Genomic DNA, 57,671 nt, shown 5'->3' with positions numbered 1-57,671 from the left:
TACGATGAGGCTTTTAAGGGTTGTAAAAACCTTAAATATGTAGGGGCACCTTTCGCTAATGTTATTGGTAGTAATGTTTTCTCTGAAACGTTATTTGAAAAACAATTAATGAATGATAATAAGTTAATTATTTTTTAATAACATTTTAATAGATGGTAGTCAAGCTACGGGTGTTGTTAATATCCCCGAGCATGTAACAGCGATTAATAATCGTGCTTTTAGTCAATGCACTAATATCACTGAGGTAAATGCACCGAATGTAGTTTTAATCGGGAAACTATCTTTTAATGGATGCAAAAATATAACTCATGTCAATGCACCTAAGGTTGTTACTATTAGTTCACAAGCGTTTTCAGAATGTTCTAATTTAACTGATTTATACATTCCAAGTACTACAAAAATAGAATCACAAGCCTTCCGTGACTGCATTCAATTAGAACATCTTGAAATCAGCAAAGTTAACACTATTGGTTCACAAGCTTTTGAAAACACACCTTTTATTAAAAATTTAATTCAAAACAATAATCAAGAACTGGCAATTGTCAATAACATTTTAATAGATGGTAGTCAAGTTACAGGTGCTATTAGTATTCCAGAAAGCGTAACATCAATCACAGATAGTGCCTTCGCCGGTGCTAATAATATAACTAATTTAAACGCTCACAACGTTCTTTTGATTGGCGATTCTGCTTTTGCTAATTGTAATAGTTTGATCAACGTAAACACTCCCAATCTCTTGAGTATCAATTCTTCTGCTTTTACAAAATGCAACAATTTATCTCATATAAATGCACCAAACGTGCTTTCAATTGGTTCAAATGTTTTTTCTTCTAGCAACTTAACTAATATTGATTTCCCCAACGTGACAAACGTTGAATCTGAAGCATTCTTAAATTGTAAAAAATTGTCTGTAGTTAATATGCCTAAAGTGACTTCCTTAGGTGGTTATGTTTTTTTGGCACGAAATTCTTAGATAATCTAATAAGCTCTAACCCGAACAAATTAGCAATTGTTAATAATATTTTAATAGATGGAACAAAAGCGGTTGGCGATATAACAATTCCTGAGAACGTTACAGCAATTGCTCCGGATGCTTTCGCACAATATGAATCTATTGAAAGAAATCTCTTAACCAGCGTTAGTATGGCGAATGTGGTTACTATAGGGTATGGGGCATTTGCTTTTAATCTTAAATTAAGAAAAGTTGATATGCCAAAAGTAACCGTTATTGGCGCTAGAGCATTTTCAACATGCATAGGATTAACGAATATGAATATGCCAAGTGTAACTGATGTGGAGTGGGCTGTTTTCGAATGAACTCCATCTTTAGATTTTGAATATACCATTTTACCTAGTGCAGTCAATAAAACAGAGTTTCAAAAGCTGAAATATTCACCGCAATGATCATTACGAGAAAAAGACACATATTTAATAGCAGAAAGAGAATAGAAATATTTATATGAAAAAAACAAGAGACTTTTATGCTCTTGTTTTTTGTTTTTGTAGATAAATTTATAATTAAAAATTAGCCCTAAAAGCTATGGATAAAAAGGAACAAATGCAAACAAGATTATTAGGAATTTTTTATTATAGTATTTTTAGAGGAAGTGTTTGTGAATATTTGCATTATAATGAGCGCCGAATTTTAGATGGAGGTAAAACCGGTTAAATGAGATAACGTATCAAAACTTTTCTGACAATCGGATTATTGGTTCTTAAATAAATTGTTCTTTGTCATAATTTTAAAACTATACAATATGTTTAACTGTAAGAAGATCGCGAAAGCAAACACCAATGTTTGATAATTTACTGATTTGAAAAGCTTATTGATAAGTTATAAGAATACAATAAACTGTATAAAAACAAAAATATACGTGACACGTGTCAAGCGGTTATGAAATTAAATAAACAATGTTTTATAAAAACGAAAACTTATAATCAAAAATCAAAGAACCGTTTTTAATTAGATATAAAAACCGCTGTATTAGCAATTATCAAAAATACATTTTAGGATAAAAAGATACCAGGCGTTTAGTTTTTGTACACTTATCAAGCGCCGTGGCGACTTTTTTGTTATGATTACTAAAAATAGATAGCTTGAAGGATATATTAATCTATGAAAATGAAGAAAAAAATAATACTTGGTTCTGTTATTTCTTGTTTGTTTTTATCAACCGCTACACTATGCATCGCATCGTGCGCTAATAACAGCCATTTGATTAAGGATATGGAAAAGTTATTCGTTGCGATGGAACAGTGATATAAACAAACATCTGATAAGCACAAAAGCATGATTGCAAATAAATATTATGCAGAAGCGAAGAAAATTAAAAACAACTTTGATGAGGCTAAAACAGATTTGGAACGCAAATATTTTATTGACGAGATGATCAAATTATACGATAAAGCCCAAAAATCACAAGAACCCGATAATCTGGCACACGTCCCACAAGATCAACCGCCAGAAGGCGAGTTAGTTAATAAAACAGAAGATGACATTCGGTTTACTAACAACGGGAAAAAATGATTAGCTTCAAAGCTAGCTTATCCAAACCAATTTTTAATTGGTCAAATTCTTGGGCCGAATGAGAATTACGACGGTTTAATGATATATAACTGAACTGCTAAAATAAATTGAAATGAAGCTCTTCCACACACCCATTCACATTCATATTTGAAATTAGAGTTAGAACGCGTAGAGAATCAAATTGATGAAGGTTTTAAAATCGTAGAAGCCAAAGATAAAAACCTGAGAATTATTATCAAAAAAGACGCCCAAACGGGCATGAAAAAAGCGATCATGCCTAATACATTAATAAGAACAACGGAATTGGACGGAATTCGTCAAACGGGTTTTGATAGTATTATGTTGCGTTTTGATGGGATTGGAACAAGCAGTGACATTGTTTCAATTTATAAAGATGAAAAAAGAACAGAAGATAAATTAGAACGATCAATTGATAGATTATATCCACCCTATATTATGGACTTTGAATTACCTGTTGATTACGTGCAAAACAAAAGCAGCATTTTGCTGACAGCTATATCTTTTGAACATATGCATGGTATAAATATTGGTAATCAATGAACCATTCAATTCAAAACACCTATTGAAATTATTATAGAAACAGTTGAATAAGTAATTGGTTTTTTTTATATATATATATATATAAATCTAACTTATTAGAATTAAAAAAACGCAGAGAAACCTTTGCGTTTTTTTAAAATAATATAATGTGCTACTTTTGCTTATAAGCTGTATTTAGAAAACTAGATTCGTCAATCTCGACATTTTCAGTCGGGATAGAGATATTGACTAATTTCGTGCAATCCTTAAATGCTTCTGCTCCGATTGTTTGAACCGCAGGGAAATCAACACTAGTTAATTCAAGATTTTTTTCGAATGAATTATCTCCGATGTTTTGGACATTTTTCCCTACAATACTAGTAACTTGAGAACCTATGATTTCATCAGAATGTTCTTTTTTATAATTAAACGCATTGTTAACAATAACTGTTACATTATCAGGAATAATAACATCACCTGTGGCTTTGGAACCATCTAATAAATAATTTTTGTATATAACTAAATTGCTTATATGCAATAGTTCATTTAATTTAGGGCAATTAGCAAATGAATCGGGAGCAAAAGTCTTTGCTTTAGGGCTATTTAACTCTTCTAAATTTATACAATTGGCAAAAGCACGCTTAGAGATGCTTGTTACATTGGGTAAGCTAATATTAATTAAATTGGTACAATTAGCAAAAGCGCCATCACCAACCTGCTTAGCGTTTGGTATTTGCACAGTTACTAGATTTGTACAATTCTCACAAAGACCAGGAGATATTGAACGTAATCTTTTATGTGGTAAATTAATTGATGTTAGATTTGTACAATTGGCGAATGCGAAAAAACCTATTTTATTTGCTTGAGGAAAATTAATAGTTTTTAAATTAATACAATCCCTGAAAACATTTTGATATATTTTCTGAACTTTGTTAAACGAAACATTAGTTAGTTGTTTAGCTCCTTTAAAAGCATTGCTTTTGATGCTAATAATTCCTAATCCAACAACTTCGGTTATTTTTAGATTATCAGCAAAGGCATAACTACAAATATCAGTCACCTCTGCAGGTAAAGTTATTTTACCTTCTGCTTGTGAACCATCAACAACAACATTGTTGAAAATTGCTATTTTTTGTTCATTAGTAATAGATTTTAAAAATAATGTATTATCAAATACTTGAAACTCAAAAGATTTTAAATTCGGAGCTTGGACATCTTTTAATACCACACAATCTTTAAAAACTTGTGAAGAAATATCTGTAAGTATAGGCATATTTACGGTATCTAATGTATCGCAAGCGTTAAAAGCTAGTTCCCTGATTTTTTGGAGTTTTGGCATAGTAATTTTTTTGATATTTTTACAGTTTTTGAACGCTTCTGCTTTAATTTCAACTACACCTTCTAAAGTTATGCTCGATAATAAATGACATTTTTCAAATGAACGTTCTCCCACAATTTTCATGTTCGGAAAATTAACGTTTGTTAAATTAATACAATTGCTAAATGCATCATCGCCGACTTCTTCAATATTTTTACCTTGGATATTAGTAAGTGAGGTGTTATCGCTAAAAGCACCATTACTAATTTTTGTAATGTGTTCTGGAAGATTTATTGCTCCATTGGCGCTTGAAGCATCAACGAGGATATTATTAATAATTGCAAAATGATTAATTGTATCTTGTTGAATTAAATTCTGTAAAAAAACTGTATTCGCGAAAGCAAATGCTCCGATTTGTGAAACCTGATCACCAATAGTTACATCTTTTAATGATTTACAATCAAAAAAAGCTTTTTGTTCGATCACCGCTACATTTGGGATTGATATTTTTTTAAATCGATTACATTTGCTAAAAGCGCCCGCCTCAATAATAGTGGCATGCGGTAAACTCACTTCTTCTAAATTTTTACAATCTTTAAACAATTCACTACCAACCACCTTATATTTTGGATCTTCTAAAACAATTTTTTGCACTATAAAGCGGTCACTGACATTTTTAAAGCCAACAATCTTGTTATTTTGGACTTTAAAAAATTCTTTTGCATCAGTTAAAGTTATTTGAAGCAGCTTAGTAGGCTCTTTATTTTTGGCATCTAGGATGGCCTTTGTGAGCATATTTTTAGCATTCATCAAATCGTTATATGTACTCGCTTGATTATTCAACACACTTTCAGCTGCTTGATATGTATTTTCTAATTCTTCTTTTATTATAGAAAATTCAACCGAGTTATATGCAGATAAAACTGATTCTTTATGATCTATTAAGTCTTTAAGCTCTTTTTGTATTGCCTGCTTATTTGGTATTACTACTTGATCCTTATTCTCTTTATCATTGTTGTTCTTACTTGATACATTATTATTTTTGCAACATGTTGCAATACTAACGACAGAACCAATAGCTAATAATGATCCCAATATACTAATTAACATTAAATTTTTATTTTTTTTCATATTAAACCTCAAAAACATCAGTTAATAATGCTTTTTTAAAATTTTATTGAATACTAAAAAAAAAATCATAATTCAGGTACATTAACATATAAAAATGTTTGCGGATTGTTTTTTGCGCTTGTTAATTAATATATTTTTTCATATTTGGTTTTTAAAAAAACAGAAATACCTTCAAAAGATTAAAAACATACTTGTATCTAGTAAAATAAATAGGATATATATTTTACTAGATACAATAAAGGGATATTATGAATAATAAAATAAACAAAGAAGAGTTAGCTAGACAATTGTGAAATTCCGCAGTTAATATGCGAGGTTCATTGGAACAAAATGATCACAAAAACTTTTTACTAGCAATGCTTTTCTACAAATTTTTATCACAAAAACAAGTGGAATATTTTAAGAAAGAAATGCACTGAATGACTGAACCATTAACTTTTGAACAAATTCAGTTAATTGACTCTGCATATATTAATCCTGAGACTGAACTTATTGATGAACTAAACATTAGCCAAGACTCTATAGATCAATTGATTGAAGGTTCGCAAAGCAGTTTAGGTTTTTATATTCAACCAAAATATTTGTTTGAAAATTGAATTAACCAAGAAACAAAATTTGGCGTTGAACTAATTAGTGATTCCATCAAATCTTTTAACACTCATTTATCAACACAGGAAAATATTCGTATCTTATTCGATGGTATTTTTAATGTTTATGAATCTGAACTAGGTAAACTGGGACAAAACCCTAGAACCCAAAGTGAAAATTTAAAGAAAATTTTAAATGTCATTAAAGATATTCCGACGGGTAAACAAGATTTTGATGTCTTGGGTTTTGTTTATCAATACATGGTTGAACAATTTGCTGGTGAGGCCGGTAAAAAAGGTGGAGAATATTATACACCCCATGAAGTTTCACAATTAATGTCAGAAATTGTTGCGCGCCATTTTAAAAATCGTGAAAACATTTCGGTTTATGATCCCACGTCTGGGTTTCATGTCATAATTATGACAACGGCAAATAGATGCGATGATATAAGGGTTTCAAAGGCTCTATCAAAAATAAAAAAACATTGGTGTGTTGCTTAGAGCAATTTTTTTAGAAAGATTTTTCTAAGGAACACATCAGTGTTGGAGGATAGTGTGAGAGGATATAGAAAAAAGTATAAATTTGAAATGAGGTGTTGAGATGAAAATAATAAGAATATTATTCAGGATTATTCTACTTCCTGTTCAAATCATTTTGACATTACTCGAATTGTTTTTAACCATGCTTCTAGAAATTGGTACAGGAGTTTTGTATCTTGTAATGCTACTTGTTCTAGTAGGAACGGTAGGGGCATTCATACAAGGAGATACAAGAACGGGAATACAAGGAATCTTTTTAACCTACCTGTTTAGTCCTTACGGGCTACCATTAATTGGAGCCTTGGTCATAGTGCCAATAGTGATATTAAAAGAGGGTATAAAGGCAATATAAAAGGTTAATGAGGTAATGAGTTTGACTTTATGGAGATATGAGAGGATAAAAAATTATGATCAATAAAAACAATCCAATCCCGATAAAAAACAGAATCAAAGAGTTGTTTTTTGATTATCTGGTTATTCTTTTGTATCTGGTGTTTTTATTTGGGATAACCATGTCAGTCTATATGTTTTTTTTCAAAGGGATACCTGAAATGAACGAATTACAGGCCCAGTTAATTGCCACAGTAACATCAGTCCTGCCTATCATTTTGATTTTTTCTTATTTAGATTTTTCAAAAGATGGAAGTCACGGAAAAAGAAAGGCTGGTTTAACCCTTGTTTATAAGGAAAAATCTATTAAAGCTAGCCTAATAAGAAATGCCATAAAATTTTTCCCCTGGCAGTTAGGACATATTTCTACAATTCATGGCATATATACAAACTTTGATACTTTATCAATTATGCTGTCTATTGTAAGTATGACATGTGGGCTACTATTGTTGTTAATGGCTATTTTGAGACAAGATAAGAGACACTTAGGTGATCTATTTGCAAATACTCAAGTTCAATTAAATGTTAAATAATTCTAATGTACAAAACCAATAAAATTTAATAAACATCATATTAGACGATAGAAAATAAAAACTCTATCGTCTTTTTTTATGCAAGAAAGGAGGTGCTTGATGGAATTTGATTACTTTTATAATCGAGATGGAGATCGATATAGCTTTTATATGTTACCTAAGATTTTAATTAGTGGAGACATCTTTAAGAACCTGTCATCTGATTCCAAAATACTTTATTCCTGTTTATTAGAACGAACCAGTTTATCTGCAAAAAACAACTGGCTAGACGATGAAAAGAGAGTCTATATCATCTTTACCATTGACCAAGTAATGGAAGTGTTAAACAAGTCCAATAAGACCTCAGTTAAGGTATTAGATGAGTTAGAAAAGATAGGTTTAATCGAACGAAAAAGACAAGGACTAGGCAAGCCTAATTTAATCTATGTGAAAGATTTTATGACGGCAATAAATGGCGAGTGTAAAAATTACACTTCAGAAGTGAAGAATTTACATTTCAGAAGTGAAGAAAGTTCACTTCAAGAAGTGAAAAAACTACAAGGAAGTAATACTAATTATAATAAGACTGATACTAGTAATAAGAATAAGAGGTGGGAGACCCAGGCTTTAGGTAGATTTCAAAATGTTTATTTAAGAGATAATGAGATTCAGGCATTAAGAGAAGAAATCCCCTATCAGCTAGACAACTATATTGAACGATTATCAGCCTATATGAAAAGTACTGGTAGAAGCTATAAAGACCAGATTTTCTAAGTTTTACAATTTACCAGAACTTATGAATATGTTTCGTGAAGTGGCTGATATTCAAACAGCAGATATGTTAAATCTTCCTACACCAGAGGCAGAATTTCAGGTTTTAAAAACAGAGCCAACAGATGAGCAAAAAGAAATCCTATCTCCTTTAGCAGAAAGAGCGGATAAGGTAAGAAATAACGAGGTAGAACCTGAAAAAGATAATATGTTAAAGATAACCAATGATGGGAAGAAACTCGCTCTTGATCAAAGACTTATTAACCCTTTACTTCCAGATCATCCTGATAGCAAGGTTAATGTGTGTGAAAAATGTCTTTTCCATTTGGGATAAGACTAGGGAAAACAAATCAGCTCAACTAATATTTTCTGATATGTCCACTCCAAAGGGAGATGGGGAATTTAATATTTATGACGATATTAGACAAAAGCTAGTGGAACTAGGTGTACCAGAAAAAGAAGTAGCTTTTATTCATGAAGCTAATTCAGACAAACAAAAAGAAGAACTCTTTGCTAAGGTAAGAAAGGGTGAGGTAAGAGTTCTTTTGGGTTCAACGCAAAAGATGGGAGCTGGTACGAATGTTCAAAACAAGCTGATTGCTTTGCATGATTTAGATGTACCCTGGCGTCCTGCTGATTTAGAGCAACGAGCTGGAAGAATTGTAAGACAGGGTAACGAAAATGAGAAAGTAAATATTTATCGTTATGTTACAGAGAACACATTTGACAGCTATTTATGGCAGACGATTGAAAACAAGCAAAAGTTTATCTCTCAAATTATGACTTCTAAAACACCAGTAAGAGCTGCGGAGGATGTAGATGAAAGCTCTCTTAATTATGCTGAAATTAAGGCTTTAGCAACAGGCAATCCTTTAATCAAGGAAAAAATGGATTTAGACAACCAAGTAACTAAACTAAAAATGCTAGAAGCTAACTATAAGTCTAATAAATACCGATTAGAAGATAGGGTAAGTAAGACCTACCCTAGAGAGATAAAAGCTACAGAAGACCTGATCCAGGCAGTAAAAGAGGATATAAAGATAGTAGAGCCTAAATTAAGTGGAGAAGAAAGTTTTAATGGGATAACAATAGCAGGAGAAAAAATCCTAGATAAAAAACTGGCAGGAGAAAAACTATTAGAAGCTATAAAAACGGTAAAGATGGGAGAAGAAAAAGAAGTTGGTTTATATCGCAATTTCAAGTTAGAGCTTTCCTATAACTCATTTCTTAATGAATATAACTTTTCCTTAAATGGTAAAGCCAAACATCAGGGTAGTCTTGGGACGAGTGCTGACGGGAATCTTACCAGGCTAGATAATGTCCTTGGTAAACTAGATGAAAAATTAGAAAGATTAGAGAATAAGCTAGAAACCACCAAGGAACAATTAGTAAATGCAAGGGAGGAGCTAAATAATCCATTTGAACAAGCAAAAGAATTAGAGGATAAAGTTTTAAGACTTGCTGAACTAAATAAGCTATTAGATATGGGTGAAGTGGAGGAACTAGAAAATAAGACCCCTCTTATGGAAGATTTAAAAAGAGCTATTGTTGAATTTTGTAATGAAGAATATGATGGCAATGATTCTTATGAAGACTTTGACAAGCTTTACCCAGACCTTGCCCATGTTGGAATAGCCTATACAGAAACACCTGACGGAAGAAACTCTATATCTTATGAATTAAACCTTGAAGAAAAGTCCTGGTCTTTATATTTAGACGAGGACATTTTAGTATCAACAGAAAAGTTTGGAGAGGAGGGAATGTCGGAAGAAGAAATCATTAAGGAAATGATAGAAAGTATCCATCAAGCAGAATTTAATGATCTGGTGTATATGGATTCAGAGGATCTTATTCAAGCAACTGGCTTAGCCATAGATGATGAAGGTAACCTATATGATCCATTAGAAAAAGATTTAGATAATGATGGAATTATCGACCGATATGACCACGATTTTAAGGATAGTGATTACTTTGAATCGACTTATGATGTAGAGGACAATTATCATAGTAGACTAGATAGTAAGGAGCAAGTAGAAGATAAGCCATCTATCTTAGGACAAATTAGAGCCTATCAAAATACCAGTAACGAAAACAAAGATAAAGCAGTAAAAGAAAATACACAGGAAAGATAAGGGGCTAGAAATAGCTCCTTTTATTAATTATAGGAGGATGATTAAATGACTTACAAAGAGATGAGAAAAAACATTGAAGAAATGGCAGATAATAACTATCAGGACTTCGTAAAAGCGTTAATTAGCTACGAGAAAGGGATTAATGATGAAAAAGCTTTAGATAGTTTATATGAGGAGTTCATGGACAATGATACTCAAGGTTTATTAAGTGAAGAATTCGATTACTCGATAGATAATCTTAAAGAACAAGGCTTACTACAAGAAGAAGCTACCATAAAGGAAGAAAGAGATGACCTAATCAATGTTGTAGGAAATCTTATCAAAGATCCAGAACTATTAGAGATAAAGGATAATCAAGGAGAGAAACTCAAGGTGGCTAACTTTACCTTGGTTTCTAATGATAAGGAGGGAGGGAAGAATTACCACTCTTGTTCAGCCTATGGAGAAAAAGCAAAAGGAATGGAAAAGTTTAAACAGGGAGATTTTATGAAAGTATTTGGGCAAACAAAGGTAAGCCTTGGAGATGATGGAAAAGAATATACAAATATAAGAGTGCTATCATCAAAACTTTTAAAAACAAAAGAGAGAAACCAGGAGCAAAGTCCTAAAAAAGAATCCATACTTGGAGCAATAAAGAAGTACAAGGCAGAGGATAAGGGTAAAGAGACAAATAAGTCAGATAAAAAAATAGAAACAGAAAGATAATATTGGCGGTGTGGTCTTCGGACTGCACCGTTTTTTTGTTGTATAACACTTTATAAGTTGTATAACTCTTTATTGTTAGCTCTGGAATTTTAAGAATCGTGCTGATATAATTAAGTTTAAAGACTTTTTTACGATATGAGTATATGTAGAACATAAAATGAAATATTATGAAACAGCTATTAAATATAGTTAGCAAATTAAAAAAGGAGGGAATTTTAAATGGAAAACTGGAAAGTATTTGAGTTAAAAAGTGTAGAATATTTAAATCAAAAATATGTTAATTACTTTGAGCACTTAGGATTTAGTGACTCTACCACAAGTGATATTAAATATATTAATGGTCACAAAACATTTTTTATTGAAGCTAAAATGCCTCAAGCACAGAGTGGTCAATTTGTACTTTTACCAGATAAAAAAAACAAAAAGTTTATTTTTTCACCGAGGAATAAAAGTGAGATAGATGGAAATGTTGAATCAATAATAAATTTCATGAATAACGATTTTGATAAATATCAAAATGCGGGCACTAAAGGAGAGGATATTGACTTGCCCCAATATTTAGTTAGTGATTGGATCATAAACTCGTATAAAAGACTCGGTGTTAAGTTTTTTATAACTTATGGGAAGGATTTTATAATTTTTCCAATTGAAAGATATAGTGAGTATTTTGAAATAAGTTGTAAATATAGAGTTAAGAAAAGTGGATCTAATGATGTTCCTAAAAGTAGACAAGACGAAGTTAGGAAGAAATTAAACCAAATGAGTTTTAGTTATAAAGAGCTGGATAATTTTATAATTAGTAGCAATGATAATATTGATAAATTAAAATTTTCGGTAAATGATGGAAATTATATGATAAGATTGCTGGAAAATAATCTATATAGAATAAGAAAGCTATCTAACACATATAATGCAAATGTTATTTTTAGTATAAAGTTAAAAAAAGAACAAGATAAAAAAGATTTATTAAAATTCGAATCAGCTTTATAAATGAGATATAAAACTCAACAAAGTTAGTATTTATTTTTGCTTAACCTTGTTGAGTTTGTTTTATTTGTCTTCCAAAAAGGACAGATATTTATTTAGAGAGTATTTATAAGTTGCTATTGAAGATTTATTTAGTGGAAGGCTTGAATTTATTAACATATTATTTTTAAATCTATTTTTACTAAGACATTGTAATAACTTCTGACATTTGTCTTCTTTATATTGGGCATCAATTGTAGTATAGACTGATTGTTCCATAAGTTCTCGATCTATTCTTTTTAATCGGCTAATTATATCGGAGGCAACTTTTTTGTTAGTTCCGTTATATAAGAGCCAATTGTTGAATTCCACTATATTCATGATTCAATGCTTCTCCTATCTGTATGCCTAAGAGTTGTAATACATCGACTACTACCGAGTTTCCCAATTGCTTATATGCCTGGTTTCTATTTGGATTTAATTTATAGCTATCTGGAAAACCCATAAGCCTTGCACATTCTCGCGGGTGTAATCTCCTAGTTTTTCCATTTATTAAATATCCACCAGTTTTTGAAAAAGCACCACCACCATAAGCTGATAAAGTTATTGCAATACCCTTGGGCGAATAAATCCTTTCTCCCTGACCACCTTTTCCAACAGTTCCTACTCTTATCGTCTTAGCATAATTTTGATTTGTATCAAAATTACTATTTAATACTAGATCGTCTCTTTCAACAATATAATCGCTTACTAATTCATCAGGAAGTAGGAAGTCTTCAACATAGTGGTTTAGTTTTTTTCTTTTAGGGAATACAAAACTTTCTCTTGAAACATCATTTCTAAAACAAATCATATAGATACGCTCACGCTTTTGAGGCATTCCATAGTTAACAGGGTTCAACACATTGTATTCAAAACTGTAGCCTAATTGGTTCATTATATCTTTTACAATCATTAAGGTTTTGCCACCATCATGAGTAGCAAAGTTCTTTACATTTTCCATGAAAACTACTTTGGGTTTCTTTTCTTGTACAATTCTAGCTATATCAAAAAATAGTGTACCCCTACTATCTTCAAATCCTTTTTGCTTGCCACTAATTGAAAAAGCTTGGCAGGGAAATCCAGCACATAATATATCGTGATTAGGAATTTCTTTTTCATCAACTTGTGTTATATCTCCTTCAGGGATTTCTCCAAAATTCATTTTGTATGTTTCTTGAGCATATTTATCCCATTCGTTAGAATATACACACTTAGCACCTAAAGATTCTAATGCTAGTCTAAAGCCACCAATTCCAGCAAATAAATCTATAAATGTATATCCAGTTAAACTTTTGTTAGTAATATTAATCATCAAAACCCTCCTTTCACAGGCGCACTGCGCTATAAGAATAATACTAAATATTGTTTTAAAAGTCAATAGATTTGCACGCAAATATACCAAATTATGATTCAATAAAACATTGTCAAGAGGTCTATAAAAACTGAGAAACAATAAAAAAGGAAAGCAAAATGATAAAAATATTTATAATAGTAGTAATATTAAGGGAAAATATTTACTGAAAAATTGGAAAGTGTAAAATGAGAAATCTTGTTTTAATCTATAATGATTATATGGATAAGGAAGTAGAGCTTATCTCTCCACTTCCTTATCCATATAACTTTCATAGTTCTTTTGATATAAAACAAGTTCAGAAAACTGTTCTTTATTATGAGAATACTCTTTCATAAGGGTATTCTTTTCTTCTTGCAGTAAATCAAGTTTTTTAAGAATTTCTTTTGATTTAGGAATAGTTTTATATTTCTTAGATAGAGAAGTAGCAGCAGTAATGTAAATCTTCAATTCTGCTGAGTATTCTTTTTCAAAGCTTTTATCATCAGGATTTTCTTTAGCGTATTTGTAGTGACCTCTATACTTTCTAACCATTTCAACTTCTTCCATTGTGGCAGATAAGTTCTCCATTTCTTGCTCAATCTCTTTAATCTTATCGAGTAAATCCTGTCTTTCATCAGCTGTTTTTTCGACTAGCTTATCGAGTTCTTGTTTTGAATTAACCCCTAAATTTCTAAGGGCAAGGACAGAATCAGCCATGGTTTTAAGATTATGTTTTCTAGCCCAGTACTCATAACCTTTATTAGCTTGAACTTTCTTATTATTTTTCAAGTCTACAATGTTTCCAACTCTTTTCTTAACTTGATGGATACTTAAATTTCTTTTTTCTTCAATTCTTTCTTTTAATCGATCCTCTACATAATCTTCTCCAATAGTCTTAGCTCTGGTAAATCTTTTCTTGTCCTTATACCTAAAAGCTATGTGTTTACCATGCTTAATTTCATAGCCGAGATTAGTCATTTTCTTTAAAAATACTTCCCAATCTCTCGACTGTTTTATCATACGATCAATGTCAAATTGTAGCTTTGATTTCCAAGATTTCCCCTTATTAGCCATTTCATTTTCATACCAGGACTTCCCTCTTGTCTTATATTTTCTCTTATAAGATTCATAGTATTTATCAATGACAGAAAGTTTATTTTCCTTACATAACTCATCACTTTGAAATCTTATTTTATGGTAAGATTTCTTATTTGATTGATAGCATTTACCTGTAATAAAATTTACATTATTAAAAATAATGTGGTTGTGTATATGGTCTTTATCTACATGGGTTGCTAATACATACTCATATTCATTTCTTAAAATTTTCTCGCAAAGTTCCTGCCCAATTCGATGGGCAGTTTCAGCGTCTGTTTCTCCAGGAAAGAATGACTGAATTAAATGTCTGGCTAAAACTGTTCCCCTTGTATCGAATTGTTCTCGTCTAGCTTCAAACTGTTTGTGGGCAGATATGGGATTACAATTAAAAGATGAAACAAGGATTTTCTCATCTGTTTTCTTATCATCAGTAATGTAATTTATAGCATAAGATAGAGTTTTTTTAATTGGATGTATTTTTGTAATTGCCATATTAATCGCTCCTTTCTTTTGTTCTACCAAGGAGTAGGGAATGGATTTGCCACAACTCTTTAGAAAAATCATCAAGATCTTTTCTAATCGATTTTATATCATCATGATAGATGACACCTGTCTGATTGGTGTGTTTTGCAATTTGATTAATGTTATTTGTTGCATTAGAAAAGAGCCGATCTAATCTAACAATAGGTTCTAAATCCACTACATAAATTTCTTTTTCTAAAATACTTTTTCTAATAAATTGTCCCATAGAATTGCATTTAGACATTTCCATTTTCTTCTTAAAAAGAGCTAATTCTTCATCATCTAGCCAAATTTTTAGTTGATTTTTTCTTCTTCTATTTTCCATTATTATATTCCTTTCTTTTGAATTTCGGGGTCTTAGGGTCTCCCTAACAAGTTAAAATTGAATAAAAAAAGAAGCAGTCCATAGTGGTCTGCTTCATCAATTTTTCGTAAGTGGGTACTCACTTACTGTGCTTGTTAATTAATATATTTTTTCATATTTGGTTTTTAAAAAAACAGAAATACCTTCAAAAGATTAAAAACATACTTGTATCTAGTAAAATAAATAGGATATATATTTTACTAGATACAATAAAGGGATATTATGAATAATAAAATAAACAAAGAAGAGTTAGCTAGACAATTGTGAAATTCCGCAGTTAATATGCGAGGTTCATTGGAACAAAATGATCACAAAAACTTTTTACTAGCAATGCTTTTCTACAAATTTTTATCACAAAAACAAGTGGAATATTTTAAGAAAGAAATGCACTGAATGACTGAACCATTAACTTTTGAACAAATTCAGTTAATTGACTCTGCATATATTAATCCTGAGACTGAACTTATTGATGAACTAAACATTAGCCAAGACTCTATAGATCAATTGATTGAAGGTTCGCAAAGCAGTTTAGGTTTTTATATTCAACCAAAATATTTGTTTGAAAATTGAATTAACCAAGAAACAAAATTTGGCGTTGAACTAATTAGTGATTCCATCAAATCTTTTAACACTCATTTATCAACACAGGAAAATATTCGTATCTTATTCGATGGTATTTTTAATGTTTATGAATCTGAACTAGGTAAACTGGGACAAAACCCTAGAACCCAAAGTGAAAATTTAAAGAAAATTTTAAATGTCATTAAAGATATTCCGACGGGTAAACAAGATTTTGATGTCTTGGGTTTTGTTTATCAATACATGGTTGAACAATTTGCTGGTGAGGCCGGTAAAAAAGGTGGAGAATATTATACACCCCATGAAGTTTCACAATTAATGTCAGAAATTGTTGCGCGCCATTTTAAAAATCGTGAAAACATTTCGGTTTATGATCCCACGTCTGGATCAGGATCACTTTTAATTACCATTGGTGATATGTTTGCTAAATATTCTAAAAAGAATAATAACGTTACTTATTATGCTCAAGAAAAAGTCAGTTCGACATATACGATTACGCGAATGAATTTAATTATGCACGGCATAAACTCTGCTGATATTAATGTGCGTAACGGTGATACTTTAAAACGTGATTGACCCTTCTTTACATCTAGTGATGAATCGACATATGAATTACGTGCCACTGATGCGGTTGTTTCAAATCCACCTTACTCATTAAAATGAGATGCAGAAGAAGCACATGGGGATCCGCGTTTTATTGAATATGGAATAGCACCGAAATCAAAAGCTGATTATGCTTTCTTATTGCATAGTTTATACCACTTAAAAGAAGATGGGATTATGACTATTGTTTTACCACACGGGGTGTTATTTAGAGGTGCTAGCGAGGGATTAATTCGTCAAAAACTAATTGAGAAAGGTTATATTGATACAATAATTGGCTTACCAGCTGGAATCTTTTTTAGAACCTGTATTGCAACTATTATTATGGTTTTACGGAAAAACAAGCACGATCGAAGTATTCAGTTTATTGATGCTTCGAAGTTATTTAATAAAACGGGGGCAACAAATCGTATGGAAATTTCACACATACGAAAAGTCGTTGACGCATATATTAATAAATCTAATATTGATAAGTTTTCTCGAATTGTTCATTTTGATGAAATTAAGGAAAATGATTTTAATCTAAACATTTCGCGTTATATTGACGCTTTCGAAAAACCAGATTATCATGATCTTTATGCTTCATTACATGGAGGCGTTCCCAATAGTGAATTAATGCTTTTTGATGATTTATGACTATCTTTACCAAATATGAAAAAAGCATTGTTAAAACCATTAAATAATGCTTATAGTGAATTTGTTGATCCTAATCAAATTAGTGAGATTATTTTAGGACACGCTGATACGCAAAATTACCTTGCCCAATATGAACAAGTAGTTGACAAATTGCAATCGTTTATTAAATCTAACATAGGAAATTTAGAACAAATTAAAAATATTGCAGTTGAAGAATTAGAAGAAACATTTGACAATTTCTTCTTTGATAATATTTCACAAATTCGTATGTTAGATAAATACGAGTTATATCAAGAAGCTATTTCCACTTTTAAAGACATTAAAAAAGACTTGTATCATATCTTAGCTAACATTCAAAATTCAAACACGCAATGATATCCTGACTTATTTAAAAAAACACAAACTATTGAAAAAACTTATTTAGCTGTTGAATTAGAAGAAATACAAGCTTTGCAAGCAAATATTGACGAATATAATACATCAATCAAAGAGATTGCTTTTGATAAAGAAAGTGAAGAAAGTCTTGATGATAATCAATTAGCAGAATTAAATGAGTTGAAAGCAAATCTAAAAAACACTAAGGAAATTTTAAAAAAACAACAAACTCTTTTTGATGAATCACTTTCAAAAATTATCAAAAATATAACACCAGATAAATTTGTCGACTTATTACATATTAAATGAAGTGCAAATTTAACACAATCTATTTTAGATAAAGGGTATGATATTATTAACGAACAAATTGCTAAATTAGAGAAATTAGCTAAAAAATATGCTCAAACATTAGCTCAAATTAATGATGAATTAAAAGTAAGCGAACAATCTTTAGTAGCTATGTTGAAAGACTTAAAAGCTGATGAATACGATCTAAAAGCTATTAAAGAATTAGTTGATTTATTGGGTGATAATGATGAATAATAAATTGGTTCCGTCCATTAGATTTAAGGAATTTACAAACGCTTGAGAACAGAGAAGAGTGGAGGAAGTATTTAAAATATTCACAGGTGAATTTATACCTAAATGAGAACAAAAAGAAAATTATCTTTATCCAGTATATAATGGTGCCATTTCTTTTACGGGCAAATATTTTAAATTTAATCAATTACCGAATAAAATCACCATATCAAGCAGAGGCAGTGTGGGTGTAGTTAACATAGTCAGAGAAGCATTTTGAGCTGGAAACTCAGTTTTTTCCTTGTGTTTAAAAGAAGAAAATGATTTAACTCTTGATTTTTATTATTTTTCAATGCTAAATAAATTTTTAAAAAACAATAAAATTTTAAATAGTAGTGCTATTCCGTCTCTTTTATATTCTGAAGTTGCAAAATTTAAAATATATGATTGTGATGTAAGAGAAAGAACAATGATTTCATGTTTTTTGAAATTGATCGCGGATGCCATATCACTTCTTCAGCGTAAGTTAGAAAAGTTAGAAAATATTAAAAATACCCTTTTGCAAAAGATGTTTGCTAGTAAAAATAACCCTTATCCAGAAATAAGATTTAAGGAATTTACAAACGCTTGAGAACAGAGAAAAGTGGGAGATTTAGCATATGTTACAACAGGTATATCAAATTCTAATCAGCAATCCAAAAGAGGCGAATACCCTTTTTTCATTCGTTCTGAAACATCGGTTTACAGTGAAAAATATATTTTTGATGCAGAAGCTGTAATTACAGCCGGAGATGGAAAAATAGGTGACGCGTTCCATTATGTTTTTGGAAAATTTGATTTACATCAAAGGTGCTACGCTATTATGCATTTTAAAGACATAAATGGAAAGTTTTTTTATTATTATTTTCAACATAATTTTAAAAAAGAGGTTGTTAAAAAAACGGCAAAAAACACTGTAGATTCTGTCCGTATGGAAATGATTACAGACATGAATATTTTCTTTCCGTTAATCGAAAAAGAAGAATTAAAAATATCAATATTATTAGACAATGCAAATAAATGTATATCACTTCTTCAGCGTAAGTTAGAAAAGTTAGAAAATATTAAAAATACCCTTTTACAAAAGATGTTTGTATAAAAAAACAGGCATAATGAAAGCACAAACAAGTTAATGTTTAAAGCTTTCATTTTTTTGCAGATATAAAAAACATATAAGTCATAAAAAAGAATCATAAAATACATTGATAATGCTCACGATGAAGAAGTGATATATATTCTTCAATCCTATCAAGCAGAATAGTTAGTCTTTTTTGTTCTTTTTCTGATCCTGGAATATTTAATCTAAGTTTGTCTAGATTTTTAAGCAAAAGTGTTGGAATTGTTGAAGATACAGTTATCTTTTTTATTTTATTTTGAAAAGATTCTGTTGATAACAAAAAATATAAAAATTCAGGGCTATAGGCCTCTTTCAAAACAATACCTAGTATCCCTTGTTTAGTCGTCAAATCTACTTTGTTAATCGATATTTTACCTATTGTGGCACCGTTTGATATTAATAAATTATTTGCTTTTAATAATCAAGCAGAAGAATTTTTTAAGGCCTTGTTAGTTATATAATTCTGAGTTTTGAAAATGTATTTGCACTCCAAATCTTGGATTTTAACAAAGGGGATGTTTCCGTTTTTATAATACGTAGCTACATGAGTAGTCGGAGTTCCTCATTCAGCAGCGAATTGATAAAAATCATTAAAGTTTCTCTGTTCTCAAGCGTTTGTAAAATAACATATCCTTTTGAGTTTTTAGGCACAAAAGTATAATATTCACGTGGGTTTAGAAAGAGGAAATTATGAAGAAAAATGACATATCTTTGTACAAGTATTTTCAAAACTGAATACATATTTATAAAAAAGGATCTATTAGAAAAATAAGCTTTAACAAATACTTAACAACCTTAGATTGAATAATTAAAATTTGTCCCGAAATGAGATTATGCGATCTGGATAGAATTAATTATCAAACCATCCTAAATGCATACGCTGAACATCACGAGCGCCAAACCACAATGGATTTTCATCACCATTTAAAAAGTTGTCTTTTAGACGCCTTTGATGAAGGTTTAATTGAAATTGATCCCACAAGAAAAGTGGTAATCAAAGGTTGCCAACCGTCTAGAAATAAAAAACCTAAATTTTTAAGTCAATTCGAGCTACAATTGTTGATTAAAAATTTAAAATTAAAAAATCAAATAAACTTTGATTGATTAATTTTACTAATTACCAAAACGGGGTTAAGATTTTCTGAAGCACTAGCACTTACACCAGCTGATTTTGATTTTAATAAACAAATTTTAAATATAAGTAAAACCTGAGATTATAAAGATGGTGTGGGATTTGCTCCGACAAAAAATCGCTCATCCAATCGAAAGGTCCAATTAGATTGATTAACAACATCACAATTTGCAATGTTGATTAAAGACTTACCACAAGATGAACCTTTTTTTGTCAAAAACAAACGCATTTTTAATTCAACTATTAATGATATTCTAGAACGTCGATGTAAAAAAGCTAATATTCCAGTTATATCAGTACACGGTTTAAGACATACACACGCTTCATTATTATTGTATGCAGGTGTTTCTATTGCTTCAGTTGCTAAACGACTAGGACACGCTAGTATGAACACGACAGAGCGTGTTTATTTACATATTATTAATGAACTTGAAAACAAAGATATCGATCTCGTAATGAGATCGATATCTAGTCTTTTTTAAAAAAAATAGCAAAACCCACAAACAGCGACTTTTAGTTGCTGTTTTTTTTGTTTTCACGTAAATAATTTAGTTCTTTGACAAATGAGTTCATAATTTCGCGGCGTAATCATTGACCTTTATGTTTTTTATGACTATTACATTTTTCTAAATAAGCTATGGTTGAATCTTGAATATGATAAGTATCAAAAAGGATTTCGATTCCTAATAAAGCCGAAGGGTCTTCTTTACGTAAATATAATTTTTTAACCGCTTCAACATCGAGGTTGTAATTTTGGGCTAATTGAACAACTTGGTTTTCTTCTTGTTGACGTTTTTTAATAAGAATTCGGTCGTAAGGTAATTCATTGCTAACATCGACAGTTTTATTTTTAAATTCATCTAAAACTTCTTTAATAATTGGTAAATCCTGGCGTGAAAAATCGTTGCGCACCATAGTATTAATTTCATTCCAAACTGGGTGATGTAAATCACCTGATCCTTTTTTTACTAACGAGTTGAATTGAGAAATTCATTCTGGAGTAATAAAATCATTTTTACCAACAAAACTAACGTCCTCTAGTTCAACATAAACTTGAGGTTGAATGAATTTTTGCTGCAATACACTAGCGGCTTTATCGATATTAAAATCCTCATAAGCGTTTCAGATTTGAGGGATCGCCTGAGAAATGTTTTTGATTTTTTCAGCTTTTTCAGGGAATTCTTTTTGTAATTTAACAATGATGTTTTTGATTTTGATTGCATTGTCGTTATCTAAAATTCTTTTAAAAAGCTTTTTACTCTTTTCAAATTTAATTCGAAAGAGCATCGGTTCAGTTAGTTCTTTTGGTATCTGGAATTCAATATAACCATCTTGATCAATTGTAGAGATTTCTTGTAAAAGCACTTTCAAACCTTCAAAAGTAACTAGTTGGTCGTTCACTAATTGTTCTGATGATTCAACCTCCACGATTTCAAATTTATCAGCATGCGCATACATTTGGAAAGCTGTTCGGATGTTCATATACATTGTCGATGGGGACTTGAAAAAGATTGCGTTACCAAATAATTTACTTTCGTAATTAGGATCATTCAGAATCCGATTAGTACGCGAAATAGACTGGATTAAATTTTCCATTTCTTGTTCTTTATCATAATAAACGGTATTGATATATTTTGAATCATAACCAGTTAATAATTGGGAAACAACAATTACTAAATCAATACGCTCTTCATCATGTTCAGGGAATCGACCACGAATGTCGTTTAATTTATTATATTGGGCTTTGTGGCCTAATCGGTTAGTTACATCATACTTAAATTCTTTTTTATATTGTTCCATTCTTCAATTCGTTTTAAAATCATGATTGTAGGTTCTTATGATATCGTGAATTGCCCGATACTTCATTGTTTCATCTAAATAATACCAATCTGAAGGAATGTTATCATCAAAGATGGCTGTAATTTTATAACCTTTAAATTTACCGGTACGATCATTTTGAATAATTTTTTGGAAAATATAAAAATAATCAATGGCATCGCGAATATTTGAAGTAGCAAAAAGACCACTAAAATTACGTTTAGAGCTACGTGAGTACCAATCGTCCATAATGAATTGCGCCACACAATTTTTATAGAAAGTATTATCAAAACCACCTTCATCTTTAATAACCTTTTCTAAAGATTTGTATTCAGATTTATCTAATTGCTTATCATTGACCATATTCTTAATGGTTTGCCATTGTTCTAGAAGTTTGTAATCCTTCATAGTGTTTAATTCTTGGTAAATTTCTCACTTATCAGCTTTAAATTCGTCAATTGAATCTAAATCATTGATATCTTTTTTATGAGCTTTGCATCAAATTCAGTATGTTAGGCATTCGTCCAAATAAATATAATCGATGGAGAATTTTAAAACTTTTTTGTCAGTAATACCATTAGCGATTGTGTATGTATGGATAGGTTTATCGCCACCGAAAATATCCTTAGTTGTTAATGAATTAGAATTATCTTTTTCAAAAATAGGTGTCCCTGTGAAACCGATAACAACTGAATTTTTAAAGAAATTAATAATTGAGGCATAACGGTCACCTGCAACCGAACGATGCGCTTCGTCGAATATAAAGACAAATTTCTCGTTAGCTAATTTGACAAAACGAGCGTTACCTTCCTTACTTCTTACCACGTCACCAAGTTTATTAATTGTCGTAACAATAATTTGTTTATTAACGTCAGGTTTGATTAATTTACTAGCTAATTGGTTATAGTTGTTAGGAACGCTCACACAACTATCACCCTCGCTACTGCGATTTTCAAAACGATTAAATTCAGCTTCTGTTTGGTTGTTTAAGGTAATTCGATCAACAACGAAAATAACCTTTGTAGCATAGTTATAATCTAACAATAAACGTGCTACCTTGAAACTAGTTAGTGTTTTTCCAGAACCGGTCGTATGTCAAATATATCCACCCTTAATAGCTTGAGTCCCATCACCATTTAACCAAATATCGTCTGGTGACGATTTATCGAATTTTTGCATAATAGCTTCAACTCCATGGAATTGATAACTTCTTAATAAAAGTAATTCATCGTCTTCGTTATTGGCAATACTGTAATCCTGCACTAGTTTATGAGCTGCAGGTATACTTAAAAACTGGTTGCAAATTGTAATTCAATCATTGATGACTAGATTATTAAAATCTGTTCAAACCATGCGGTTTTGAATATTTTTTTCTAACTTGCTCAATTTTGAAGCGTTGGGTCAGTACGCCATTCTGCTAGGAGTCATAGCTATAAGCACTTGCACAAAACCAAAAAGCCCTTCGTATATCCCGTTGCTAAAATATGTTCGAATTTGTTCGGCAGCCTTATTAAATAAACTTTCTGATTTTTTTAGTTCTATGTGAAATAAAGGGATACCGTTAATTAATAAAACAATATCTAGCCTTTTTTTGTTTTTTCGTTCAATGTTAACTTCGGTAGCAACTTGATAAATATTATCTGCAGGATTAACCTTTCCTTGGGGAAAGAAACGTAAATAAATGTCTTTTTGGTAATCCGGACTGCGTTCTTCTGTTCGATTGATAACAATTAAACCTTCACGTAATGATTCATTGGCCTTTGAGATTGTTTTTGTATATTGATCAACTTTATTTTTTAATTGAGAAAATTCCTCATTAGTAATGGGGTATTCGCCTAATTTATCCTTATTCATTTGATTTAGAATATTACGTCAATTATTATAGATTTGTTGTTCATTAACGTTATTCATTTTAGAAGGAATATTGTCGTAGGTATTCGATCCTAAAACCTTTCAATTACCAAATTGTGTTAGTTGTGTAACGATTTCATCTTGAAATGCTTTTTCAGTGTCAAAAATTTTTTGCGCCATATTACTACCTTTTTTCTTTTATCAGAATTATTTTAACATAACAAGAAGTTATATTTTTTTAACAAACAAGTAATTATTTAAAAACAGTTTTTTAATAATTTAAACGCTATTAAATGAGCTTATTTGCCCACTCTTTTTTAGAAACCATTTTGAGTAATAAAAAAACATACCTGTTGTTTGATCACAAAAGCAGGTATGTTTTATTGGCTAGTATTAATTATTTATTAATTTGTTTTAAAAGATCTTCGATATGTTGAGCATAATCGATTGTTTCATCTTTTAGAAAGACTAATTCAGGTAGTTTGAAATGCTTTCAATCAGTTGCTAGCGACGCACGAACAAAACCTTTCACACGGTTTAGTTCTTCAAGGACATTTTGAATATGTTCACGACTTAGTGCATCAACATAGATTTTAGCAACAGATAAATCAGAAGATAACTTAACATAAGTTACTCGTGCTTTATTAGCTAGTTCATTAGTTACTTTCGTAGCTAAAATATCATTGATCATATCTTTTAAGAAAGCTTCTTGTTTTAAAATTTTAGTTGACATAATTAAACCTCATCGACACTTTTTTCATTAATAACATATGCTTCAATAATATCATTTTCTTTGACATCATTGAAATTTAGGATAGTTAAACCACATTCTTTACCAGCGCCCATTTCTGAAACTTGGTCTTTTTTGTGTTGCATTGTATTAATTTTACTTGTATAAATAACAATATCGTCACGAATAACTCGGACCAAAGCATTTCGTTTAATTTTTCCACTTAAAACAATGACCCCACAAATAGTTCCAATTTGGGAGTGTTTTCATGTTTGTTGTACCTTAGCTTCACCTAAGACTTCTTCCACCTTGATTGGATCTAATTCACCCTTCATTCATTTTAGTAAGTCTTCTTTAAATTTATAGATGATTTCATAACTATAGATATCGACACGAGCATCATCAGCAATCTCTTTAATGACACGGTTAGGTCGTACGTTAAAACCGATGATTAGAGCTTGAGATGTTTGGGCTAAACGAATATCAGATTCTGTAACCCCACCAATAGCAGCGCGAATTAAAGTGGTTGTAACCCCTTCCATTTCGATTTTTTCTAAAACACCCTTAATTGCCTCTAGTGAACCTTGTACGTCAGCTTTAACGATTAAGTTAATGTTTTTTAATTCTCCTGAAAGAATTTTTTCACGAATACTTGCTGCTTGATTCATTTCAGCACGTTCTAAACGAATTCTTTTTTGTTTAATTGATGAAGCCACTTCACGTGCTTGTTTTTCATCTTTTAGAGCTAAGAATTTATCCCCAGCAGTAGGAACTTCGTCTAATCCAGAAATCTTAATTGGTTTTGATGGTAGAGCTTGTTCGACTTCTTGATTGTGTTCATCAAACATGTTTCGAATCTTCCCATATGTTCCACCTACTACTAAATAGTCACCCTTTGTTAGAGTCCCATTTTGAATTAATAATGTGGCTACTGGTCCAAAACCTTTATCTAAATTAGCTTCCAAGACTGTTCCGTAGGCTAAACGGTTAGGATTGGCCTTGTATTCATTAATTTCTGCTAAAACATTGATGGCATCTAATAATTCGTTGATCCCTTCATTTTTTAAAGCTGATCCTTTGATGCAAACGACATCACCACCAAAGTCTTCAACAACAATATCTTTACTTGATAATTGGCTAATAACTTTTTCGGGATCTGCTGTATATTTGTCCATTTTGTTAACGAAAACAATAATTGGTACTCCAGCTGCTTTGGCGTGGTCAATAGCTTCTTCGGTTTGCATTTTGATACCATCATCTGCTGCTACAACAAGAACTACGATATCAGTTAAATTGGCACCACGAGCACGCATTTCTGTAAAGGCCTCGTGTCCAGGAGTATCAATGAATGTAATTAGGTGATCATTCTTTTTAACTTGGTAAGCACCAATATGTTGGGTAATCCCACCAGCTTCATCATTTACGACAGCTGTTTTACGAATCGTATCTAGTAACGTTGTTTTACCGTGGTCAACGTGGCCCATAATCGTTACGATTGGTGGTCGTTTTTTTAAATCTTTTTCATCATCATCAAAATTAATGTTGTCTAGTACATTTTCAACTGAAACATTTTTTTCGATTTTGAAATCAAGACCATATTCAAGACATAATTCACCAATTGCTGTTTCATCTAAAAGTGAGTTTAAATTATAAACTACACCTTTTTTGAAGTAATGCAAAATTATATCATTGGTAGGAATATTTATTTTGGGAGCTAATTCCTGAATTGTTAATGGTGATGTAAAGACAAATGTCCCATTAAATACTCCGACATCAACGTGTTTGATTTGTTTTTTGATATCAATACTTTGACGTTTATCTTTCGTTTGTTTGTTATTTTTCTTTGCCATATGTTCGCTCCTTTATATGTAAAAATTATTTTGATTGCAAGTTTTTCTGATAACTTGTTAAAAAACTCAGCACCTCATCCATATTATTACAATTATAACGCTGAATTAAAATCCGCATAATTTTTTCTAGATTTGAATCAGGCGTGATGTATATATAATAACCACGATGTAGTGAATCATGAAAACACAGATTTTTTTGTTGGTCAATGCTAAAACGTAACATTTTAGATGGATGGTGTTTTTGGCGTGAGATAATGCAAGTCCGTAAGCTTGTATTTAAAAATTTAGCCATTAGTTATTAATTAAATCTTCAAAACCTTCTGCTACTCAGTTTTCATCATTTTCATCGTTTTGATCAACTGGTTCTTCTAGATGATCATTCGTCTCGATGGGTTGACTTATTGGCTTGTGATCAACCACTGATTGATGAGCATCAAGTTCTGCGTCATTATCCTCAGCATGTAACATCGCTAAAACTTCGTCATTTGATTGATTTTTTTGGTTAATCAAATGCATTTGTTTTTGGTGTAAAACATCTTTGTTAAATGATTCATATACAAGGTTTTGCTCTTGTGCATCCTTAATTGATTTAACATCGATATTAGCTTGTACTAGTTTAGAAATTAAACGAATATTTTTCCCTTGTCGACCAATAATTTTAGGGAATGATTCGTTAGTTACAATAACTGTGACTAGTTGTTTAATCTTATAAGGTGCATTAGGATCTTCGTTTGGCTCATTTTTAACAATCATTCCTAAAATGTTGTTAATACCAATAGCATTCGCAATAAATGTTTCCTTGTCGTTTGAATATTTAACAACGTCTAATCGTTCTTCACCAATTTGTTGTTGAATAGTTTTTAAAATGTTAGCATCTTGTCCGATAATTGAACCCACTGGGTCAACGTGCGGGTTGTTTGAAGAAACAGCCACTTTTGTTTTAAAGCCTGCATCACGAGCAATAGCATTAATTTCAATTGTTCCATTTGCAACATCAACAGCTTCGTTAGTGATAATCGCTTTAATTAATGCAGGTTCTTTACGTGATAATAATACCGGTCATAATTTACTTTGTTCTTTAACTTCTTTAATCGCAAAGTAATATGAGTTGCCGACTGTAAAAGTTTCACCACGAACAATTTCACGACTAGATAAATAACCCTTAGTGTTTCATTTATCTTCTAATTGAACGTGATAACCATTAATATGCTCGTTGTGTTGACTAACTTCAACAACTTTAGCATAAACAACAGTATTGATCATTGGCTCTCAGTATTGTGAAACTTTTTTATTGTGTAATTCCGTTGTTCTTTGTTTTAATAATTGCAGAATTTGAGCTACTTCATAGGGGGTAAAAACATCTTGTACAGATGGATGAATTGTTAACGTATCATTCACTTTGATTTTAGGGTCAAATACTAAAGCATCTTTGTGCAACATTTGAATCGTATCGTCAAAATCATCACTATCGTGTAAATCGTCACTCACCACTTTATATTTTTCTGAAACCACAATGTTACCGTTTTCTAAGTCAATTTGAAAAGCAACATCTTCATCAGGGCGAGAACGTTTATATGTTTTTAAAAAAGCGTCTAATAAAATATTATGAATATCTGTAATTGAAATATCTTTTTCAATAGCGATCTCTTTCATTATTTTTAATAGACCAGATTCTTGTTTACTCATTTTTCATTTCCTTTCGTAATAAGAATAAAGAAACGACAACCTTAGGGGTCGTCGTTGTTTTTCTAAAATACAAATCTTACTATATTATTTTAACATAATTAGGTAATGAAAGCAAATTTAACGTGGTTTAATGAGTTTTTTAGGCAGCCAAAAGGGTGTCTTATGTCACTTGTTGCGAGCAATATTTTTGAGGTTTGTTACCACAAAATCAAAACTTTGAATCACCGTTGACAATAAAATAATGTAAATAGGTGTCTTAATAGACTCTTTAATTATGCGAGGCAATAGATAATAGTTGGCACCATATTTTAAATATAAGGTAGCTTTTTTGCCAATATACTCTAAATACATCACACTACTAATCGGTCCTAAGGCAAACGAAAATAAGAGCGTTGATGTTAAAGCGATCATGCTGGCATACAAAAAGTAGATTAAATGTTTTTTATCCTTTTGACGGTTTTTAAAATAATAGACAATAATAAAAGTCTCAGTGCAAATGAAGAAGGCGGATAAAAAAGCTAAAGCTAAATATTTGAAAGTATTAATAAATTCGTCTTCAATGTTGAATTGACTTTTCTTTTTGTTTAGTAAACGGAAAACAGGAGTATCCAGATTAACTAATTGAATAACTAAGAAAAATGTGAAGACTATGAAAATGAAATAAAAAAATTGCGAAATAATTAAATCAATGATTGGTCGGTTGGTGTGCTTGCGTAATTGAGCAAAGCTACCTAATAAACCAGCAATTAACCCTAGGATTGGTTCTTGAATAGCATATAATCAAAACCAAACACCCGGATGTAATAACCAACTAACTGTATCAGTTAAAATACCAGATAAGAAACCAATTACTGGACCAAAATATCAACCCATCACCATCAATGGTAATCAAGCAAACGAAATAGTTGTATGTACACCAGTTATTTTAATATTTAAAAAACTTAAACCTAAACGTAAACCAAACAGGAGGGCATAAAAAGTCATTAAATTAATTGTGGTAAATAATTTGAAGGGATAAAAGGGGAATAAAAAAACTAAAAATTTACTTTTTAGTTTTGTAAAATGTTTGGTTTTGGCTAAATGTGATGTATTAAAACGAAACATTAGATCCTTTCTAAAGATCAAACAATCTAGAAAACATTGATTGTGATCGACGCATGTATTGGTTAGGATTGATTTTATTATTTAAGATATCTTCACGAATTTGTTGAATGATTAAAGCATTTCGTTCATGGTCATATTTAGGACGGAAAATCATGGCTATAATGATGACTACTAATAAAGCAAAGATGCAACTGAATTCGATCATTTTGAAGACGAAACTAACTACTCAAATATCTTTTAACTGATTGAAAGGAGCTTGGAAAGCGTCGATAGAGCTTAATTGGATGTTGTGCAAAGTCTCTACATATAATGTTGTTTTATCATAAATACCATAAGAGAAATTTAGAACTTTGTTAAATTCTGTAACGATGTTACCGTTATGGAAATTAATAGCACTCTTATTAAACATTTCAACGATAGCGATAATGAAAATGGCAACAATAAAGAAACCAAAGAATCCGAATTTGAAAGCATATTTGTTATTTTCGTTAACTTTTTTCTTGAAAATCGAAATCCCCATAAAAATAGCAATCAACCCCGAGGCAATTAATTGGACGGGAATAGACTTGGCAGTCATATCACTTAAACGTACTGCTTTTGTGGTGGTTACTGCTTCAAGCCCGTTGGCTTTTTCAGTATAAACAAGTTGTCCATAGAGAATATCACTATGCGTAACAATGGTATAAGTAGCATATGTGACAATTGAAACAACAAATAACAAAATTAAGAAGGCGAAAATTAATGATTTTAAAATAGGAATAATTTTTGGTTTAGTTTTGAAAATATAAATTTTATTATCAATAACTTGTTGGTTTCAAACCATTAAAGCCGCTTGTTCTAAATATTGGTGTTTAAATTCTTCTTCGAATTTTTCGCCATTGTTATTTGGTTGGTCTTGTGATGCTGCTGCTTCTGAAAAATCTTCGGCCTCATCTTTTGTTTCGTCATCAGGCAAATCAATTACTTGATCGCTACTAATGTGTTGTGCAGTTTGGTTTTCTGTGTTTGATGAACTAGCTTCGTAACCGTATGATTGTTGTTGATCATAGACAAAACTAACGCTGTAAAATTGATCATAAAAAGTATTTAAATCTAATTCATAACTATTTTTTACATAGTGTTGTAGGGAAGATAATAAATCTTCAACATCATCCTCGTCAGTTAATTCGTATGTGAATGCTTGGGCTTGAGGATAATATGCTTGATAAGCTTTAGCAAATTCAGGGCTGTGAGCCAGCATTTGTTCATCTGTCGATTGTGTTTCTAAACTTTTTAATAAGCCAATTGTTTTGTGGACAATATTAGCAAAATTATCATCTGTGGCAACAGCGTGATTTAATTTTTGGTTTAAAAAAACAATATTCAAATAAGTATTAGTTTTATGTCGCAGCGACACGATACTTTGTTGATTATCGATCATTTAAGACTCCTTTCAAAAATTATAGATTCAATTATAGAAACCTAGAATCTTATTAATTTTACTTGATTTTATATCATTATCTAAAATAATTAGTTTTTTTATTTGCTCATAAAGATGTGTGTAACTCATTTTTTGCGTGTATTGTTGATATCTACGAGCTTGGAAATCTGATAATTCTAGAATCTGCATAACTTGAGACAAATTCTTCTTTTGTAACATCAGTTTCTTAAAAGCTAAATAATTAACAAAGATGCTAATCATGGTCGTAATAATGATATTTTCATCAAAATTATTATATTTAAGTTTTTGCAACAACGAAAAACATTGGGTATAATTTCGATCAAACAAAAAGTTGATTAATTGAAAAATATTACTATCTTCATAAACAGAAGTGTAGGTTAGTAGCGTTTGTGCATCAATCTTTTTAACTTGTGAACAAATTAGTTTATTCATTTCTTGTTCAAGAATTAAACGATTGCATAATGTATTATTGACTAGATCATTTACCACTGAACGATCTATATAAATTTGATGTTCTTGACAAGTTTGCATAACGTATTCGCGCGCAGCTTTTTCGTTTCATTGAACATCAAAAAAGCCATTGTTATCTTTTAAAAAGTTATTAATTTCAGCTGAACGGCTCAGGTTTTTAAAGTCAATAACAAAAATAATTGTAGTGTGTTCATATTGGGGATGCTGTTCTAATTTTTGAAAATTTTTAAAATCAGCCAGCGTTTTAAAAAAGATGGTATCTTTAACTAAAATAGTTTGTGTAGTTGCAAAAAGCAGTTCTTGACTAGCTGCATCTAACGTATCAATTAGTTCAGTTTGAAGGATCTGTTGAACATTCGATATACTCTTTGCTTGTAATCATTTTTGCACAAAAAGGGGAGTATCTGTGATTAGAAAAAATTTATTGTTCATTGTTATCTAATGAGTATAAAAAAATACTTGTGGCAGTTGTCACGTTCAATGATTCAGTATTATGTAGATTGATTTTGGCTATCAGATCAGCACAATCAATAAACAGTGGGTTTAATCCGTGTCCTTCATTACCGACCAATAAGCAATATGCAGTTGGCTTGGACACTTCTTTTAAAGAGATGGCATTAGGTAATAAAGCTGAAGCAATTTTGGTTAATTTTGTGTTTTTTAAAAAATTAATAGCATCAGATTGTTCATTCATAACGAGCGGATTAATTTTAAAAATAGCTCCCATACTAGCTTTAATGGTTTTGGGATTATATAAATCAGCACAATTGTGTAATACAATATTGGGCACATTAAAAGCCACAGCTGATCGTAAAATAGTGCCTAAATTACCAGGGTCTTGAATATGATCTAAAAATAAGCAAGAGCTTGATCTTATAAATTCCTTGTCTGATATTTTGATGATGGCAAATAAAATGCCTGTTTGCACATTACTGCTCATTTTTTTACAAACCGATGAGCTGACACGAATAATCTCCATCCCTTGAATTAGGGTATAGGGAAAAACTTGTTCATAGTTTTTTTCATAATAATTATCGTCAACAAATAAGTGAGTAATTTGTGCATGATTAGCGATTGCTTCATCTAATAATTTAGTGTTTTCAATGACGAATGCTTGGTGCTCCTCACGATATTTTTTGTCTTGTACTAATTTGATTGTATGGACAACTAAAGGGTTTTTAATTGAGGTTATTATTTGCATATAGGATTATGCTTTTCTTACACGAGGTGGTTTTTGCTCAGTTGTTTTTTCTTCTTTTTCAGATGAATCAGTTGTTGGTGTTACTGGCATATCTTTGCTGTTTTGCATGATATCAGTAAAGAATTTGGCAATGTCCATGTTGCTGGCATTTTTCATTTGTTCTGAGGCCATTTTCATTTGTTTTGTGAATTGTTCTAAAAAGTCGTTAGAACCAGGTTCTAAGAAATCATAAGAATTTTTCACTAAATCTAATAACATTTCCTTTGCAAAGCCTGATGCATCTAATAAATTAGCTGAATCGATTTTATTTTTAAATGTTTGTAACTTGTCAAACTCTTCGTCTGTTAGTTCAATAATGATTTTTTTACTCATAAATCCTCCTATTTAACATGTTGTTGTTTTACTATTATATTATAATATATTAATATATTCAATTATATACGAGGTAAAAATGTCAAACTTAAATTTATGAGAAGAACAAAGTCCGGATGGACTACAACCAAACGTTTCTAACAAACCTTTTGCTGCTAAAACAACAACGGGACAAAGAGCTTTATATGTTATTTGCTGAATTGTATCTTTTGTTTTATTGTGCATACCAATGATTATTTGAGTGGTTCGTACAAAGAATAGTTTTATTGCGGAACAAAATGATGTCAACGAAGCATCTTCACAAATCCAAGTGAATCAAGCTAAACGATTTGACACTTTAAACAAATTAGTTGAACAAGTACGTTCACACTATAAATTTGAAAAAACTGTTTTAGATGAAGTAACATCAAACCGAGCTTTAAAATTAACAAACGATATTGAAAAAGATGAACAAGTGATTTCACAAGTGCAAAAAGTTGTTAATGTGGCCTTTGAACGTTATCCAGACCTAAAATCATCAACAATCGTGATGGAATTAATGTCAACTTCAACGTGATTAGAAAATGAAATCTCTTCAGCTCGACGCATGTATAATGCTTTAGCTACAAACTGAAATGCAAAAATTATGTCTTTCATGCCAGTTATCATTGCTGAAAAGATGCAATTAAAATCAATGCCAGTTTATGCTGCTGCACAAAAAGAACGTCAAGACGTAAGCATGAGTTCTCTTTCTGACTTTTAATTATTTGAATTAAAACAAAAAAAGCATTATTTAACGTAATGCTTTTTTTATTTATAATATAATAAATATTTATTTTTTAATGTTAGGAGTAATTAATGAATTACACAAACCAATTATCACTACAAATAAGTAGTTCAAAAAATCAGGAAGTGATCGCTGATAAATATCTTAATTTATTAAATCGCACCAAAAAACAACTGCGCTTGATTTATAAAACGTCAATTATAACAATTTCTTTATTCGCAGCTTTCGTTATTTTTATTGCGTTATTTGCAAATAGTAATAGCATTTGTCCAACAGAACCATATAAAGCCTTAGCTGGATTTGGGGTGTTTGCCTTTCCTTTACTATTTGTCTATGTAGGATTTTTTGTTTACAATTTGTTTAATATTGTGGCTATTTTGCGTAATTTTGTTCAATTACAAAATACCTTACAAAATTTCTTTAATCACGAACAACCGAAAAAAATATTTCATGAATTTACATGACAATACACTGTTTTATTGTTCTTCTTCCCGATTTTAGCAAGTCTTAATTTATTAAGGATTTTAAATGATAAAGAAGAAAACCAATTAAACCAAATGGAAATGATTCTTGGTTATGAATTATTGATGGTAGATTTAGAAAATTCCAAAACGAATGACCCAGCGAATGCGGATACAACCTTGTCTAGTACTGATGAATCAGATGAAGAAGAAACAGCAGACGAAGAAGAATAGATTTTATTTAGATCAGCAAACAAAAAAACACCACATGAGGGTGTTTTTTATTATTTTATTAAATCATTTAAGACGTGCATGACGGCTTTCATTAAATTGGTATCACGTGTTGTATGACCGGCCTTAGGCACAAGAAATAATTGACTATTATTTAGTTTTTGGTGTAAATCATAAGCATCGACTGGTCGACAATCTAAGTCATATAAACCGTGTACGATGTATGTGGGAATATTCTTAATTGATTCACAGTTTTTTAAAATAAAATCTTCTTCTAAAAAACTTTGGTGATAGAAATAATAGTTTTCTAATTTAGCGATTGCTAGTTCTTGTTCATCATTACGGTTAGTAATCTTTAATTTGTTCACCGTCACTAATGATGTTTCTCAATCATTTCATTGATAAGCTGCTTTGAGTGCGATTTGTTGATCTGGATGATTTAGCAATTTGTAGTATGTTTGAATCACATTAGCTCGTTCATGCGCACTGAAATTAGCCACAAAATTCGCATATTCTGTTGGCCGCATAAAACTAGCTCCATCTTGGTATAATCATTCAACGGATGATGCGCGAGCTAAGAAAACTCCACGTAAAACAATACTGATAACATCTTGCGGATGATGGATAGCATAAACTAAAGCCAGCGTTGTTCCTCAAGAACCACCAAATAATATTCACTGATCGATTTTGAGAGTTTTTTTCAAAAGTACCATGTCATTGACTAAATGCATTGTTGTATTATTTTTTAAACCGTGTAGTGGGCGTGAACGACCACACCCTCTTTGATCAAAAGTAATGACAAAATATTTTGTGGGATCAAAGAAACGGTGAGCATTTTTGGGTGTTCCACCCCCTGGTCCACCATGAATAAAGACAATAGGAATCCCCTGTTGATTACCTGATAACTCATAGTATATTTGATGATTATCCGGTGTGTTTAAATAACCTGTAAAAAACGGTTTTGTTTGGGGGTATAAATATTTTTGATAACTCATATTATTTCGGCTTAACTACGAAGTTAATAATTTTATTGGGCACATGGATGACCTTAAGAACTTCGACTTGTTCTAAATGATTTTGCATGACTGGATCAGCTTGAATTAATGATTGCAATTCATCTAATGATAAATCTTTGGCGACTTTAAGTGTTTGTTTTAGTTTCCCGTTAAATTGAATAGGCAGGCTAATGTGCGATTGAATTAATTTATCTGGGTTATATGTCGGTCATTTTTGGTGGGCAACTGACATATCTGGGTGGTTGTAGCTATATAACTCTTGTGTTAGGTGGGGTGTAAAACAAGAAAGCATAATTAAAAGATTATCTAATAGTTCGTAGTTAATTTGTTTATGTTTATAAAGAACATTAACAAAAACCATCATTTCACTAATAGCAATGTTAAAACTGTATTCGTTTAGTGCTTGTGTAACATTCTTGACCATTTTATGATAACTATAAACAACTTCTTCAGCTAGTTGATCAATACTAGAAATAACGCTCAGTTCGTTGGCGTTTGTGTATAAACGATAGACACGGTCTAATCATTTACGCATTCCATCTAAGCCTTCATCACTTCAAGGTAGAGATGCGGTTAATGGACCCATAAACATCTCATATAAACGTAAGGTATCAGCACCATGTGAAGCGATAATTTCATCGGGATTAATTACATTGCCTTTTGATTTAGACATTTTTTCACCATTAGGGCCAAGAATCATTCCTTGATTAATGACCTTTTGGAAAGGTTCTTTAGTTGGGACTACTTTAATGTCATATAAAAAAGCGTGTCAGAAACGAGCGTAAAGTAAATGTAAAACAGCATGTTCTTGACCACCTATATAAAGGTCAACAGGTAATCATTTTTGGAAACGTTCATAAGCTGCTGATGAATTTAATGGCAAATAAGTTCCATCAGGGTTTTTTAAAATATAAGCTAAATAATATCATGATGAACCAGCTCATTGTGGCATGGTATTTGTTTCACGACGATACTTAACACCATCGATTTCAACGTATAATCATTCATGATTATTGGCTAATGGACTTTGACCATCACCACTTGGATGGAAGTTATCTAGATCTGGTAATAAGACTGGTAAATCTTCTAGTAATTTAATTTTTCCTTGTGGATCAAATAAAACAGGGAAAGGTTCACCTCAATAACGTTGACGTGAAAAAACTCAGTCACGAAGTTTATAGAAGGTTTGTTTTAATCCTAGTTTGTGACTTTGTAAATATTCCCCTAAAACATTTATAGCTTCGTTTTTATTTAAACCATTTATTAATGGTGAGTTAATGTGTGCCCCATCGTACACATAGGGTAATTCGTGGGTCGTCTCGATGACAGAAATGATTGGCAAATCATATTTTTGAGCAAATAAGAAATCACGATCATCATGAGCAGGAACCCCCATGACAATCCCAGTTGCAAAACTACTTAAAACATAATCAACTAAAAATAATGGCACTTTTTCGTTGTTAATCGGGTTAATGACATAAAGCCCTGTGAAAACACCATTTTTTTCTTGATTAGCTAAACGTTGACGATCAGAAGTGTTCTTGACTTGTTCTAAAAATTCTTTAACGGCTTTTTGGCGTGATTGAGGGATTAATAAATCATTAACTTGCAGATGATCATAAGCCATACCCACAAAACTCACGCCATAAATTGTATCTAAACGCGTAGTGAAAACAGGTAATGTTGTATTTGTTTGTTCCAAAACAAAATCAACACTATAACCTTCCGAACGGCCGATTCAATTAGTTTGTAAAGCTTTTAGGGATGATGAAAAATCTAAGTCTTTTAAGTTTTCTAATAAACGTTCTGCATAAGCACTAATTTTTAATACTCATTGCTTCATAGGCTTCTTGAAAACTGGGTATTTGCCCCGTTCACTAACCGGTTGGTTTTGATCATCATAAACAATTTCTTCATTACTCAACACAGTTCCTAATTTAGGACATCAATTAACGTCAATATCTTTGATTTCGGCTAAATCATGTTTGTATAATTGAATGAATATTCATTGAGTTCACATGTAGAATTGAGGGTCAGTGGTGTTGACTTCTTTATCATAATCATAATCAAAACCTAACATTTGTAATTGTTTACGGAAAACCTCGATGTTATGGCTAGTAAAGTCACGCGGGTGATTATTAGTTTCCAAAGCATATTGTTCAGCTGGCAAACCAAAAGCATCTCAACCAATGGGGTGAAGGACATCAAAACCGTTTAAACGTTTAAAACGTGAGATGACATCAGTTGCCGTATAACCTTTGGGATGGCCAACGTGTAAACCCTTACCACTAGGGTAGGGAAACATATCTAAAACGTAGCATTTTGGATTTTGGGCATTGTCAACAAAACGAAAGGTTTTATTTTCTAACCAATGTTTTTGTCATTTTTTTTCTATTTTATTATGATTGTACATAAGCGGATCCTTTTTTTGTTATGATAATTATATTTTAAAAGAAGTTGATAGTAGATGAATTATAAAATTACACTAACATACGATGGACACAATTACTATGGTTGAGCTGTTCAACCAAATAAACCAAGTGTCCAAGCAAGTATTTCGCAGGCTTTTCAAAAAGCATTTAAAATTACTGACGAAATTAAAGTTATTGGTTCAGGGCGGACTGATCGTTACGTGCACGCTTTAGAGCAAGTATGTAATGTGCAACATGAGGCCTTGACATATCCAGCACATGTTATCTTAAAAGCTGTGAACGCTTTTTTGCCAGAGGATATTCGCATATTAGATGTTCAAGTTGTTGATCAGGATTTTCATGCACAATATATGGCTGTGAATAAAACATATGTTTATGTCATTAATAAAACATATAACATCTACGAACGCCATTATGCATATTATGATGAAGCATTAATCTGAGATCAAGTGCAGTTTGAACAATTTAAAGATTTGTTTTTGGGGACGCATGATTTCTTGTCATACAGCACAAGTGAATTAGATCAAACAGTGCGTACGATTACTGATATTTCATTTACTGAAACAACAAAAAAGATAAAAATCTATGTATCAGGGAATGGTTTTTTAAAAAATATGGTGCGCATGATTGTAGGTAGTTTGCTTAAACTAATGCAAGGCAAGACTGATTTAAAGACCTTACAAACCTTTTTAGAAAAACCTCATAAGGGTCAAGCTCAAGCGATTGTCCCTGGATGTGGTTTATATTTAGCGCGAGTTAACTACAAGTAACTCTTTAAGATATTTTCGATTTGTTCTAAGTAATTTTTAATTTGGTTATTATCTAGATTTTGGTCTCTTAAATTAATATTTACACGAATTGTATAAATTGTGGCTTGATCTTTTTGATAAGCATCAATGATTTGCGTTTGCACAATATAGTCTTGTTGATTCAATTCGTCTAAGACTTTCGTTAAATCAACATCATCGTGATAAGCGATGGAAACATCTTTGATGACGTCATGGGTTGTACTAATTGGACAATAAATGGTTGGATTAGCTTGTTTGATAAAACTGTAAGGAATATTCATGTTTAAAAGATAAACCGGTTCGTTTAAATCGTATTGTTTAAGACTTTTTTGAGTCATTAAACCAACGTATCCATGAACATTAACATCATCCAAACTTAAAGCCAATGATTGTTGTGGATTTAATTCACAAGCTTGCGTGTTAGGTAAATAACTAAAATCTAAGCAAAAATGTTTACACACCATTGAAACCAGTGATTTCATAGTTAACAAATTGTTGTTTACAGCATCTTTATTAACAGTATTACGAATTAAAGGCATTGGACAAACTAAAGTTAGATTCAATGCCTTTGGTTTGTTTAAGACATTTAAATCAACACATTCGAAAACATTGAACAGGTTGTTTTTGTAATGGATATTGTACATTAAAACATCTAATAAACTATCTACATTGTTCAGTTTTAAAAATGCTTTATGCATTGATATAGGGTTTTGGATTTCAATTAAATCTTGTTCTTTGTGATATCAATTAAAAGCTAAAGCATTGTCTTTAGCTTTTAATTGATAGGTTTTAGCTTCGATTAAATTGTACGCTTGCAATTTAGTCTTAAGACTGTAAATTAAATCATAAATAGTATTTTTCTGACTAATTTGACCGTAATATAAAACCGGTTGTGCTGCAACTTTATTAATGTCATATAACTTCATGGCATCTTCATAAATGTCAAAAGCATTTAAAACATCACAACGATAAAAAGGTGCATGGAACTGACTGTGTGTACGATTAATCTTATAACCTAAAAGTTCAAAGAAATTGATGATACTACTGATTTTTAAATTAGTTGTACCAATCACATTTTGTAACTTAATCATGCTCGCTGATACCGCAGGCATTTTTTGTTTAATTCCAATGTGTTTTCAAGTTAGAGCGTCTTGAAAATATGTTTGTAAGTATTGAGCAGTTAAATAAGTAATGTTCACATTCAGTGGTTTGGCAAACAAGTTAGCAGCTAGTGAATTAATTTTTAAACGACTAGCTGTTTTTTTAATATATACAAAATCGAAATTAGCACATTCGATATAAACTCGTTTAGTTTGGGGTGTTAAACGGTATTCATAAGCTCCCATAATACCACACAGTGCCACGATTTTTGAACCATCACACAGAACTAAATCGCCCGCTTCTAATTGGTAAGTTTTTTGGTCAATCCCTAGCATACTTGTGGGCTTGTCAAGGGTTTTAACTTCTAAGGAACTAGTAATTAAATCAGCATCAAAAGCGTGCATGGGATTAGCAGTCATCAGTGTTAAGTAATCTAAATGGTCATTTAAATTATTGTGGACTGTGATATTATGACGCGCTAGTAAAACCTTCTGTGCAAAGCTAATTGGTTCTTGAAAATCCTTGATTTCAGCCAGGAAATAATTATTAACCAGATTAGGCATTGACCCGTTTATAAAATCATTAGCTAATGGTCTAATGATGGTACGTTCATTCGATTGGAATGTTTTTTGATGTAGTGCTGCTAATTCTTTGCAAAGGAAATGGTAGCCATTTAATTCATTACGGTTAGAAGGTAATGACAAATCTAAAAGATAATCACTTAAATCTAAAGCTTGGAGTTTTTGTTTAACACCAGCGGCACTGGTATCGGTAATCACTTGAGCTAAGTCATCACAATGGTAATGAGCAGCTGCTGTGGGATCAAGTTCAGCAACACTTAATAACATACCTTGGGAAACTAGTTCGCCAAAAGCACGCTCAGTGATTGTTATATCGCCAATACGAGCACCAACCTGTGCTACAAGGACGTAGTCTTTTGCTTGTAAATATGTTTGGTTAGTGATGATTTGAATTTGCTTATCTTGGTTTTTTAGGTTTAAAACTTTTAATTTTTTGTGCGTTGGATGTGCTGTAATTTGCATAATTTGAAACACAGCGATGAAGGGATCTTGTTGGTATGGAATAATTTGTTCAACCTCGCACCCTAAATTCATTAAGTCCTGACATAAATCTACTAATTTAACACGTTTTAAAGAGGAGCATAAAGTTTTTAAAAAATTGTAACTAATAATCATAAATAACTCCTTTTAAAATTGTTTATTGAACTTCAGGTTGTTTGCGTATAGGTGTCGAATATCATCAATATTATGCTTTAACATAATGATTCGATCAATTCCAATACCAAAAGCTAAACCAGATAAATGAGTTGGTAAATTAGCAGCTTGCAAGACATTTTGATGTAACATCCCAGCACCCATAATTTCGATTCATGTTGATTGTTTACAAACGTGGCATCCTGCTCCATTACATTTGAAACATTCCACATCAACTTCAAAACTTGGTTCAGTAAAAGGAAAGAAACTTAAACGGAAACGCGTTTTCAATTGTTTTTGGAAAATGAAACTTAAAAATTCAGTAATTAATCATTTTAAATTAGCAATGTTTAATTCTTCTTTAACTCACACGAAATCGATTTGCATAAATTGGTGTGAATGAGTAGCATCATCATCATCTTTCCGATAAACATTACCATACGACATAATTCTGATGTCGTGAGAAGGGTTATTCTCTAGTAAATAAGCTGTATTAGTTGTACAGTGTGTTCGAAGCATGTATGAATGATTAATGAAGAAAGAGTCTGCGTTCATTCGTGCAGGGTGATTTTCATTGATATTTAAAGCATCGAAATTTTTTGTTTGCAAAACAACTTCATCACCCGTGATAATATCAAAGTTTAATTGTTTGAAAAAACTAATGACATCATTAATTGTTTGGGTAAATAAGTGTAAGTGACCGTGACTCAAATCATTAGCGGGTAAATGTAAATTATTTGTAAGACCAAAATCCTTTGGTTCATCTTGTTCATCAAAAATGACACAAGCATCATTAAAGGCTTGCTCAATTGAGAGTTTTAATTCATTTAATAACAAACCCATGCTTTTTTTGTCAGTAGCATTCTTTAATTCACCATATAAAGGTGTTAAATTTTGTTTAACAAAAATATTTTTGATTTCCACTAATTGTTGCTTATTTTGAGCTTGGCTTAGTTTTGTTTTTAATTCTAACAGTAGTTTTTCTTGTTGAACCATCTTGGGCACCGTCCTTCTTGATAATTGTTTTACGCATTTTGTCTTTTTTAGGTTCTGTTTTATTAGCTTTTTGTTTACTAATAAATGCTTTTAATCAATTACTCAATAACTTATTATCCTTTAGTTCGGGAATGTAGTGATTTGAATATGATCAATAAGCAAAAATATTAATATTGAGTATGATGATGATAAACAACATACACCCTAATACCGAACCTCATTTAAAAATTTCTAAAGATAAAAGTGATTGGATATTTAATAAATCGTGTTGCTCTGTTTCGGATGTATTCATTAAATAGTCATAATTTCATTCACGATAATCTTTTAAGGCTGTATCTAATTCTAAAACAGCATAAATAAGAACTCCAAGACAAATAGCCACTAAAACATAACCTAAAAAGGTAATGACCACAAAACCTTTAAAGGTTTTAATAAAATCCTTTAGTTTGTGCATCAAGCTGGTTTTTGTAGGTACAGGGGTATTATTTTCATTGTTCATAAATTGATTGGACCTTTTCATTTAATAGATATTCGTCAATGGCGAAATGTTTATGTTGGTTTTTCTTAACTAATTGATTAACCTTTTTTAAACAATCGGCTTTCATTCGCTTATGTTGCAAGACAACTTGCTCATATTCTTCATATGAGAAGCCGAGAAGATCTTCATCGGTTTGTTCATCAAAACCAGGTGATGGTTTTTTGTTAATAAAACGTTGATCAATTTTTAAAAAGTCAGCGATCTTGTAAATTTGTGATTTTAATAAGCCTATTAGTAAATGATAATCAGCATTGCTGTCTCCAAATTTCGTAAAAAAACCTAAATGGTATTCATTGAAATTTAAGGTGGAAATCACAATCCCCTCATGCTCATTGGCTAGTGCATATAAGTAATTTGCACGAATCCGTGTTTTTAAATTGTCATAAACCAATTTAGGATTATTCAAATCCGTTAAATGTGCTTGGTAAGCTTGCAAAATGGGTTTTAAATTAACCAGCTGAATTTCAGGGAAAATCGATTGTAAGAAGACCACATCAGCCTTGTCTTGGGGTTTAGAATCAATATCAATAAAAACGGGCATAATTTTTAAAGGGGTTTTAATTTGTTTTAACAAATATAAAGCCAGAGTACTGTCAATACCACCTGAAACACCAAGGACAACAGTTTTAATATTATTAGTTGTTAAGTAGTTTTCTAAATGTAATAAGAGTTTTCGCAAATAACTTTTTAAACGCGTACACATTTTAGTCCATCTCCAATGTTAAGTGATAAACCTTGATTAAATCATTGGTTTCCACACCATATGCTCGTAGTTGCTCTTTAAACTTAACCGCGTCTAATTTATTATTAAAACGCACAATATTATCGTTAGTAACTAATGGGATACGGTTGACTCAGAATTTTAAATATTCACCTGTAACATTGAAGACATGATCTTCTTCTTTAACAATAACAATTGTTTCATCCAAAGTCTTTTGTAATTCTTTTTGTGGTTTTTGGTAAACCATAATTTCTTCGGCATGAATTTGTTGTTCAGCAAAGGCTTGTTTTTCATCATAGTACATACGAATGATAGTGGCAAGCATTTCTTGGATATTAATTTTATCTAACGCACTAACAGTTATGATAGTCTGATTTTTTAAGTGGTTTTGTAATTTTTGTAATTGCACTTGAGCATTAGGTGTATCCATTTTATTAGCGACAATTACAAATGGTTTATTAGCTAAAGCTGAATCGTATGCTTGTAATTCGTAACGAATTGTTTCGTAAGCACCTACGATATCTTCGTGATCATTTTCATCTAACGAGATTAAATGTAATAATAAAAAACAACGTTCAATATGTTTTAGGAAATCAATCCCTAAACCACTCCCTTGATGAGCTCCTTCGATTAACCCCGGGATATCAGCAAAAACAATTCGGTTTGAACGATCATAAATTGTTCCTAAAATAGGGTTTAGTGTCGTAAATTGGTAAGCTGCTGTTTTTGGTTTAGCATTGGTAAACGAACTAATTAAAGTTGATTTACCAGCATTTGGTAACCCAATAATTCCGATATCAGCAATGGATTTTAATTCTAGATGAACACGTAATTCTTCAACTACTTCCCCAAACTCATATAATGATGGAGCTTTATGAAAAGCGTTTTTAAAGTGTGTATTACCATGCCCACCTAAACCACCTGGTTGGATTAAATAAGCTTGTTGATCGATTAAAACCTCAGCTAAAACTTGGGTTTTGTCTTCATTATAAACAATAGTTCCTAATGGCACTTTGATATAAACATCTTCGGCATTGGCACCGTGTTGATTTTTAATATCTCCGTTTTCTCCGTTTTCGGCTTTGAACTTCTTTTTGTATTTAATTTTTTCTAATGATAGTTCGTTATGTGATCCTAAAAAATAAATAGAACCACCATGCCCACCATTACCACCAGCTGGTCCACCCATAGGGACATGGGTTTCACGACGTCAGGCTAGTTTTCCATTACCACCATTTCCGGCTTTTAAAATAATGTCACATTTATCAACAAATGCCATAGTTTACTCCTTTGTGTTTGTTGATGAATCTAACGGCTTTGTATCCGTTTCGTTTGATTCATCTTTTTTCTCGATTTTGAATTTTGATTTTTTATTAGGATCTTGCTTACGCATTAAAAGAATCCGTTCTTGTCCTGCTTTATAATAAGTATCCGCATTTTGGTACTCGTTATATAAATCAGCAGTATATTCGGCTGCATGTTTAGAACGCGCAATCAAGGCATTCGTAATGCGCACCATAATAATAATTGGTAAAATGAAGGCTACTAAAACGAGAACAAAACGAATTAAATAACCTCAGAAGTGAGCGTGTATTAATCCTGAAATAATCATGATGAAAAAACCAAATCATGACGAAACTAAAGGTACAAGAATATCTCAACGAACTTTTTTTACGCTAAAGATTAAAATGATGCTTAGGATAAGACCGAAAATAAAGTCGGCTAACATAACAACTCAAATTAAGAAATTAGTAATTACACCAGTTCCAAAATGGTAGTTGTGAGTTTGATAAAATTCTTGCGCAAAAGCTTCCAAAGCTTTTTTATGATCACCAGTTGCATTCGCAATTTGATCATTAATGTTAATTCATTTATAAAAACCTAATTCTCTTGGAAAAGTTATTTTATTAATGATACCCTCACCATATCAACGACCGTTTTGGGCTACTAAGTTATTTTGCCCTAGTAAATTGGGCTCACCTAGAAGTAAGAAGATGATGATCATTGGGATAATAATGACAAATAAAGTAATTAGAAATTTAATTAAATTAGGTGATTTTTCAGTCGTATTTAATTTAAAACTAGCTGCTAATTTGCTTTGGGTGTTAGAAAAACGATTAAACATGTATTACTCCTTTTTTAAATCATCGAAAATACTTTTACCATTTAAGACATCATGTACATAACTAATGTTTTTATTGGGTAATTGAATTTGATCTAAAATAACATCAAAATCTGATGTACTAACCAATAATTGTTTGTCATGATAAAAGATTGTCCCAGGTTGTTTAACGCTTTTTTGTTGACTAATTTTAATTCGATAAACCTTAAAATCAGTATCATGATAAGTCATTAAAGCAACGGGCTTATCGTTTAAAGCGTTAACAAAACGATTGACTAAACAAGCTTGTTGGTGAAAGTTGATATAACGTTCATTTTTTTGAATATTAAAGGCATAGCTAACTGCTTGCATATCTTGGGGTATACCGACTAAATCAGGTTGACATAGATCAAAAAAATGTTCTTGGATTAATTGCACACCTAGTTGTGTTAAGGTTTGCAATAAACTAGCATATGTGGTTGTCTCATCAATACTTGTTGATTTAGTAAATAAAATATTCCCAGCATCCATTTGTTTAATAGTGTGCATTAATGTTACTCCTGTTGTTTGATAACCATTGAGAATTGCGTAGTGAATAGGAGCACCACCACGTAATTTGGGTAACAAAGAAGCGTGGACGTTGACGATTTTATAAGTAGGTATATCGATAATACGTTGCGGAATAAATTGCCCATAAGCGCAAGTAATAATAATGTCGGGAGCTAGTGCTTTAATTTCCTCGTAAATATCATTAATTTTTGCAGGAGCTAAACATAATAAATTATTAGCAACACAATATTGCTTAACAGGGGTCATGACTAATGCGTTCTTACGATTACGCATTTTGTCTGGTTGACTAACAACACCCATAATTTCAACACCAGGTAAGTGGTGTACGGTTTTCAGTATTTCAACAGCAATTTCAGGGGTTCCAAAAAACATTGCCTTAATCATAATTTACCTCCTTAATACAAAAAAACAAGCAAACGCTTATTTGCTCTTATTTTTTTGTTCTTTATTTTTTTGTTTTTCAAGACGAGCTTGAGCTTTCATTTGACGTTTACGGTCAGCTTCCAATTGTTTTTGCTGCATCTTATCGTCACGATCTTTCATTTCCTTGATTCATCGGTATTCTACATCATAATCTAATGGACGAACAATCTCAATTTCTCGCTTAGTTTCTTTTTTATTAATCTTAATATTTTTAACTTCACATTCGAATGCTCTTGGTTCATCAACTTCAAAAGTTTTAGCATTTCGTGTGGTAAATAAAACCACATACAGTTCTTTCGGACGAGCGGTTTTTTCTTTTTTAATCCGTTTCATTTCTTCACGGTACAATGTTGGGTTAGTTGATTTTAATGCTTTTAAATCATCCATTTCCTGTTTGTAATCTTCTCGTTGCAGTTTAGTCATTTGACCAACGTTATGGGGATCTGGTCGACGGACAACATAAGAGTCGATAACCTCTTTCCCTTTATCGTTAATATCACGTAAATATTTTTTAACTGTTAATCAAACTTCGTTAGCATCTTTCGATGATTTATTACCAACATAAGTGGGCTGCGCATTTTGTTTTTTTCTTTTTTTAATGACAAAGAAAATAACGATCACGATCGGAATCAAAATGATGAGCATAAACATCATCTTGTTTCCTCCGGGTTGTTCTGCGTGTAAAATTGAATGTATGACGTTATTAATCATGCAATCCGTCCTTCCTTAGTCATTATAGACAAACTGTTTTAATTATAACAAATATAAGCTAATACCTAAAGGTAAGTATATTAAGCTAAAGGCTTATATTTGAAAATAATTTTTTTAATTTTAATATTTTGAGCTATGAATTTTTGCTCATATTCAGTGGGAATATTTTTGATGTATTCAGGATCATTATCGTTTTCGTAAAGGTCATATGTTAAATATAAGACTTCAAATTGATCGGGATGTTCGGCAATGACTTCATTGACCAAGTAATCAAAAAGCCCATCATTATCTGTTTTAAATTCGATTACGCCATCTGTTTTTAAAACCTGTGCGAAGATATTTAAAAAATTAGTGTGAACTAAACGTTTTTTAGCATGGCGTTTTTTGGGTCATGGATCACTGAAATTTAAAAACAAACGATCAACCGTTAGATCCTTGAATAGTTCAGCTAGATCAGTCGCATCAGCACTGATCATGGCCAGGTTGTGTAAGTTGAATTGTAAAGCTTTTTTATGAGCTTTAACAATTACTGTATCAAATTTTTCGAGTCCGATAAAGTTAATGTGTGGACTACGTAAAGCTTGGTTAATTATGAAATCTCCTTTACCCATACCAATTTCTAAATACAGTAATTGATGAGGATTTTTAAATAAACGGAGACATTCTTTTTTTAAAGCTGTTTTATCCTGAATAATATATTTAGTTTGCTGGGCTAAATAATCAGGGGCATTTTTATTATTTCTTAAACGCATTTTAAACCTCAAACTTTTTGTGTGGTTCGTATTTTAATAAATTTTTATATTCGTTCTGGCGAGCAACTTCATACATACCCATTGCTACTGAATTAGCAATGTTTAGGCTGCGCAGATTATAAGATGATGGAATGCGAATTCATTGGCTGTATTTTTGCAAAATAGCGTGATCGATTCCTGTTGATTCTTTACCGAACATTAGATAAATTTCGGCCTCATCCCAATTTTCATAAACATAATCTGATGGTGCTTTTGTTCCGTAACGAGTAAAGAGATAAATTTCTTTATCTTGCACATTGTTCATAGTTACAAATTGTTCAAAATCATCATATTCCAACAATTCTAAATGTTCAAGATGGTTAGTGGCAGTACGTATAAAATCCTTGTTAAATTTATCAGTTCGTAAAATGAAACCATAGGGTCTGATTAAATGTAAACGAGCGTTAAAACCAACACACATGCGCGCAATATTTCCGGCGTTTTCAATGATTTCTGGTTCAAATAAAACAATGTTTAACATATGAGTTGACCTACTTTTCTAATAAATTTAAAACTTCTTGCAGTTGGGCTTCGAAACTAACTAGTTTTTCTTTTTCTTTATTAACTAAGTGTTCAGGCGCTTTAGCTAGATATTTGGGATTATTTAATAAATTTTGACAACGTTTAATTTCGTTTAACAAGAATTCTTTTTTTGTTAATAAATTTTGTCTTTGTAAATTAATTTGTTCTGTATTATCAAAATTCATTTGCAATACTAAATCATTCACAATCAATGAAGTATTATACTGTTTGTCAGAGATTGTTTCAAAGACTAGTTCAGTGTTGACAATTTTTAAAATTTGATTATATAGGCTTAATTTAGCTTCGTGTGCTTGATTATTGATCACAAATACTAAAGGGTTTTTATTTCCAACATTATTTGCTGCTCTTCAATTTCGGATGTTAAAAATTAAGTCATTAATCATTTGTGCATCTGTGTTATTTGTATTAAACTCGAAAGGATTAATTGTTGATTTTAAGATAGATTCATGATTAGTGTTTCAATGTAATCATAATTCTTCGCTTAAGTTGTTTGCGAAAGGGTGCAATAACTTCAAGAATTCATAAAAGACAAAGAACATCGTTGTTTTAGTTTCGTGTGCAACGCTTGGATCATCTAAAAGCACTTTTGTATATTCTAAATATTTAGAAGCATAAACGTCATATAAGAAGTTGAATAAATCTTTGCTGACTACAACTAAATTATATTTATCCATGTTTTTAATATATTCGTCAATACAATTAGCTAATGATTGCATAATTCATTGGTTAATTGGGTGTTTTGGTTGGGGAATTGTTACCAGTTGATCATTAGCTAAGTCTTTATCAAAGAATTGATCTAAGAAGACAGCTACATTTCAAATTTTATTTAAATAATTTCATGCACTACTTATTTTTTCTTGACTGAAGTTTAAGTCTTCACCAATACTTGTTGATGAGGCGAAATAAACTCGCATAGCATCTAAACCATATTCATTAATAATATCAAATGGATCAATTCCATTATTTAATGATTTAGACATTTTTCGTCCTTGAGAATCTCGAATTAAACCATGAATTAAAACATCCTTAAAAGGTAATTCTTGGGTTAAATATCCACTAAAATTCATCATTCTTGAAACTCAGAAGAACAAGATATCCATACCTGTTACCATCAATGATGTCGGGAAATAATGGTTAAAGAACTCCGGATTTTTTTGTCATTTAGTTGTTAATAGTGGTCATAGTCCAGAAGAGAATCATGTATCCAATACATCTTCATCTTGAACGTAATTTTCTGAATCTGCTGGTGGATTAACACCTACATAAACGCTACCATCTTGTTTGTGATAATAAACGGGAATGCGGTGTCCTCATCATAGTTGTCGTGAAATACATCAGTCTTGCGTATTTTCTAATCATTGCATTAATGCTTTATGAAAACGTGGTGGATAGAATGTGGCTTGAGTTTTTTCATTTGTTTGTAGACTAATGGTTTGTTTAACTATATCTTGCATTTTGATGAATCATTGTAGAGATAGTAAGGGCTCAACAACTGCATTTGAACGTTGTGATAAACCGATTGATGTCTCATATTCTTCAACTTTCACAAGGTGGTTGTTGGCTTTTAATTTGGCTACAATTAAGTCGCGCGCTTGTAGACGATCGATGTTGGCGAATTCATCACACAATTCGTTTAGCGTTCCATCTGGATTCATAATATTAATTAATTCTAAATTGTGTTTTTTAGCTAATTCGTAGTCGTTAAAGTCGTGAGCTGGAGTACATTTCATTACACCAGTACCAAATTCTAGATCGATATAATCATCCAATAAAACATTCATTAATTGACCGTTAATTGGATTGATGAATTGTTTGTTTCATAAATGTTTATAACGTTGATCTTCAGGGTGCATAAAAAGAACTTTATCACCAAACATAGTTTCTGGTCGAGATGTGGCTACAATAACGCTATCTTGTTGATCAGCTGTTTCATATTGAATATAATAAAGTTTCCCTTTAACGTTTTCGTGGATAACTTCGACATCAGAAATAGCTGTTTGTAAAACGGGGTCTCAGTTGACTAATTTATTTGCTTGATAAATTAGTTTTTCATTATAAAGTTTGACAAAAACCTCCGATACTACTTTATTCACATCTTCATCAAGTGTGAATAAATAGTGGTTTTCGTCCATTCCTAAATTCAAGGCAGCAAATTGTTTACGAATATATTGTTCCTGTTCGTTTTTTCAATTTGTTAGTTTTTTTAAAAATTCTGTTCGTCCTAATGTTGTTTTATTTTGTTGCTCTGTATCTTGCAAAATTTTCTCAAATTTTGTTTGTGTCGCAATTCCAGCGTGGTCAGTTCCCGGAATAATAAAAGCGTCAAAATTTCGTAATTTTTTATAACGCACAATAATGTCTGGTAAACTAAAACCATAAGCATGTCCGATGTGTAAATGACCGGTTACATTGGGTGGTGGTAAAACAACAGTGAAGGGTTTTAGATCAGGATTGTGTTTAGTGAAAATAGCTTGATCTTTTCAGAACAGATGTTTATCTTTTTGAATTTGAATTGGATCATATTTTTTGTTTAATTTTTGCATAAAAACCCCTTTTTAAACATATTTAAAATATATGCTTCCGCATATTATCATTAATATCTTACACGATTCGCACAAGTTTATTGAGAGAAATCGATTTTTTAATGTAAAAAAAGCTAATTACAAGATATTTTGGTTTTTTAAGATTTGTAAAGCATAAAGTTCTACTGCAATCATAGCGCGAACATCATTTTCACAATAAATTTTAGCTTCTTTCATGAATTCGTTTCATTGTTCATCATCTAGCGTTTTAAAAACCCGCTTAGCGGTCTTGATTTGACACTCTAAACCATTCCCAATAGCTAAGGTTTTGTAATCATAACATTTAGTTTTATGAAAAAAATCAGGATAATATTTAGCGACTAATGGCAAGATTTTTTTAATAGAATAAAAACCACATAAATCAGGGATTAAAATATTTATTTTTTCAAGGTTTCGCACAGTAAAGAAATCAGCTAGATCAAATAAATTACGAATAATACATGTGATTTTCTTGGTGTATTCAGGTTCATTTATATATGTCTGCATTTCTTTTAACCGGGTTTGTTCAAAAGACTTATTATAGACTACATAAGAATAATCATCGCCATAGTATAAACTATCTACGACATCTTTGAATCATTGACGATCAATTTTTAAAGGATCACACATGAGATTTGTACAATTTAATTGTTCTAAATCATCTGATTCATGTCTTACTATGACTGAGTTTTGCGTGATGATTTGTGTGAAGGCATATGTTTGATCATAAACTCTAATGGCTGTATTAATTGATTCAAAATCAAAATAAACTTTATTTGGTTTTAATTTTGCTAGTAATGATTGCACATTGGCTTGATTAATAATGATTTGGTTTTTGGCGTATAAATCATATTGAGATTGGCGTTTAACTTGTTGAAAAGCTTGTTGTAAGTCATTATGATGGTTTATATTACCGTATTTAAAAATGGCGTGCGGGAATACATAACCACTAAACTTACATAACTGGTAATTTTCGTATTGGTATAGGGTACGTAAATCTAAAAAGAAATCATTATCTTTAAAAAAGCCTTTATCATTGTTGGAAGGTATAAAAGGTTCGGGAATGATGTTCGTTGGACTGTTTTTTTGTTTTGCTAATAAATATGCCTTATGCTCTTCTAATTCGGTTATCACACGATCAAATTCCAGAAAAATTTGATTAATTTTTTCAAAGAATGGTTCTAAACCGTACCGAGCGTTTAAATAATTCTTAAGGTTGGGATCAGTCGTTATTAAGGATATTAACTCTTCTTGATTAGCCAAAAAATCGGGATCAAGTAAATCATCCCACAATAAACCACTAAAATCATTCACAAACTCTTCAATTAATGATCCTTGTGCATCTAATTTAATATAACGACCCTGTTTTAAATTGCGCTTATAATAATCAGCTTGTTCGTCAGATAAGAAATTGCGAATTTTTTCATTATCATAACTTAAACCATTTTTTTGGTGCACATAGTATGGTGAAATAATAAAACTAACCTGGTCAATAACATCTAAACGTTCGTATTTAACAATACATAAATAAAAATGGCAAGCAAAACGATTCAGTACATCAGGGTTTTTACCAATTACTTCATATTGATAATACAAGTCGAGGATATGACGCAGTTTGACACTACTTGTTCCCTTAGTTTCAATAATGTGTAGTTCATCACCTTCACGCACTAAAGCATCTGGTTTGGTAATTTTATTACCGGTAATAAATACTGGTTGAAACAAAATAAAATCTTCGTCACTATTCAAAAACTCTTGGGTTTTAGTATAACGTTCAGGCATGCTTAATTTTTTAAAAGTAACATCACAATCAATTACATTTGAGATATGAGCAAATGTATTTTTAACGTGTTCTTGGGATTTATAGTCTAGAATGATACCTTCAGATATTTTTGGATCATTCGTATCTAAATTAGCATTTTGATCTAAGAACTCCTTGTATTCCTGATAATAATCATAACTGTCGAATTCTTCCGCTTCATCTTCGTCTTCATCATCAACTAGATCAGTAAAATATCCGGGTTGAATTTTAGTTTTTGCTAATTTTGTTTGTAATTGGATTTGAGCTTTGATTTCTTGGTTACTAAAGAATCACATATTTTTTTGTTTCGTATAGTATCCAATGTAGTCATATTTGCTAATATATGGCGATTGTTTCATATTTTATCGGGGTCCTTTGAAGTTTCTCTTAATAAAAAGACGTAAATATATTATAATATATTATTAGTATTGTAAAAGTAAGATACATAGATGTTGAGGTGAAAATATGGCTGTAAAACGTGGTGTTCGTTTCCAATGTACTGAGTGCAAGAACATTAATTATATTTCGACTAAAAATGTTAAAACAACTCCTGAAAAATTAACATTAAACAAATATTGCAACAACTGTCGTGTTGCTGTTGCACACACTGAAATTAAGAAAAAATAATAAATAAAAAAAAGGGGGACTTAATATGTCTTTTAAAATTGATCAAGCAGTAAACATGATTAAACAATTTAAAGAAGCAGACGGGATGATGTTATATTCAACACATAACCGTTACTGATTTTTAGAATTTGCTTCGACTGATGGATATGTGTTCATCAACAAAGAAGGTCGTGCAATTTTCCTTGTAGACGGCCGTTATATTACAGCAGCTAAACAAGAAGCTGTAAATGCTGAAGTCCGTTTATTGCAACACACAAAAGAAAAAACAGCAGCAGATTTATTACAAGATGCTTTAAACGAATTAAATATTAAAAATTTATTAGTTGAAGGTGATTATTTAACATTAAATACTCACGAATTTGTTAGCTCAATGGTTAAGAAAACTATTCCATTCACTTCTGCGGCGTTAAGAGCAATTAAAACCCCAGAAGAAATTTCTTTCTTGCAAAAAGCTTGTGAAATCGCAGCTGATACATGTGCATGAATTCAAAAACAAGATATTATTGGTTTAACTGAAAAACAAGTAGCTAATATGCTAACAAAACACATGTTAGATTTAGGTGCTGAAAAAAATTCATTTGATCCAATTGTTGCATCAGGTCCGAATGGTGGTGTTCCACACCATCATCCATCTGATCGTGTTATCCAAAATAATGATATGGTAACAACTGATATTGGTTGCTACTATAAAGGATATGCTTCAGATATTACTCGTTCATTCTTAGTAGGGGACAAAAATAACCCTAAAATGCAAGCGATTTATGATCTTGTTAAAAAAGCACAACAAGCTGGAATTGATATGTTAAGTGATCAAGTAACAGGGGCGCAAGTTGATGATACATGTCGTCAAATTATTAAAGATGCAGGTTATGATGAATACTTTACACACGGAACTGGTCACGGTGTAGGGATTGAAGTTCATGAACTACCTAATACTAACCAAGGTAACAAAGAATTATTGTTTAATTATGCAGTAGTGACTGTTGAACCAGGGGTGTACATTCCACATGTTGGTGGAGTCCGAATTGAAGACACAATTGCTATTATTGATGGCAAACCAGTTGTTTTAACAAAGAACGCTCCAAAATAAAATATCATGCCTAATCAGGGAAGGGTATAGTTCAATTTGGTAGAACAATAGACTCCAAATCTATGTGTTACGGGTTCGAGTCCTGTTACCCTTGCCATATAAATTAACCATGAGATTTCATGATGTTTAAAATAAAAACCACCTTTTTATTAGGTGGTTTTTTATTACGCTTGTTCTAGAGGATAATATTCTTTGATGTGTGTTTTTTTAATTTTAGTTACCATTTGAATCGCAAATGATTTTTCTCTTGTATAAACTGTAAACACATTTGGTCCAGGTCGATAAACAATATCGTTTTTTTGAATACCGTAATGGTGAATTAAGTATTCTGTAATTTGGTTTAGATGTGCTTCATCAAGATTGGCGTGTAAGATGGCTACCTTGTCAATGTTATTTGCGTTTAATTGATTATTATAAACATGATCAATTAAATCTATCATTTTGATGTGGGCATGATCATAATTCCGAGCTAGACCACCATAGTGGTTTTTATATTCTTGTTTAATAATAGGAATTACATGGGCAATTTTTAAGAAGACACCTTTTATTTTTGAAATTCGGCCAGATTTAACTAAACCATTAATGTCTTTGCAGGCAAACATACTAGTTGAATATAGTGAGAATTCATTGATATAAGTTTTAATTTCATGATCAGTGTATTCGCGTTCATTTAACATTTTTACTAATGAAAGAGCTAAGTGTTCAAGTGCATAACCAAAAGTTTGCGTATCGGCAACAATTAGTTGGTCTTTAAAGTCTTGCGCCACCATTTTTAAGTTATTGTATTGTGAACTAAAACCTTTAGAAATTCCGATAAAGATGATTTTTTCGTATTCTTTTGATAACTCTTCAACAACTTGGTAAACTTTTCCTAAAACACTACAACTGGTTGAAAAACTATAACCTTCATCAATATAATCAAACACATCTTGACTACTTAGAGAAGTTGGTTCGTCTTCAAACAGTTTTTCATCGCTACGCATGATGCTTAATGGTAAAACACGGATGGGTAGATTATTTAAATGTAATGGATCAATTGAAGATGAGGAATCGGTTAAAATGATAAATTTTTGCATATATTGCCTCCTTATATTTATTTTATAACAAAACACTTTATTAAAACATAATATAATTAATATTAATGTATAAAGATATATGTTAAGACAAGGAAATAAAATGGATAATTTGAATGCAAAATTAAACTGACAAACTGCTTTTGGTTTGGCATACACTTTAAAACGTTTATATAAGGATATTGAAATCGCTACTATTAACTTACAAGATGAAGGTTTTTATGTCGATTTTAAAATCGACAACGACGTGAAGGTTAGTGTTGATGATTTTAAAAAAATCAAAAAAGAATTTACAAAATTAATTAACAACAAGGAAGCGGTCGACTTATTGACGGATTACACAACAGATAATTTCTTCGTCAATGATCAAAAACAAAAAAAACCCCACTTGAACTTTTTTCAAGTACGTGATTTCGTTTTTCTAGCTGATCTAGATAAAGAATTCAATTTATTTAATAGCCGTCATTATGAACTATTAAATATGGGTGGTAGTTATTATAAAAATAACGCCAAACTAGACCAATTAGTAAGAATTAGCGGGATTTGTTTTGCTTCAAGCGAAGAATTAAATCAATATTTAGAAATCCTAAATGAACGTAAAGAACGTGACCACCGAAAAATTGGTAAGGAATTAGATTTATTTGCTTTTAATTTATTAGCTGGTCAAGGTCTACCTATCTGAAAACCAAACGGTACAATCATTAAACAAAAAGTTCAACAATTTATTAATGAGTTGGAATTTATGTATGATTTTACACCAGTTATTACACCGATTTTAGGAAGTATTGATTTATATAAAACAAGTGGTCACTGAGATCATTACCAAGAAAATATTTTCCCACCAATTAATGTTGATGATGAAACATTTGTTTTACGTCCAATGACCTGTCCACACCATACTTTAGTTTATAGTGATAACTTACGTTCTTACCGTAATTTACCAGTGCGTTTATGCGAACATTCAATTCTACACCGTTATGAATCATCTGGTGGTTTAACAGGATTTGAACGGGTAAGAGAAATGATCCTAGAAGATTGCCATGTTTTCTGTCGTTTAGATCAAATTGAACAAGAAGTACAAAATGCTTTTGCCATGATTAAAAAAGCTCACGAAGGTTTAAAAATTAAAGCCTTTGAAATTCATTTATCGTTATATGATGAAAATGATCATGAAAAATTCTATAATGATCCGAAGATGTGAAAAGAATCACAAGACGCCTTACGTGCAATGTTAAATAAAAATAACATTCCGTTTAAGGAAATGGTTGGGGAAGCTGCTTTCTATGGACCAAAGATCGATTTCCAAGTTAAAACGAGCTTGAACCGGATTATTACAATTTCGACAATTCAATTAGACTTCTTATTACCAAAACGTTTTGGATTAACTTATATAGATTCACAAAAGAATGCGATTACACCTGTTATGATTCACATTGGAATCATTGGGACATATGAACGGTTCTTAGCCATCTTATTAGAACAAACTAAAGGGATTTTACCTTTCTGATTAGCGCCAACCCAAGTGATTGTTATTCCTGTTAATGAGGAAATCCATGGGGTGTATGCACGTAATTTACACATGAAATTAAAATCATTGATGCTACACAGTGTTTATGATGACCGTAACGAACGTATTTCTAAGAAAATTCGTGAAGCTCAAATTAACAAGATTCCTTACCAAATTGTTGTAGGGGACAAAGAAATTGAAGACGAAAATTTAATTACTTACCGTGAATACGGTCAAGAAATAACTAACACTGTTCCATTTAACGAATTCATTGATTTATTACAAAATAAAATTAAAAACAAAGAATAGTGCTTAGCACTATGAGTAATAAAAAAAGACCCGCATGGGTCTTTTTTTGTTTCTGATTATTCCTTGTTTTCAGCTAAGGCTAAGGCTAGGTTCATGTTTTTTGTTTTATAGTATGTACTCATTCAAGCGCTTGCTAGAATGATTCCAACTAAACCGAACGTTAGGACGAAGACTCATCATGGAATAACAGGAGTAATAATAATATTAAAGGCGTTAAAGATAGCGTATTTGTAAATTCCTAATAAACCGTATGATAACGGAATAGATAGAGCAATATTCAAGAATCAGACTACAGGGT

Annotated in this window: 52 protein-coding genes and 1 tRNA gene (2 of these 53 only partly in view); 22 read left to right on the top strand and 31 right to left on the bottom strand. The window is 31.2% G+C overall.

The window, feature by feature from the left end; all coding sequences use genetic code 4:
- The 4 genes from OF376_RS00825 to OF376_RS00810 form a co-directional block, all read left to right on the top strand.
- A protein-coding gene (locus OF376_RS00825; protein ID WP_263821658.1) for a leucine-rich repeat domain-containing protein crosses the window boundary here: on the top strand, positions 1-138 show its 3' end. The gene continues 1,170 nt to the left of window position 1, outside the view; the window shows 138 of its 1,308 coding nt (coding positions 1,171-1,308); its start codon lies beyond the left edge, outside the window; the stop codon is at positions 136-138.
- A complete protein-coding gene (locus OF376_RS03190; protein WP_416906735.1) occupies positions 128-973 on the top strand; it encodes a leucine-rich repeat domain-containing protein in 846 nt (281 codons plus the stop codon). The genes OF376_RS00825 and OF376_RS03190 overlap by 11 nt, the downstream gene beginning before the upstream one ends.
- A complete protein-coding gene (locus OF376_RS00815; RefSeq protein ID WP_318031935.1) occupies positions 946-1,449 on the top strand; it encodes a leucine-rich repeat protein in 504 nt (167 codons plus the stop codon). The genes OF376_RS03190 and OF376_RS00815 overlap by 28 nt, the downstream gene beginning before the upstream one ends.
- A gap of 667 nt (positions 1,450-2,116) precedes the next feature.
- The gene (locus OF376_RS00810; RefSeq protein ID WP_263821656.1) at positions 2,117-3,139 is read left to right on the top strand and encodes a hypothetical protein; all 1,023 of its coding nucleotides are present in this window, start codon (positions 2,117-2,119) and stop codon (positions 3,137-3,139) included.
- A 100-nt stretch (positions 3,140-3,239) separates the two neighbouring features.
- Here OF376_RS00810 and OF376_RS00805 read toward each other — a convergent pair whose 3' ends face one another.
- Entirely contained in the window at positions 3,240-5,516 is a 2,277-nt protein-coding gene (locus OF376_RS00805; RefSeq protein ID WP_263821655.1) for a leucine-rich repeat domain-containing protein, read from the bottom strand.
- A gap of 248 nt (positions 5,517-5,764) precedes the next feature.
- Between OF376_RS00805 and OF376_RS00800 the strand changes: the two genes are divergently transcribed.
- The 8 genes from OF376_RS00800 to OF376_RS00765 all read left to right on the top strand — a co-directional run bounded on the left by OF376_RS00800 (position 5,765) and on the right by OF376_RS00765 (position 12,143).
- Positions 5,765-6,604, top strand: coding sequence for an N-6 DNA methylase (locus OF376_RS00800; RefSeq protein WP_263821654.1), 840 nt, complete (start codon positions 5,765-5,767; stop codon positions 6,602-6,604).
- Between the two features lie 100 nt (positions 6,605-6,704).
- A complete protein-coding gene (locus OF376_RS00795) occupies positions 6,705-6,995 on the top strand; it encodes a CD1845 family protein (protein ID WP_263821653.1) in 291 nt (96 codons plus the stop codon).
- A 55-nt stretch (positions 6,996-7,050) separates the two neighbouring features.
- Positions 7,051-7,566 carry an RDD family protein gene (locus OF376_RS00790; protein ID WP_263821652.1) on the top strand — a complete coding sequence of 172 codons (516 nt, stop codon included), beginning with the start codon at positions 7,051-7,053 and terminating at the stop codon, positions 7,564-7,566.
- Between the two features lie 99 nt (positions 7,567-7,665).
- The gene (locus OF376_RS00785; RefSeq protein WP_263821651.1) at positions 7,666-8,319 is read left to right on the top strand and encodes a replication initiator protein A; all 654 of its coding nucleotides are present in this window, start codon (positions 7,666-7,668) and stop codon (positions 8,317-8,319) included.
- A 22-nt stretch (positions 8,320-8,341) separates the two neighbouring features.
- Positions 8,342-8,650, top strand: a complete 309-nt coding sequence (locus tag OF376_RS03210; RefSeq protein ID WP_263821650.1) for a hypothetical protein — start codon at positions 8,342-8,344, stop codon at positions 8,648-8,650.
- A complete protein-coding gene (locus OF376_RS00775; protein ID WP_263821649.1) occupies positions 8,622-10,448 on the top strand; it encodes a helicase-related protein in 1,827 nt (608 codons plus the stop codon). The genes OF376_RS03210 and OF376_RS00775 overlap by 29 nt, the downstream gene beginning before the upstream one ends.
- Positions 10,449-10,493: 45 nt before the next feature.
- Positions 10,494-11,153: a single stranded DNA-binding domain-containing protein gene (locus OF376_RS00770; RefSeq protein WP_263821648.1), complete on the top strand. Its 660-nt coding sequence runs from the start codon at positions 10,494-10,496 to the stop codon at positions 11,151-11,153.
- Between the two features lie 219 nt (positions 11,154-11,372).
- Entirely contained in the window at positions 11,373-12,143 is a 771-nt protein-coding gene (locus OF376_RS00765; RefSeq protein ID WP_263821647.1) for a PDDEXK family nuclease, read from the top strand.
- A 319-nt stretch (positions 12,144-12,462) separates the two neighbouring features.
- Here OF376_RS00765 and OF376_RS00760 read toward each other — a convergent pair whose 3' ends face one another.
- From OF376_RS00760 to OF376_RS00750, 3 genes are all read right to left on the bottom strand, one after another.
- Positions 12,463-13,473: a DNA cytosine methyltransferase gene (locus OF376_RS00760; RefSeq protein ID WP_263821646.1), complete on the bottom strand. Its 1,011-nt coding sequence runs from the start codon at positions 13,471-13,473 to the stop codon at positions 12,463-12,465.
- A gap of 279 nt (positions 13,474-13,752) precedes the next feature.
- On the bottom strand, positions 13,753-15,084 hold the full coding sequence (locus OF376_RS00755; protein WP_263821645.1) for a relaxase/mobilization nuclease domain-containing protein: 1,332 nt from the start codon (positions 15,082-15,084) through the stop codon (positions 13,753-13,755).
- A 1-nt stretch (position 15,085) separates the two neighbouring features.
- Positions 15,086-15,439, bottom strand: a complete 354-nt coding sequence (locus tag OF376_RS00750; RefSeq protein WP_263821644.1) for a MobC family plasmid mobilization relaxosome protein — start codon at positions 15,437-15,439, stop codon at positions 15,086-15,088.
- Between the two features lie 261 nt (positions 15,440-15,700).
- On the opposite strand from OF376_RS00750, the gene OF376_RS00745 reads away from it, so the two are divergent.
- The gene (locus OF376_RS00745) at positions 15,701-18,214 is read left to right on the top strand and encodes a type I restriction-modification system subunit M (protein ID WP_263821643.1); all 2,514 of its coding nucleotides are present in this window, start codon (positions 15,701-15,703) and stop codon (positions 18,212-18,214) included.
- Entirely contained in the window at positions 18,207-19,328 is a 1,122-nt protein-coding gene (locus OF376_RS00740) for a restriction endonuclease subunit S (RefSeq protein WP_263821642.1), read from the top strand. The genes OF376_RS00745 and OF376_RS00740 overlap by 8 nt, the downstream gene beginning before the upstream one ends.
- A 37-nt stretch (positions 19,329-19,365) precedes the next feature.
- Here OF376_RS00740 and OF376_RS00735 read toward each other — a convergent pair whose 3' ends face one another.
- Entirely contained in the window at positions 19,366-19,977 is a 612-nt protein-coding gene (locus tag OF376_RS00735; protein WP_263821829.1) for a restriction endonuclease subunit S, read from the bottom strand.
- A gap of 59 nt (positions 19,978-20,036) precedes the next feature.
- Between OF376_RS00735 and OF376_RS00730 the strand changes: the two genes are divergently transcribed.
- On the top strand, positions 20,037-20,960 hold the full coding sequence (locus tag OF376_RS00730; protein ID WP_263821641.1) for a site-specific integrase: 924 nt from the start codon (positions 20,037-20,039) through the stop codon (positions 20,958-20,960).
- Positions 20,961-20,991: 31 nt separating this feature from the next.
- Here the strand turns inward: OF376_RS00730 and OF376_RS00725 are convergent, their stop codons facing one another.
- The 10 genes from OF376_RS00725 to OF376_RS00680 all read right to left on the bottom strand — a co-directional run bounded on the left by OF376_RS00725 (position 20,992) and on the right by OF376_RS00680 (position 33,002).
- Entirely contained in the window at positions 20,992-24,327 is a 3,336-nt protein-coding gene (locus tag OF376_RS00725) for a DEAD/DEAH box helicase family protein (RefSeq protein WP_263821640.1), read from the bottom strand.
- Positions 24,328-24,544: 217 nt separating this feature from the next.
- Positions 24,545-24,880, bottom strand: coding sequence for a 30S ribosome-binding factor RbfA (rbfA, locus tag OF376_RS00720; RefSeq protein ID WP_263821639.1), 336 nt, complete (start codon positions 24,878-24,880; stop codon positions 24,545-24,547).
- A 2-nt stretch (positions 24,881-24,882) separates the two neighbouring features.
- Positions 24,883-26,727, bottom strand: coding sequence for a translation initiation factor IF-2 (gene infB / locus OF376_RS00715; protein WP_263821638.1), 1,845 nt, complete (start codon positions 26,725-26,727; stop codon positions 24,883-24,885).
- 25 nt (positions 26,728-26,752) lie between these two features.
- Entirely contained in the window at positions 26,753-27,019 is a 267-nt protein-coding gene (locus OF376_RS00710; RefSeq protein ID WP_263821637.1) for a YlxR family protein, read from the bottom strand.
- Entirely contained in the window at positions 27,019-28,413 is a 1,395-nt protein-coding gene (gene nusA / locus OF376_RS00705; RefSeq protein ID WP_263821636.1) for a transcription termination factor NusA, read from the bottom strand. The genes OF376_RS00710 and nusA overlap by 1 nt, the downstream gene beginning before the upstream one ends.
- 117 nt (positions 28,414-28,530) lie before the next feature.
- Positions 28,531-29,517, bottom strand: coding sequence for an ECF transporter S component (locus tag OF376_RS00700; protein ID WP_263821635.1), 987 nt, complete (start codon positions 29,515-29,517; stop codon positions 28,531-28,533).
- Positions 29,518-29,527: 10 nt separating this feature from the next.
- Positions 29,528-30,937: a hypothetical protein gene (locus tag OF376_RS00695; RefSeq protein WP_263821634.1), complete on the bottom strand. Its 1,410-nt coding sequence runs from the start codon at positions 30,935-30,937 to the stop codon at positions 29,528-29,530.
- Positions 30,938-31,861: a DNA polymerase III subunit delta gene (holA, locus tag OF376_RS00690; RefSeq protein ID WP_263821633.1), complete on the bottom strand. Its 924-nt coding sequence runs from the start codon at positions 31,859-31,861 to the stop codon at positions 30,938-30,940. It lies immediately after the preceding gene.
- The gene (locus tag OF376_RS00685; protein ID WP_263821632.1) at positions 31,851-32,630 is read right to left on the bottom strand and encodes a TrmH family RNA methyltransferase; all 780 of its coding nucleotides are present in this window, start codon (positions 32,628-32,630) and stop codon (positions 31,851-31,853) included. The genes holA and OF376_RS00685 overlap by 11 nt, the downstream gene beginning before the upstream one ends.
- A 6-nt stretch (positions 32,631-32,636) precedes the next feature.
- Positions 32,637-33,002, bottom strand: a complete 366-nt coding sequence (locus OF376_RS00680) for a hypothetical protein (protein WP_263821631.1) — start codon at positions 33,000-33,002, stop codon at positions 32,637-32,639.
- A gap of 79 nt (positions 33,003-33,081) precedes the next feature.
- On the opposite strand from OF376_RS00680, the gene OF376_RS00675 reads away from it, so the two are divergent.
- Positions 33,082-33,744: a LemA family protein gene (locus tag OF376_RS00675; protein ID WP_263821630.1), complete on the top strand. Its 663-nt coding sequence runs from the start codon at positions 33,082-33,084 to the stop codon at positions 33,742-33,744.
- Between the two features lie 95 nt (positions 33,745-33,839).
- The gene (locus tag OF376_RS00670; RefSeq protein ID WP_263821629.1) at positions 33,840-34,463 is read left to right on the top strand and encodes a hypothetical protein; all 624 of its coding nucleotides are present in this window, start codon (positions 33,840-33,842) and stop codon (positions 34,461-34,463) included.
- Positions 34,464-34,513: 50 nt separating this feature from the next.
- Here OF376_RS00670 and pip read toward each other — a convergent pair whose 3' ends face one another.
- The gene (gene pip, locus OF376_RS00665) at positions 34,514-35,455 is read right to left on the bottom strand and encodes a prolyl aminopeptidase (protein ID WP_263821628.1); all 942 of its coding nucleotides are present in this window, start codon (positions 35,453-35,455) and stop codon (positions 34,514-34,516) included.
- A gap of 1 nt (position 35,456) precedes the next feature.
- Positions 35,457-37,889 carry a leucine--tRNA ligase gene (leuS, locus tag OF376_RS00660; protein WP_263821627.1) on the bottom strand — a complete coding sequence of 811 codons (2,433 nt, stop codon included), beginning with the start codon at positions 37,887-37,889 and terminating at the stop codon, positions 35,457-35,459.
- Positions 37,890-37,943: 54 nt separating this feature from the next.
- On the opposite strand from leuS, the gene truA reads away from it, so the two are divergent.
- Positions 37,944-38,678: a tRNA pseudouridine(38-40) synthase TruA gene (truA, locus tag OF376_RS00655; RefSeq protein WP_263821626.1), complete on the top strand. Its 735-nt coding sequence runs from the start codon at positions 37,944-37,946 to the stop codon at positions 38,676-38,678.
- On the opposite strand, the gene pheT is transcribed toward truA, so the two are convergent.
- The 12 genes from pheT to OF376_RS00595 form a co-directional block, all read right to left on the bottom strand.
- Complete coding sequence (gene pheT, locus OF376_RS00650) at positions 38,669-40,993, bottom strand: phenylalanine--tRNA ligase subunit beta (RefSeq protein ID WP_263821625.1); 2,325 nt, start codon at positions 40,991-40,993, stop codon at positions 38,669-38,671. The genes truA and pheT overlap by 10 nt on opposite strands.
- A 12-nt stretch (positions 40,994-41,005) precedes the next feature.
- On the bottom strand, positions 41,006-42,007 hold the full coding sequence (pheS, locus tag OF376_RS00645) for a phenylalanine--tRNA ligase subunit alpha (RefSeq protein WP_263821624.1): 1,002 nt from the start codon (positions 42,005-42,007) through the stop codon (positions 41,006-41,008).
- Positions 41,946-42,506, bottom strand: a complete 561-nt coding sequence (locus OF376_RS00640) for a hypothetical protein (RefSeq protein WP_263821623.1) — start codon at positions 42,504-42,506, stop codon at positions 41,946-41,948. The genes pheS and OF376_RS00640 overlap by 62 nt, the downstream gene beginning before the upstream one ends.
- Positions 42,490-43,248 carry an NAD(+) synthase gene (gene nadE, locus OF376_RS00635; protein ID WP_263821622.1) on the bottom strand — a complete coding sequence of 253 codons (759 nt, stop codon included), beginning with the start codon at positions 43,246-43,248 and terminating at the stop codon, positions 42,490-42,492. The genes OF376_RS00640 and nadE overlap by 17 nt, the downstream gene beginning before the upstream one ends.
- Position 43,249: 1 nt before the next feature.
- A complete protein-coding gene (gene obgE / locus OF376_RS00630; protein WP_263821621.1) occupies positions 43,250-44,545 on the bottom strand; it encodes a GTPase ObgE in 1,296 nt (431 codons plus the stop codon).
- Between the two features lie 3 nt (positions 44,546-44,548).
- Positions 44,549-45,391 (bottom strand): hypothetical protein, encoded by an 843-nt coding sequence (locus OF376_RS00625; RefSeq protein WP_263821620.1) that lies wholly within the window; start codon positions 45,389-45,391, stop codon positions 44,549-44,551.
- Between the two features lie 3 nt (positions 45,392-45,394).
- Entirely contained in the window at positions 45,395-46,321 is a 927-nt protein-coding gene (fmt, locus tag OF376_RS00620; protein WP_263821619.1) for a methionyl-tRNA formyltransferase, read from the bottom strand.
- A 36-nt stretch (positions 46,322-46,357) separates the two neighbouring features.
- Positions 46,358-47,071 (bottom strand): DUF5385 domain-containing protein, encoded by a 714-nt coding sequence (locus OF376_RS00615; protein WP_263821618.1) that lies wholly within the window; start codon positions 47,069-47,071, stop codon positions 46,358-46,360.
- An 80-nt stretch (positions 47,072-47,151) separates the two neighbouring features.
- Positions 47,152-47,823 (bottom strand): tRNA (guanosine(46)-N7)-methyltransferase TrmB, encoded by a 672-nt coding sequence (gene trmB / locus OF376_RS00610; protein ID WP_263821617.1) that lies wholly within the window; start codon positions 47,821-47,823, stop codon positions 47,152-47,154.
- 1 nt (position 47,824) lies between these two features.
- Positions 47,825-48,343: a tRNA (cytidine(34)-2'-O)-methyltransferase gene (locus OF376_RS00605; RefSeq protein ID WP_263821616.1), complete on the bottom strand. Its 519-nt coding sequence runs from the start codon at positions 48,341-48,343 to the stop codon at positions 47,825-47,827.
- Between the two features lie 10 nt (positions 48,344-48,353).
- On the bottom strand, positions 48,354-50,948 hold the full coding sequence (locus OF376_RS00600) for a valine--tRNA ligase (protein ID WP_263821615.1): 2,595 nt from the start codon (positions 50,946-50,948) through the stop codon (positions 48,354-48,356).
- A gap of 117 nt (positions 50,949-51,065) precedes the next feature.
- The gene (locus OF376_RS00595; protein WP_263821614.1) at positions 51,066-53,126 is read right to left on the bottom strand and encodes a DUF2779 domain-containing protein; all 2,061 of its coding nucleotides are present in this window, start codon (positions 53,124-53,126) and stop codon (positions 51,066-51,068) included.
- Positions 53,127-53,232: 106 nt separating this feature from the next.
- Between OF376_RS00595 and rpmG the strand changes: the two genes are divergently transcribed.
- The 3 genes from rpmG (at position 53,233) to OF376_RS00580 (ending at position 54,581) form a co-directional block, all read left to right on the top strand.
- The gene (gene rpmG, locus OF376_RS00590; RefSeq protein WP_263817825.1) at positions 53,233-53,394 is read left to right on the top strand and encodes a 50S ribosomal protein L33; all 162 of its coding nucleotides are present in this window, start codon (positions 53,233-53,235) and stop codon (positions 53,392-53,394) included.
- A gap of 25 nt (positions 53,395-53,419) precedes the next feature.
- Positions 53,420-54,484: an aminopeptidase P family protein gene (locus OF376_RS00585; RefSeq protein WP_263821613.1), complete on the top strand. Its 1,065-nt coding sequence runs from the start codon at positions 53,420-53,422 to the stop codon at positions 54,482-54,484.
- 20 nt (positions 54,485-54,504) lie between these two features.
- Positions 54,505-54,581 (top strand) — tRNA-Trp (locus tag OF376_RS00580).
- A gap of 67 nt (positions 54,582-54,648) precedes the next feature.
- Here the strand turns inward: OF376_RS00580 and OF376_RS00575 are convergent.
- Positions 54,649-55,560, bottom strand: a complete 912-nt coding sequence (locus OF376_RS00575) for a DegV family protein (protein WP_263821612.1) — start codon at positions 55,558-55,560, stop codon at positions 54,649-54,651.
- 100 nt (positions 55,561-55,660) lie between these two features.
- On the opposite strand from OF376_RS00575, the gene thrS reads away from it, so the two are divergent.
- Positions 55,661-57,373 (top strand): threonine--tRNA ligase, encoded by a 1,713-nt coding sequence (thrS, locus tag OF376_RS00570; RefSeq protein ID WP_263821611.1) that lies wholly within the window; start codon positions 55,661-55,663, stop codon positions 57,371-57,373.
- Between the two features lie 56 nt (positions 57,374-57,429).
- Here the strand turns inward: thrS and OF376_RS00565 are convergent, their stop codons facing one another.
- Positions 57,430-57,671, bottom strand: partial view of an ABC transporter permease gene (locus OF376_RS00565; protein WP_263821610.1) — the 3' portion only. 6,508 nt of this gene lie beyond the right edge of the window; the window shows 242 of its 6,750 coding nt (coding positions 6,509-6,750); its start codon lies off the right edge, out of view; it ends in the stop codon at positions 57,430-57,432.

Origin of the sequence: Ureaplasma miroungigenitalium, assembly GCF_025780085.1 — a bacterium.
Lineage (GTDB): Bacteria > Bacillota_I > Bacilli_A > Mycoplasmatales > Mycoplasmoidaceae > Ureaplasma > Ureaplasma miroungigenitalium.
The sequence above is the reverse complement of the archived record's forward strand: the minus strand, read 5'-3'. Positions and strand labels throughout refer to the sequence as shown.